Here is a 57671-nt window from a genome sequence, read left to right as displayed (position 1 = left end):
CACTGGGCTTTTCGCTCGACGACAAAACGGTGCGTCGCGCCGGCCTGGGCTACTGGCAAAACTTGGACGTGACGACCTATGCCAGCTGGGAGGATTTCCTTGCGCGCAATGACCTCTCCCCCGCCGACGACCGCTTGCATCTGCTGACCAAAAAGGCACGCCGAACCTATGCGCAAAGCACTTACCGTGACGGCGACTATTTGGTCTTTGGCAGCGAAAGCTCGGGGATTCCCGAAGGGCTGCTCGCCGCAGCGCCCGAGCGTTGCGAGCGCATCCCCATGCTGCGCGATTGTGACTCACTCGACAACGCCGAGGCATGGGAAGCCCACGAGGAATCACTCGGACATACCGAGGACGGCCATGAGGCCATCCTTCGGCAGGATATCTGCGGCAACTTCGTCAATCCGGACGACTACCGCATCAGCGCACTCAACCTCTCCAACAGCGCCGCCATCGTCCTCTACGAAGCCCTGCGCCAGACAGGCTTTGCCGGCATGTAAAAACCTGCCATTAGGGGACGGGGCAGAAATGGTAGACTTTCAAACTCTCTAGTCCTTGACAAAATGGTTTTGACATCAAATGCGGCAAAGGGACAGTCCCTTTGCCGCATTTGGCTGCTAGCAATTCACGTCAGAATTCAACTTCAAATACAAATGACTGCCGAAGTTCTCGCTTAGCTTGGCTTGTCAGGCTCGAATTTGCCCTTATGTTCAGCTTGCTGCATGCCTCATCGATAGCCATAGCAAGCGATACGGACATGGTCATGGTGGTCTCGCTTTTCAATTCAACCCGATAGCTCTTCGCCTTGTTTTTATCCTCTCCACCGCATCTCGTTTCGATTAACAAGAGAATGTCAGAGTCATGGGCATACCAATGGAGTTCAGGGCGCTGTGGAACCATGTCTCCCTCAAATTCCTGTGTAAACAGGATTTTCTTCTCATTTTTCGTTAAATCGCTCAAAGAGCCGTTGATTCGAGCCGAGCCCTTCTTTCCCGCTTTGGCATTTCCCTTAACCTGGTGGCCTCTCCGAGTTTCCTCGTACTCCGTCACCTCCAACTTGCAGCGCTTCGCGCCAAGCATGAACGCAATCCGTCTCAACTCGGCCATCTTGTCTTGTTGCATGGTTGCGAAATAAGAGTCAAGATCAACAAAGCGAGACCGATCAAAAGCATCTATGTAATATGTGGAATAAAGAGATGGTTTAGGGTAGAAAGACAATTCGCTATCCCCGATTGCCTCGCGGTACAGATTGAAAATCTGCGTACCCTTAACGGTATCCAGCCAACCAATAGCATCCCTACAGGCGTCGATGCCCCGACGCTCATTTCCGTCAACAATTCGAATCATATTCGGCAAATAAAATGAAGGACTCTGATAGGTCTCCTTGGTTACCGGCCTGTATCTATTAAGCTGCTGCTGGTATGCCCAATCGTTGATGGCGTCACCGATATCCGCAGCAGCACCTGCCGCACCATCGGCCGCATCAGCAATAGCCGCCAAGGCGTCATCGACCATCGGAGTTGCAGCACACATTACACCATCGGCAACTTTCTGTACGGTTGCAACCGCGCCCGCCATCGCGCTTCCGGCGCCATCAACCAACCCGGCAGCGGCCTTACGGATATCAAAACTCTGCTTATGTCGCGACAGCTCCTCCCTTTCGACAACAGCTAGATCGTCTTTATCCTCCATAGTGACCTCCTATTTCCGATAGTCGAAATCAACCGTATATTCATCGCCAAATGCCGAGTTGAACATCGCACGGATATTTGCTTCGGCGTTCACTCGAGCCTCTTCGAGCAGCCTGCCATCCTTGATGGCCTCGCTTTCACTCCGCTCCTTGCACTGCGCTTCAAACGCCGTGACATCTTTGACCTCAATGGGGTTGAGGATGTTGTTGCGTTCCTCGAGAGCACCCGACTTATTCATATCCGGCGTGTTCGAGATTACATAAGGCTCATCCATCGTAATGGTCAGCTTTTTCTTGTTTGTATGTATCTCTGCCGTCTCGAGATTCACACCCGCCTTAATGGTTCCCACATAGCGGTACCAAAAGCTGTTTTCCGTAAACGGGATATCAAACCAATCGAAGAACCTCTTGGTATCCGTCACCTTATCGACAATCGCATAGTTCTGCGATGCAGAAACCATCTCGTTCTGGGAAGCGATGCGTTCAAACACGACCGACGGGGAAAGCGTATTGGGGGTCGTTTCTTTCGCGCCCGCAGCTTTGCCGTTACTAAAGATGGTAATGAAAAGTACAGCCACAATCACTCCGCCAAGCGCCAGGCCCGCAAAGAATACCTTGGGCTTTGTCAGGATTCTCCCGAGTTTCGCTTTCAGCGCCCCCATGCCTTCCTCCATCTCATCCATCCCCTATTCCTTTCAAAATCCCTGTTATTTAAGAAACTGCCGTGGGTTATACCTCATGCCTTAATTGTCGTTTTCAGCATGTCTTTAGACGAGGGCAGTTGTTTGCAATCCGAAATAATACACATTCGTTCGCAGCACTTGTTGTTCAATATTTGGCATAAAACGGGCAGGTCAACCATTCATTGCCGATTAACCCGCCCCTTCCGTGCAGAACTTATTTATTTACATCGTAGCTGGAGACAGATGCGACAACGCGCGCAGCGTCAACATCGGACATTGCCTCGAACTTGACTTTCTCACCCGGCGCCCACGAAGAAGTGTCCGCATAAGTCTCCTCCGCTTTGATGTCATCTGCATCATAGAGAGCAAGTGTCAGGCTGACGTTAGAGAACGATATACCAGAGGTGTTCTCAACTACCGCCGTATACGTATACAGACCGTAACCGTCATCCGATTTTTCGAAATTTGCTCCCTGAATCAAACTGTTGATGGCATCCTCATAGCAGGTCTTCTCTGTTACGGACTTTCCATTCTTAATTAAGTCGTTGAAATCATCCTTATATTTTTCCCCTACTTCCAGCCCGTAATTATCAACAAGCTTCTTGAGTTGCGCAGACCGCTTAACGTAGACTTTATTCCACTCTTCGTAATAATCCGCAGACGATTGCGAGTAGTCCTCGGTCACCTTAAGCTGGTCATCAAGCAGATTCAGATACGTGATTACGTCCTGTTGCATCTTGGAATCCTTAAACCTAGCGTTCTTGAGTTCCTTGTCGTTCTTGATTTCGGCCTCAATAGCTTCCTGGATGTTCTCGGTTGAATGAGGATCATCATCGTTTGCATTAGATTCAATGACGTCGAACCTTCTCTCGAACCCGGCGGCGATAACATTCATCGCCTTATCGTCGACATATTTCGACTTTGCAGCGTTTGCATCATTCTGTGAACAGGCCGAAATGAACCCCAGAGAACAGGTGAGCAGAACAAGCAAACCCATCATGGGCATCTTTTTAGTAATATTTCGTTTCATGACTATTTCCCTTCGATTGACGTTACAGCTCATAACCCCTCGTCAAAAAGCAGACGAATTGGCAACGCGGTGGCACTATTTGGTTCCAGGGCGTGAACTGGATAAACATCGAGGGAAGGAGTGGCTCTGTGCAATAAACTCCCCTCTTCAAAATGTCTAGTTAAAGAGGACGGACAGACGGCGAACGGTCATATCAGTTCGTGTCCGCCCGTCTCCAACGATCGAACGTCGATGCGCTGACGTTCAGGGGCGTTGCGGCCTCTCGCCTCGTAACTTCATCCCCTTCGAATGATTTGATGACATCGTTATAGCCATCCGGGCGTTCGAGCGCCGGCCTCCCAAATCTCACGCCACGCAGGCGCGCCGACGCGATACCCTCCGCCTGGCGCTGCTTGATGTTCTCGCGCTCCAGCTGCGCCACGTAGCTCAAGATCTGAAGGACCAGATCCGCCATGAACGTTCCCGTGATGCCATCGGGTTGCTCGCGCGTATCGAGTAACGGCATATCAAGCACCACGATGGCAGCACGCCTATCCACCGTGATGCGTCGCCATTCATCGAGGACCTCACGATAATCGCGACCTAAACGGTCGATACTTTTGATCACGAGAACGTCACCCTCGCGCAACCTGCGAAGAAGACGCTGGTACTGGGGACGTCTAAAGTTCTTACCGCTTGCCTTGTCAGCGTAAATCTGACCCTGTTGAACGGGAAACCTTCCCAGTGCGTCTAACTGGCGGTCCAAGTTCTGGTCCGCGGAAGAGACACGCACATACCCAAAGATTCGATTGTCCATAATTGCCCCTATCGGCCGCCTCTTGGCGGCATCGGCTCAAGCGAAAACCCACTCACTATAGGGCGTGCAAATTTCGCGAATGGGCTGAGGTCATTTTGGCCCTCGGACACAAGCTGTTCAAGTGCTACGTCGACAACATGCTAGCTTTTAACGGTAATTAACTGCTTTTAACTAGAATTGGCTAGAAAAGAAAAGCGTGATGCTGACAGGCTTTCCGGGAATGTGACAAAGGAACTGCCCCTTTGTCGCTTTGCCTATAGATAGCGGCCGGTAATGCTCTTGGAGCAAGCAGCGATATCCCCCGGCGTACCGGCGCAGACGACTTGCCCGCCCGCATCGCCACCGCCCGGCCCCATGTCGATCACATAATCGGCATTGCGGATAAGGTCGAGATCGTGCTCGATCACGATAACCGTGGCGCCCTTGGCGACGAGGCCGTCAAACACGTTCAGCAGCACCTGAACATCGAGCGGATGCAGGCCGATCGTGGGCTCGTCGAATACGAATACGGCATCGTCCTGCACGCGGCCCATCTCGCTCGCAAGCTTTAAACGCTGCGCCTCGCCGCCCGAAAGCGCCGGCGTGGGCTCACCGAGTGTAAGATAGCCCAAGCCCAGGTCGTGCAAGGTCAGCAAGCGCGCCTGAACCTTCTTGAGCCCCACCGTAGCGTCGAGAGCCTCGTCCACGCTCATGTCCATGAGCTGCGGCAACGTAAGCTTGCTCCCGTCCTTGCCCTCGCGATGGATATGCGAAGCCGCATCTGCATAACGCGAGCCTCGACATGCTGGGCAGATGATCTCGACGTCGGGCAAAAATTGCACGTCGAGCGATATCGAGCCCGTGCCATCGCATGTAGGGCAGCGCAAGGCGCCAGTGTTGTAGCTAAAGGCACCCGCTTTGTAGCCGGCTGCCTTGGCTTCGGGCGTACGGGCGAAGGCGCGGCGCAGCTCATCATGGATGTCGGCATAGGTCGCTACCGTCGAGCGCACGTTGGCGCCGATAGGTGTAGCGTCAATCAGGTTTGCGCGTGCGATACCCTCGGCGTCGACCCAGCGCACATGGCTTGGCAGGCGCTCGCCAGCTGCCTGGGCCTTAAGCGCCGGGATGAGTGTCTCGAGCACCAACGTCGTCTTACCCGAACCCGAAACGCCCGTCACCGCAACGAGACGGCCGCGCGGGATATCGACTTCGAGCGGCTTGACGGTATGGATGGCATCGGTTGCCATGCGGATGTGGCCCTGGTCGAACATTTCGTCGTCAGTCACCTGCGAGCGCATACGCTTGGACTCTGCGCGCAAAAACGGGGCGATGCGGCTGCCCTGTGATTGTTCGACCTCGTCCACCGTGCCAGCGGCAATCACATTGCCGCCGCCAGCTCCGGCAACGGGGCCCATCTCGACCAGATAGTCGGCTTCCGCCAGTACGCGCGTATCGTGGTCGACAACAACCACGGTGTTGCCGTCATCCACCAGATCGCGCATCACGCCTACCAGACCATCAACATTGGCAGGATGCAAGCCAATCGAAGGCTCGTCCAACACATAGAGCACGCCCGTCGATCGGTTGCGCACCACGCGGGCGAGCTGCACGCGCTGACGCTCGCCCGTGGAGAGCGTGGCACCGGCGCGATCGAGCGAAAGGTAGTCGAGACCCAGATCGACCAGGCGACGGGCCGCGCTCAAAAACGAATCGCAGATATCCATCGCCATGGGCCGCATCTCGGGCGGCAAGGATGCGGGCACCCCGTGCACCCACTCAACCGCATCACCAAGCGTCATGGCCGCGGCCTGCGCCAGATTGATACCGCGCACCTGGGGCTGGCGCGCAGCCTCGGAGAGGCGCGTGCCGCTACAGTCACGACATGGCCCCTCGCGCAAAAAGCGCGCCACACGTTTTAAGCCCTTATCGTCCTTAACCTTGGCGAGCGCGTTCTCGACGGTATAGACGGCATTGTAATAGGTGAAGTCGAGCGGCGTAGCGCCCTCGCCGTTTTTGGGAACGTAGAGAATGTGCTTCTTAACCGCCGGGCCGTGGAACACAATGTCACGCTCTTGAGGCGTGAGCTGGTTAAACGGCACGTCGGTACGCACACCCATCTCGCCTGCCACCTGCTTCATCAGATCCCACATGAGCGTGCCCCAAGGAAGCACCGCGCCTTCGTTGATGGTCTTGGACTCGTCGGGCACCAGGCTCGCCTCGTCCACCTCGCGCATGACACCGGTGCCGCCGCAGGTGGGACACGCGCCGCCGCTGTTAAAGGCAAGGTCCTCGGCACCCGGCGCGTAGAACTCACGGCCGCACTCGGGGCACGTGAGCGACAGGCCCGCGGCCACGTTAAGGCTCGGCTCCACGCGCGCCCCGCAGTGCGGACACACGTGATGGGCGCAACGGCTAAAGAGCAGACGCAGGCTATTGTTGAGCTCGGTCATGGTACCAAAGGTCGAGCGCACACCCGGCACGCTGGGGCGCTGATGCAATGCGAGCGCCGCCGGTACGTGCAGCACCTCGTCCACCTGGGCATGTTCGGCCTGCGTCAGACGGCGGCGGGTATAGGTGCTAAGCGCCTCCAGGTAGCGACGCGAGCCCTCGGCGTAAAGAACGCCCAGTGCCAGCGAACTCTTGCCCGAACCCGATACGCCAGCAATACCCACGAGCTTTCCCAGCGGAATATCGATATCGATGTCCTTGAGGTTGTGCACACGCGCGCCACGTACCTCTATAGCCTGCGGGCTCATCTTCTGTTCCGTCACCTTTATCACCCTACTCATGCCATAAAACGCGGTCGCGGATGTACTCGCCCAGCATGGGCACGGTAAACTGGACGAGGCCGTATCCGGCAGCCTCGATGACGCGCTCGCGAATCAGGCTTGCGCGATATTTACTCGCCCAGCTTTGGGTGCGGTCGCAGCGCTCAATGATGTCAGCCATGCGCGTCGGCTTGCCCCCATCAGCCGCCATGGCCTCGATAAAGAGGCGCTGCGGACTGCGCAACCCGTAATACAAGGGAGCGTCCACTGCTTCATAGAACTCGGAGATGGCATCGGCGTAGCCAGCCTCGACATCGCACACTTCAATGACCCGCGAGTCACGCCGGACAGCAGACCTCCACATGTAATATCCCACCAGCTGAACCATATAGGGATGCCCCATGCTCTTGCGCGCCGCAAGGTCCGCCGTCTCCGCATCAACGCAAAGACCAGTGCCTTTGACCGTCTGGATATATGAATCGCGCACTTTGGGCAAAGAAATCGCCCCCAGCGTACGCTGCTGGGCGCGGCGCAAAAACGTTACGCTCGGCTCTTCGAGCAAGTCATCAACCATGCTGGGCAAGCCGGCAAAAACCAGCGCAAGACCGCGCCGGTCGCTATCGGGCAAGCCCGTAGCATCCTGGTCTCCGAGCACCTGCTGATAGAGAACGGCCAGCGCCGCCAGCTCCTCGATAGATGCCGATTGGGCCTCGTCAATCGCAAACAGTAAGCCCTTTCCCGGCCCGAGTTTCTTGAGGCGTTCGTTGACTAACCCGCGCAACGTCTCGCCTTTTGCCCGCGCCGCCTCGACCGACATTCGGCCAAACGACGGACCAAACTCCATTGACGTCACAACGGGTTTATTCGAGCGAAGCGCGTCGGCCAAGCGGTCGCATAGGCCAAGCGAGGCGGAATCGGAGACAACCGCCCATCCGCGCTCGCTAGCTAAACGCTGCAGCTCCCGCAAGAGAACTGTTTTGCCACAGCCGCGGTTTCCCGTAATGAGCATGAGCCTGCCCGGCGCTCCGGCGCCGTTATCGAGCCCTTCCTCGAAATCTTCGATGACCGACTCGCGGCCGATGAGTATCGGAGGCCGCTTGCCAGCCGTGGGCTTAAAGGGATTTGGATTCATGTCGGCCTCCTCGGATTGGCAAACCCTGGTAACAGTTATACCAACTTATACCGAGTTATACCAACAGGATGCGACAAAGAGACTGACCCTCTATCACCTATGGCCGAAAAACTCGACGTCCGCCGCTCGCCAGGGGCGGAAGGTGGCGGGATCGACCTTTACGTGGGCTGCCTCGGGGACGTCGTACCACTTGACCGTGTAGCCAGCGCCGTGAGAGCAAAAGACCGAGTCGGGCGTGTTGGGTAGATCGGCCTCGGGCTCATAGGCGACAGTCTCGATGACGCGCTCGGCATCATGGCATGCCGCATAACCGGCAAACTCCAGGTACAGATGCCCGCGACCGCTCGTGTAGGCGGCCACCTCCAGCGCATAATCCTGGACCTCGGATGCCGGCACGCGACCCACAAGCTTTGCCCGTTCGCCCGCCATCGTCGGCGGCTCGTACTCGGCTCCCATGCGCGTGGCGTCTGACAACGCCCTGCCCACACACTCCCCCGGCACCTCGAGCTCAAAGCGATACCACGGCTCCAACAGCACCGCCGCGCCAGCCTCACGCGCCTGCATGAGCCCCTGGCGAATCGCGCGGTACGTGGCCTGGCGAAAGTCGCCGCCCTCGGTGTGTTTGGCATGCGCACGGCCACCTGTGAGCGTAATGCGCACATCGGTGATGGGCGAGCCGGTCAGCACGCCCAGGTGATCTCGCTCCATGGCGTTTGTGAGCGCCAGGCGTTGCCAGTTAAGATCGAGCTCGTCGGTCGAGGTCACGGTGCCAAACTGCACGCCCGAACCCGCCGGCAACGGCTCTAGGCGCAGATGCACCTCGGCATAGTGGCGCAGCGGCTCAAAGTGGCCCACGCCCTCGACCGGCTGCGAAATGGTCTCCTTATAGAGAATGCCGCCGGGCTCAAACGAAATCGAAAGGCCAAAGCGATCGGCCAACACCCGCTGCACGACCTCGAGTTGCACGGCGCCCATCAGCTGCAGGTGAATCTGCTCAAGATGAGTATTCCAGCTTACGCCGAGCATGGGATCTTCGTCCGCCAACTCAGTCAGCGCTTTAAACACCGCGTGGACATCGTGTTCGCCCGGAAGCACCGTATAGGTGAGGACCGGAGCGATGACGGGCGCATCACACACGGGCTCCGCACCCAAGGCGTCCCCTGGGCGAACGTGCGCAAGACCCGTCACGGCACAAATACCGCCAGCAGCAACTTCTTGGGCAAGCTCATACTTTTCGCCGTTATAGATGCGCACCTGATCGACCTTCTGCTCCCATACCTCGGCACCGGAACGTCCGCTGATCATCTGTTTTGCACACAGCGTGCCGCCGGTCACTTTAACCCATGCCAAGCGCTCGCCTCGATCCCCGCGGCTGACACGATAGACGCGTGCGGCAAACTCCGGAAGCCATATCTGTTCGCGCATCAGCACGCATATGCCATCCAGCAGCTCGCTCACGCCCTGGTCCTTGAGCGCCGAGCCGGCAAAGCAGGGAAAGAGCTTGCGCTCGGCAACCATGCGCGACAGCGTTGCGACGGAAAGCTCGCCTGCCTCAAGAAACTCCTCGAGCGCCGCCTCGTCCAACGCAGCAGCGTCCTCCTGAACGGCGCCGCCCTCCAGCAGTTCGTTGGCATCCAGGCAGCCTTCGGAAAGACGCCGCCCAAGTTGTGCCAGCAAAACATCGCGGCCGGGATTCTCCAAATCGATTTTGTTGATATAGATGAACGTCGGAATGTCATAGCGTGCAAGCAGGCGCCACAGGGTTTCGGTGTGCCCCTGCACGCCGTCGTTGGCGCCCACAACTAAAATCGCGTAGTCGAGTGCGCGCAGCGTGCGCTCCGCCTCGGCAGAAAAATCGACATGCCCCGGTGCATCCACGAGCATGACGCGGGTATCACCGTGGTCGAGCACGGCCTGCGACGAGAAAATCGTAATGCCGCGCTCGCGCTCGATCGCGTTAGTGTCCAGATGCGAATCGCCATCGTCCACGCGGCCGCGCTTACGAATGCGGCCCGCATCGAACAGCATGGCCTCGGCCAGCGTGGTCTTGCCAGCATCGACATGCGCCAAGATTCCAACGACCGCTTGCTTCGACATGGCTCTCCTCTTATTGCAAGCCCGTCGCACGCGGCAACGGGTGCTCTCGTTCCACACTGGATGATACAATTTACAGGCCGGCGGGCGAAGCGGGCCCTATCCCCCGACCGAGCTCATCGCCCCGCGTTGCCGTGCGGCGATTTTCGTAGGTTCGCGCCTTGCGAAAGCCGGCACCTCCCCTTTTTGCCTGCCCGGGCTCATCCGGGGCGGCAACAACGCGAACCCCACAACAGCGAGGAGTCACCATGAAGACATTGCTCAACGAGTTCAAGGAATTCATCAATCGCGGCAACGTGATGGACATGGCCGTCGGCGTGATTATCGGCGGCGCATTCACCGCCATCGTGACCTCACTTACCGATAACATCATCAACCCGCTTATCTCCGTGATTGCCGGCGGTAGCGCTACCGAGATCTCGGGGCTGGTGGTGCCGGGCACTAATATCGACTTTGGCGCCTTTATCGGCTCGTGCATCAATTTTTTGATTGTGGCGGCAATCGTCTTTGCCATCGTCAAGGCATTCAACAAGGCGCAGGAAATCGGCGACAGGCTCGCCGGTGCCACCGCCGAGGAAGCCGCACCGGCGCCCGTCTGTCCGTATTGCCTGGAAGAGGTGCACGAAGGCGCGACCAAGTGTTGCCACTGCGGAAGCGAGCTGCCCCGAGCGTAGGTGCCTTAGAGCCGACAGCGAGCGGCATCTACCACCTTGCAAAACAGCGCAGCGATCAAAAATGGCCCCACCCGAGGCCATTTTCGCTTACATGGAGCGTAGATACGCGCCCCCGCTCTTATGCCTCGCGCAGCCAGTCAAACGCAACACGCGGCGTGCCGTCCGACACATACACGACGCCGGCACGCTCAAACCCCGCTTTAATACTCGCGCCCTGCATGGGCAGGTTGTCCCGATGCGTATCGATACGCAGGTGGTCGGCACGCTCTTTGGCAAAGGCGAACATCGCAGCCGCGATACCGTGCACGGTGCCGTCGGACGCCACACGGTGCAGCACGGCGTACGGAGTGTCGCTGCGCCATTGCCCGTCCTCAATTACGTCATAGCACTCGTCCGGGCCCGGTAAAAAGGCGAACGTCGCCACCACGCGGCCGTCGACTTCGCACACATAGCTACCACCGGCGGCGATATCGGCAGCCAGCTGCTCGGCAGAAGGCGTGCCCTCGGGCCACTGCGTGGCGTTGCCATGCGCGCGCATAAAGGCACGGGCCGCGTCATAGATAGCCATGACGGCGGGAATGTCGGTATCGAGGGTTTTTCTGATCATCACGCAGCGACCTCACGTTTATTGGTATCACTTTGATTGAGCAATGATACCAGCGTTTGAAGAGGGGCGAGAAGCAGATGGGAAGCAAAAAGCGAGCCGCCTGGTCAAAGGCCAAAAGCGAGTTTTTGGGCGCTGCCACCGGTGGCGCTATGAGCGACCTGTTTGCGCGCGAGGACGAGCGCCGCGACACCCTGAACGCCGAGCGCGATGAAGCCTGGCGCTACAAGTCGTGCGAGCGCAAAAACCGTTACGGCACACGCGCCGAGGCCGAGGCCGTTATGGCCGACTGCGAAAGCCGCGGGCGGCGTGGTTTGGCCTGCTACAAATGCGAATACTGCGGCGGCTGGCACCTGACGTCGCACCCTTGGAAATAGGCCCCGCATCGGCACGACACTGACCGAGCGCCAACCATCGCCCGCAAGCTACGGGCGCGGCGGCACCAAAACATCGTAACGAACGGCCTTGCCCGCAAGTTGATAGCTCGGCTTAACGCCAGCAAGCAGCGGCCCCTTCACCGGCCGCTTGATAACGACCTTGCGCGGGCGCACCGCAAGCGCAGCTTCGACCAGCGTCTCCTCATCGGCACACGGCTGTTCCAGATGATGCAAGAGTTGGAACTTCTTTTTAACCGCCGCGCTCTTTGTGCGCTCGGGAAACATGGGGTCCAGATACACCACGTCGGGAGCGGTGAGCTCGCCCTGCCCGATCAACTCAGTTATATGGTGAAGGCCGGCAATGCTGTCCTCGCCCGCATGTAAGCGCATGCGTGCCACGGCAGTCGCAAGCGCCGGATTATCTGCCGCGCGATCCAAGGCATCCTTGAGGAGCGCCGCGATCACGCAATCCTGCTCATACAGATCGACGGTAAAGCCCGCAGCCGCCAGCAGCAGCGAATCCTCGCCAAAGCCTGCCGTGGCATCAATCGCCCATGGGCACTCGACGCCTTTTGCGCGCGCAGCCTTTACCAACAGCTCTTGCTGCAGACGACCCTGTTTGAGCCGTGGCAGCATGCGGTCAAAATCGGCACGCAACTCCATCGTGCCGTCGGTGAGCGTGAGGCCCGCGGACTTCCCGGTCAGCTCAAGCCCCGCGGCCCGAGCAACAGAAAAGGGATCGACGACGCCCATGGGTACTCCTTAACAAGCAAAATGAATACGTGAGCGCCGTTTATGCCAGCACCCAACCGTCCGCTATTGTCCCACATGCGACATGGCCCACAGCATCCCAATGCAAAGCACCGCCATCAATCCCGTGCACACGGCAGCGATCACAGAATCGCCCATGCGCCTTCCCAACGACCGCGGCTCATGCACTCGCCCTGCTCCGTACATCATGGCTCCTCCTTAAGAACAGCTCCTTGTTACGGTCTCATCATCGCAGCGCCGCACATGAGCTGCCATCGATTTGGCTTACGTCCAGCTTTCCTTTTTGAAAGGTCGAATTGGGCTGCGCGGGCTCAAAGCGCTTTCAGGCGCACGCATCGCTGCGTTGAACTACAATGTGCTTCACCATATGTGCAGCACATGGGCTACGCCAGATCGGCGTACTCGTATCGAAAGGACCAGCCATGAGCTCCGCTCGCAAGACTCTCAAAATCCTTGCCCTCATCTACTTTGTTTTGGGCATCGCCAACCTCGTCATCGCCGGTATCGGTATCGCCAGGGGCAGCCTCGATTCCACGTACGGGTCGAACGCCATGCTCGCCGCGGTCGTGCTTGTCGTCAAGGGCATTGTCGATCTTTCCGCAGGTGTTGCGGGCATCAAGGGCGCCAACAAGCCCTCGCAGGTGGATAGCGCGTTTAAGCTCGGCATCGTTGCCGCAATCGCCACGATTGCGCAGGCCGTGCTCACGCTTCCCGCACTCGGCGGCAGCGCCGTCAATATCGGTGCCTTTGTCATCGTGGTCTACGACCTGTTCTTTGTTCAGCAGGCGCACGCCGTTAAGGCCGAGAACAAGGACCGCTTGTAGGCACTCGCTTCTCATAACCCCTGCAGCCAAGCAACTAACATGGGCCGATCGCGTAGTAACGCGGTCGGCCCTTTACATTTGCCCAGGTAAAACCTGCCAAAATAAACCTGTCCCTTTTTGGCAGGTTGGTTAGCTGTGGCGGTACTCGGCAATGATGAAGTCGATGTCGGTTTTAAGGGTGTCCAGGTTTGCCAGGCGCTCTTTGTCGGTAGGGCGTGTGCGGTAGTAGTACGGCGTCATCTGGAACACCGCCTCGATGTCGGCCTGGGTTTGGAGCGTAATATTCGCGGACACCCGCTGTGTGCCGACCAGTTTAAGCTCCATCGTCTTCGGAAGCTTTTCGTCGTTGAGGTACGGCGTGTCGTAGAGCACCTCCTTGAGCCCAAAGAGATGACGGGCACCCGGCACCACGGTGTAGAGCGAACCCTCCGGCGCCAACACGCGGGCAAACTCGCGCTCGTTAAAGGGAGCAAAGAGCTCGGTCACCATATCGAAGGCGCCATCGGCCACTGGGATGTCTTTCATGTTGGCCACAAAATAGGTCGCATCGCCGCGCTTGGCGGCCAGGCGTACCATTTCTTTGCCCAGGTCAAAGCCATAAGCGTCCACGCCCGGCACCGCGCCCATCGCGCTGGTGTAGTAACCCTCACCGCAGCAAATATCGAGCAGCGTCATGGGGCCGCCTGTAGACGCAGCACGCCCAGAAACCCGTTTGCGCACCAACTCGACCATTGCATCGCGCAGCGGCGCATAGTAGCCACGGTTCAAAAAGTCACGACGGCTGCGTGCCTGCGACTTGGGATCGCCCATGGAGTCGCCGCTCTTGGACGAACGTAGCAGATATAGATAACCCTCGCGCGCGCGGTCAAACCGGTGTCCGCCCGCGCATGCAGCACCGCGCTCGTCGTCCACCAACGGCTCATGGCAAACGGGACACAACAACATGGCAACTCCTTAGCGCGAACAACACAACGTACACCATTGTCGCACGCCTTCCCCACCTAGTCATTGGGGGCGTTCTTGAATGACTAGTCGTTTAAGAACGCCCCCAATGACTAGGTGATTAGGAGTATCATCGTCTGCGCAAATAAGCACGAAATAGCACGTTAGAGATTGAGAGCGTATGGCTGATACCGCATCTAAGCACATCGACATGACCACCGGCTCACTGTGGCGCAATATCCCCCTGTTCGCCTTGCCCGTGGCCGCCACGAGCATCTTGGAGCAGCTGTCAAACCTCATCGCCACGGTCATTATCGGTAACTTCTCGGGCGACCAGGGAACCCTCGCCATGGCGGCAGTCGGCTCCAATGTTCCGCTTACCAGCCTTATGCTCAACCTGTTTATTGGCATGTCGCTTGGCTCCAACGTGGTCATCGCCAACGCTATCGGCCGCAACGATCAGAATATGGTCAAACGCGCCGTCCATACCTCGATTTTAATGGCGCTCGTGGGCTTTGTCGTCATCGCTCTGGGCGAGATTTTTGCCGAGCCCATGCTCGCCGCGCTCAACGTTCCCGCCGAGACCATGCCGCTCGCTTCGCTCTATCTACGCGTCTTTTTGCTCAGCATGCCCTCAATCTTGCTCTACAACTTTGAGGCCGCGATCTTCCGCTCCGTCGGCATCACCCGCATGCCGCTGCAAGCGCTTGCCGTGTCCACCGCCCTCAACATTGGCCTGGACCTCATCTTTGTCCCCGTACTCCACTGGGGCGTCGCGGGTGTCGCCATCGCCACCGTCATCGCCTACACCGTCAGCGCCGCTACACTCTTTATCCGCCTGCTCAAGACCGACTCCGTCGTCCGCGTCACCCCGCGCGACCTTGCTATCGACCCCGTCGCCCTCAAGCGCATCGTCAAGATCGGCCTGCCCGCCGGCATCCAAAGCGCCGTCTTTGCCGTCGCCAACATCATCATCCAGTCCGCCATCAACAGCCTGGGCACCGAGGTCATGGCGGCCTCGAGCGCCGCCGTGAGCCTGGAGTGCGTGTGCTACAACCTGCTCAACAGCTTTAGCCAGGCTTGCACCACCTTTGTGGGACAAAACCACGGTGCCTGTCAGATCGACCGCTGCACCAAGACCCTTAAGGTCTGCCTGGTCGAAGGCGGTGTCGTCGCGCTCATCACGATTATTGTTATTGTCGGCCTGGGGCGCGAGATCCTGTCGTTGTTCAACAGCGATCCCAACATCGTCTCAATCGGCTATATCCGCGTGTGCTCTATCTTCCCTGCGTACGCCTTTATCATGTTGTACGAGAACATGTCCGGCTACCTGCGCGGCTTTGGCATCTCGCTCATGCCCGCCCTTATCACCATGATCTGCGTCTGCGGCATCCGCTTCTATTGGGTATTCTGCGTGTTCCCGCACTTCCGCACCTTTGCGAACATCATGATGGTCTACCCCATCAGCCTGGGCACCACGGCGTTCTTTATGGTCGTGGCGGTACTACTCTGCCACCCGGCACGCACCCATCGCGCCACCCAAGCCAAAGCGACAGCCTGCTAAACACCGCACTCAACGCCACGCCAGTCATTAATTGACGATATGCGAGCTCATGTAGTCGATAAAGCGCCTCGTGGCAATAGGCATGGTGTCCCAGCTGAGCCAGGCCGCCACTACGTCACGTGAGGGAGCGTGCACGATGGGACGTACGCGAATATCGGCCCGCATGCCCTCGACGGTACGGCGATACAGCATGCTCACGTCCAGGCCCTCCTCCAGCATCGCCATAATGGTGTAGGCGGCGGTGGACTCGCCCCTCATACAGCCGCGGCATAAAGGCAACCGGTGCGCCTTTACAATAGATGCCAACATAGCATTTGCCATAAAGGAGCTCCATGGACACCGCAACTCGCGACCGCAACATAGCAACTTGGTTGGACGATGCGCCGCAGCCGGTACGTGACACTACGAACCAGCTGCTCGAGCGCATCGCCCTTTTGCGTGCCGAGCAGACCATCTACCCGGCACAAGACGACATCCTCAATGCCCTCGCCTACACGCCGGCCGACCAGGTCAAAGTTGTCATCTTGGGCCAAGATCCCTATCACGGGCCCAACCAGGCCATGGGGTTATCGTTTTCGGTCCCCGCGACGCAAACCAAGTTGCCGCCAAGCCTGCGCAACATCTATAAGGAACTCAAAGCCGATCTGAGTTGTTCCATTCCCGCCACGGGAGATCTGACGCCATGGGCACAACAGGGCGTCCTGCTCCTCAACACTACGCTCACCGTGCGCGAGCATGCCGCGAACTCACACGCCAAGCTGGGCTGGAGTACGCTCACCGACTACGTTATCGAACGCTGCTGCCAGCTACCCCAACCGGTAGTCTTTTTGGCATGGGGCCGCTTTGCCCAGCAGATGGTTGAGGGCAAGCTCGCCGCAATCGGCGCGGGCAAAACAACCGGCAAGTTCTGCCTTGCCTCCACGCACCCCTCGCCGCTTTCGGCCAACCGCGCCACGGCAGAACTCCCCGCTTTTATGGGGTCGCGACCCTTCTCGGCAGCCAATCGGCTACTCGAACAGCACGGCTCGACCCCCGTCAACTGGACTTGTCTCGGCTAAAAATCGATACATCAAAAATACGCCCGACGGCTTTCCATCGGGCGCGTTTCCTATTCGGGCCAAATAAATTGTGTGCGGCCGGCCTCGCCGCCATCAATGAGCAGGCTCTGCCCGGTCATAAACCGGTTGGTCACGCCCACAAAGTAGATCCACTCGGCGATCTCTTGGGCGGTTGCCCAGCGTTTAAGCGGTGTAAGCTCCATAATCTGGTTCCACAGGTGTTCGTCTTCCATCACGCAACGGTTGAGCGGCGTGATAACGCCACCCGGGTCCACACTGTTGGCGATGGCCTGCGGTGCCAGGCGGTTTGCAAGGTTCTTGGTGTAGGCGATAACGCCGCCCTTGCTGGCAGCATAGGCGGGAAACTCCGATCCCGTATGCCCGCTCGCCGACCCCACATTGACCACGGATTTGATAGCGGGCGCCGGCTTGGCAGCAAGCCCCTCCCCCACAAAGGCGTAGCGCTCGGTCACGTTGATGGTGCCACACAGGTTGGCGGCGATATCGTCGACCGAATCCTGCGTACCCGCAACGTTCACGATCACTTGGGGTTCAAGGTCGCCTGGAAACGAGCCCGGCTCGCGGACATCAACAATCAGATGGCGGTAGCGCTCGTGTTCGATCACCGCCGGCAGCAGATCAAAGCCCACGACCTCGTGGCCCTCGTCCAAAAAGCGCCGCACGCACGCGGCTCCGATACCGCCCGAAGCGCCCGTAATCAAAACCCGCATACTTGCTCCTTAGGCGGTTGCGTGACGCTCAAGGTACTCGGCGCCCACATTCTCACGCTCCCAGCCGCGCACGACCTTGTAGCCCACGGGGCTCAGGAAGACCTCGCACAGCAGCTCGGCGACAGCGCCGGTCAGCGAGCACATAAGGACCTGCACCCAGGTCCAACCAAAGAACGTGTGGCTCACTACAATGGCAAAGACCAGGTTGTCGATAAACTGGCCAACACCCGTGGACACATAGGAGCGGAAGGCGAAGCTCGCAAAGTTATTCTTTTTGAGCATACGGCCGAGCGACTGGTTGAGCGTGGAGTTAACCACGGCAGAAACGAACATTGCCAGCGAAGAGCCCAGCACCACGTACCAGGTGCCGCCGATGGTGGCGTTAAGGGCGGTGTTGACCTCGATCATGCCCGTGTCGTAGTAGGCGCCCCACATACCGGGTGTGAGCGAGCACGCCCAAAAGCACAGGCTCACGGCAAGGTTGACCGCCAGTGCGAGGATAGAGATTTTGATGGATGCCTTGGCGCCAAAGCGCTTGCAGATCATGTCCTGGCACAAAAACGAGACCCAGCTCACCACAAAGCCGCAATCGAGTGCCAGATACGGCAGGCTGATGAGCTCTTTGTTGGCCAGCAGGTTCATCATGATGACGCTCACGAAAAACAGCGAAACCGTTGCCGCGGGAATGCTCCGCAACAGGACCTTGTAGTCCTCCATGACCTTCTTGATCATTATGTACTCCTTTGGTTTTAGGTTTAACGAGCAGGATATCGGACCCGAACTGCTCGGACGCCCCGGTCTTGAGGCGACGGTGGGCATGATAGCCGCTCATGCGGCATCAGGCAAGCAGGCAGCGCGGCAGCCCCACAGGGCCACCGCGCCGATGCGTTAAAAGACTACGTTGCCAAACTCCGACAGGATAAGGTCGGGGTTGTGGTCGGTTGCCCAATCCACGTTCCACGGGCTCGTAAACAGCAACAGCTTGCCACCGCGCATGTCCTCGACGCGCAGCGTGTCGCGCGTGAGCGAAAGGCCCGGGATATCGATGGTGTCGGGGTCGTTCTGGATCCAGCGAATGTCCGTATAGGGCAGCGGCTGGCGACGAACCTCAACACGGTACTCGGCCTTGAGGCGGCGCTCGAGCACCTCAAACTGTAGCACGCCGACCACGCCCACGATGACGCTCTCCATGCCGGCACCCAGCTCGCGGAAGATCTGGATGGCGCCCTCCTGGGCAAGCTCCTCCATGCCCTTGACGAACTGCTTGCGCTTGAGCGTGTCGACCTGCGTAATGCGAGCGAACATCTCGGGGGCAAACGTCGGAATCTGCGGATACTGCACATGGCGCTTGCCGGAGCACACGGTGTCGCCGACGCTAAAGATACCCGGGTCGAACAGGCCCACGATATCGCCCGCGTACGCCTCGTCCACGATGGCGCGGTCGTCGGCCATCATCGACGTGCCCGTGGCAAGCTTAAGCTTGCGGTTGCCCTGCACGTGGAAGGCATCCATGCCGCGCTCGAACTTACCCGAGCAAATGCGCACAAAGGCGATGCGGTCGCGGTGGTTCTTGTCCATGTTGGCCTGGATCTTAAACACAAAGCCGCTAAAGTCGTCGCGGCAGGGATCGACCGGTTCACTGGTAAGCGTATCGGTATAGGCACGCGGCGTCGGGGCCAGACGCAGGAACTCCTTAAGGAAGGGTTCCACGCCAAAGTTGGTAAGCGCCGAGCCAAAGAACGCCGGGCTCAGCTTGCCGCAGGCCACGGCATCCAAGTCAAGCTCGTCGCCGGCGCCATCGAGCAACTCGATGTCGTCCATCAGGTTCTTATGGTTCTCCTCGCCGATGAGCTCATCCATAGAAGAATCGCCCAGCTCGGCCTCGACCTCGGCGACCTTCTTGGTGGCGTTGGCGTGACCGTCGCCCTCAAAGGCAATGACGCGACGGGTCTGACGATCGAACACGCCGCGGAAATTGCGGCCGCTGCCGATCGGCCAGTTCATGGGATACGTATTGATGCCCAGGACATTCTCGATCTCTTCCATGAGCTCAAACGGATCGCGAGCCTCGTGGTCGAGCTTGTTCACAAAGGTGAAGATGGGAATGTGGCGCAGCGTACAGACCTTAAAGAGCTTCTTGGTCTGGGCCTCGACGCCCTTGGCGCCGTCGATGACCATGACTGCGGCGTCAGCGGCCATAAGGGTACGGTAGGTATCCTCCGAAAAGTCCTGGTGACCGGGGGTATCGAGGATGTTGACGCAGGCACCGTTGTAAGTGAACTGCAGCACCGAGGAGGTGACGGAAATGCCGCGCTCCTTCTCGATGTCCATCCAGTCCGAGACGGCATGCTTGGCCGAGCTCTTGCCCTTGACCGAGCCGGCGGTCTGGATGCTGCCGGTATAGAGCAGCAGCTTCTCGGTAAGCGTGGTCTTACCGGCATCCGGGTGGCTGATGATCGCGAATGTGCGGCGCGACGAGATTTCATCCGACAGGCTTGCCATGCGGATCCTTTCTTGCATTGAATGCATTACGTCGTTGTAACCGCACTATTGTAGCCGCGAAATCTCACTCTAGGGCACCTATCAGGACAAATTCATCAGTTGGGGCCTGTGTAGCAGTCGATGACGGCACTCCGCAGCAGTTTGTCTCGATCTGTAACATCTAGACGGTTTTTGAACCTCTACCTGTTACAGATTTAGACAAACAGGTGGGCGTCCCAGAAAGATCTCGATCTGTAACATCTAGCAGCCAAAAACTTCTCCAGTTGTTACAGATTGAGACAACCAGGTGGGGCCCACCAGCAAAATCTCAATCTGTAACAGGTAGCCGTCCAAATCGGTTCCAGATGTTACAGATTGAGATGAATGAACGAGCGGACAATCCTTATTTGCCTCTTGCATAACTGTGCATAGTGTATATATACTGTGCTTACCGGTTATATACACGTGTAGCCCAACAGCTAAGGAGCCGCTGTGGACATCATCCTATCCAATTCGAGCGACAACCCCATCTACGAGCAGATAACCTCGCAAGTCAAAGCTCAGATCTTATCGGGCACGCTCGCTGCGGGAGCCAAACTCCCCAGCATCCGTGCACTCGCGAGCGACCTGGGTGTGAGCGTCATCACCACCAAGCGCGCCTACGCCGACCTAGAGCAACTCGGGTTTATCTGCACCGTGCAGGGCAAGGGCTGTTTTGTCGCCGAGGGCAACCAGGAGCTCTTGCGCGAAAACCAACTCTGCCATATCGAAGACCTGCTTGCGAAAGCGGCAAGCCAAGCCGAAGCCTTGGGCGTCACGCGCGGCAAACTGCACGAAATGCTCGACCTGGTAGCCCCCGAAACCATGCAGTAGCCATCTGCAAGAAAGGCTATACCATGCAAAACTTGCTTGAACTCAAAGGCATCTCACGCGCTGTAAGCGACCGCTTTTCACTACGCGATGTCACGCTCGCCGTGGAGCCCGGCCAGATTGTTGGCTTTGTGGGAGCAAACGGCGCCGGCAAGACAACGACCATTCGCGCCGCTCTCGGGCTTATAAAGCTCGATGCCGGCGAGGTGCACCTGTTTGGGCAGTGCTGTGGCGCCGACGTACCCGGTGAAGTGCAGCGCTGCTTGCGCACCCGTATCGGCCTCGTGCTGGACACATGCCCCTTCCCTTCCACACTCAAGGTGACCGAAGTTGAGGCACTCGTAAGCCCGGCGTACCCCACCTGGAGCCACGACACCTTCGCCAGCCTCATCGACCGATTTGGCTTGGATCCCAAGGCGAAGGTCAAGGACCTCTCCCGCGGCATGGGCATGAAGCTGCAGCTTGCCTGTGCGCTCAGCCACAAGGCCAAGCTGCTCGTTTTGGACGAAGCCACCGCGGGTCTTGATCCCATGGCACGCGAGGAGCTGCTCGATGAGCTGCTTGCCTTTGTCGCCGACGGCCAGCGCAGCGTGCTGCTCTCGAGTCACATTACGTCCGACCTCGATCGCGCTGCCGACCGCATCATTTGCATCGATAACGGCTCGATTGTGTTTGACCTGCCGCGCGAGGACATTACCGACCGCGCCGGCATCGCCCACTGTACCCAAGCGCAGGCCGCCGAGCTTATGGCTTGCGTCGAAGGCGCCCGTGCCGCCCACCACGCTTATAGCGTGGACGTGCTCGTGCCCAACCGTCGCGAAACGCTCGAGGCCTTCCCCGAGATTCCCTGCGATCGGGCAACCATTGGCGATTATCTACGCCTCACGCTGAAAGGGGCTTCGAAATGAAACGCGCCTTTATGTCCGAGCTCGCCATCGTTCGCACGCTTGTCCCAAGCATAGCGGGCGTCGGCCTGTTCATATTCGTTGTGCTGACCCTCGCCAACACGTCAGGTGGCGACTCCGGCATGAGTGCCGGCGCCTGCGCGCTCAGCGCCATGTCGCCTATCATGGTCATGAGCTCGCTGGCAGGCTTCGACAATCAAAACGGATGGGAGCGTTATCGGGCAACGCTGCCCCTCTCGCGCAAAGACATCATCTGCGCACGCTACCTGAGCATCGTTGTCTTCTCGGCCGTCATGACGTGCGCCGCCACGCTTTTGAGTATCGTCGCCATCCCGCTCTTCAACAGCGCGGGCATTCCTTCGACGGGACAGGCGGTCTTTGAAATCGCAATCGCCTCGGCAGCATCGATGCTCATCTCCCTCATGATGGTGTTTTTGGCGCAGCCGCTGTTCTTTCGATTTGGACACATGGAGGCGCTGCGCCTATCCGTTGGCCTGTTTGCCCTGCTCGGATGCCTTGCCATGGCCACGTTGAGCTCATCCAACCCCATCAGCAACTGGCTTATGTCGATTGCCGGGGCGAATCCCGATCCCACCGTCCTTGGCTGTCTGTGTGCAGGAACTGCAGTACTGGCGCTCGCACTATGTGTAATCAGCTGCGCTGTCAGCACCAAGGTTTATCGAGTACGCGATCTGTAATCGACGGCTAAAAAAGCTTAGGTGGTACCCCGCTTATTTTTTCAATGAAACGAGGCGGCATAGCGTCACCACCGCCCTTCACAGCAGGCCGTCTAGTTCTTGGCAACCAAAAAGACACCGTCAGCATATCGAAGGTGAATACTTTTCCGAGAAGTGAACGAGTAAAAACAGTGCCCTGTAGCATCGACATTTTTAAGGACTCAATTCCTGCGGTTTTTGTCTAAGAATCCTGCAGTTTTGTTCGAAAAAAGTGTGCATGTTCCAGGGGTCCAGATTTACTCGTTCACTTCGCGGAAAACCATTCACCTTCGATTCGAGCCTTAACCAAATGCCCTCTCGAACTATGGCCCCTATCTCACCACAGCGATATCAAAGCTTCATGGCGGGACGGTATCATCGGACGAGCGCCGTAAATCTGGCGCGGTCGTTCTTTGGGGAGGCATTTCACCCGTGTCGTGGGTCGCAGCAGCATTTGTGTCGGCTTTCTTTGCCGGCGTCACATCAGTCCTGGCCAAATGCGGCATCAAGCAGACCGACTCCGATGTCGCGACGGCCATTCGCACCTGCGTGGTGCTCGTTTTCGCCTGGGCAATGGCGGGCATTTCTGGATCCATTGGAACCATCGGCAGCATCGAGCCCAGATCTTGGCTCTTTCTCGTCCTCTCGGGACTCGCTACCGGTGCTTCGTGGATCTGTTACTTTAAGGCGTTGGGCATCGGAGACGTCAATAAGGTCGTACCGGTCGACAAGATGAGCACCGTACTCGCTGCACTGATCGCCATCGTGCTTTTTGGCGAGACGAGCAACCTTGCGGTTAAGCTCGTGGGAACCGCTGTCATCACCCTCGGCACGTTTTTAATGATCGAGAAGAAGCAGTCTGCCGGACCCGAGCGGCAGCAAGACCGGACCTGGCTCGCTTACGCCCTCGGCGCCGCCGTGTTCGCGGCGCTCACGTCCATCCTTGCCAAGGTTGGCATCGAAGGCGTCGAGTCCAACCTGGCCACGGCAATCCGTACCTGTGTGGTACTGGTTATGGCATGGGCAATCGTGGCAGCTAAAGGCAAGATGGGCCAAGCCGTGCACGTAGACCGCTACGAACTCGTATTTCTCGCGGCATCGGGCATTGCGACTGGCGCATCGTGGCTGCTGTGCTACTACGCCATCGCCACAGGCCAGGTGAGCGTCGTGGTGCAGATCGACAAACTATCGATTGTCGTATCGGTACTATTTGCGCGCCTGGCATTCAACGAAAAACTCTCACGGCGCAGCGCCATCGGTCTCGCCTTCATCGTCCTGGGCACCGCCGCGCTCGCGATTTGGAAATAGCGCCGATGCCAAGCGAGATCTAGACGCTCGCAAATCCGTGACAAACGGCATATCCCGGCACGCCCGTGATGTTTTACAATATAAACGTCACGGGTCTCGGCTCAGTCTCGATCATCCAAAGGTGATGTCTTTTTGGTCATTGTTCTTTAGGGAACGGTCAATCGCATAGAACCACGAAAACGGCCGTCCAACGGCCGTGGTTTGTTGCGCCGTTCCGCCTCCGTCATCTGCCATTTTTGCACCTGATAGGAAAGAACAATGCAAACCCAGGAATCTCAATCCTTCCCAAAAGCAACTAGCTTCGGCGCGACACTCGTACGCTCTAAGATTATGGGCCCCAATCCCCTCAAGCTCTGCGAAGAGCTGCTTCGCGATGTGCATATCCCCTGCGGCGTCCGCGTCTGCGACCTTGGATCGGGCACCGGTATCACCAGCGCCCTACTCGCCCGCGAATACGGGTTTGACACCTACGCCGTCGATCTGTGGAGCGACCCCGTCGAAAACCGTGCGTTCTTCGATTCGCTCGGTATCTCGCGCGACACGATTCACCCTGTTAAGGCAGACGCCTCGCAGGGGCTGCCGTTTGAGCACGACTATTTTGATGCGGTCGTAAGTATCGACTCGTACAACTACTACGGCCGTGACCCACACTATCTGGGTGAGCGCCTACTCCCCTACGTAAAGCAAGGCGGGATGCTCTACTTAAGCATCCCCGGCATGGTTTACGACTGCCACGACAACCTGCCCGTTTGCCTGCTCAAATCCTGGACACCCGAGCAGCTCGACTATATGCACGACATAGCCTGGTGGCGCGCCATGATCGAGCCGACCCCTGGCGTCGAGATTGTCTCGATGCAGCCTATGCTCTGCACGGACGAAGCATGGAAAGACTGGCTCGCCTGCGACAACGAGTACGCAGCAGGCGACCGCGCTGCCGTTGAAGCCGGCGCGCTCGAATACCTCAACACCATCGCCATTGTGCTGAGGAAGCTCTAAACATTAGCCGCGCGAGGCCGTAAACAAATGGCCTCGCACGGCTTCTTCAAAACGAGTTCTGAACAAACGCAAAGCGCAATATGCTACTTGCGCAGCGGCTTGGGCAGCGGAATGCCGGCGGCGATGGCTGCGGCGATGATCATGCAGACGATGCCCTTGAGCGGGAAGCACATGAGCAGCAGGCCCACAACCATGACAGGCTGGCGCATGACGGCGCCCATCGTCGATGCCGCGCAGACGGCAACGCAAAAGACCGGATCGGCGCCGGTGAGGATGGCAAGGCCATAGCCCAGGCTTACGCCCGAGAAGATAACCGGGAAGAAGTGACCGCCACGCCAGCCCATATTGATGAGGGCGGGGGTCAGCATGGCCTTGACCAGACCGGTCATAATAAGCACGCCGGCGGGAATGGTCAGATAGGTTTCCATGAGCACATCGGCCTGGGTCTCGCCGGCAAACATGGTGTAGGGCAGGAGCGTGCCACAGATGGCGAGCGCCAGACCGGCCATCATGGCCTTGACGACAGGACGCTCCCCTATTGCATGGGACAGCGCCTCGCTCGCGTGCTCGGAGACAAAGTACAGCCAACCGCAAACGGTGCCGAGCAACGCCAGCGGAATGAGCCAGGCAAGCTCCAGGTTGCCCACCTCGGCGGACTCGAACCTGGGCATGCCCATGCCGCCGCCCACGAGCTGGCCAAGCAACAGGTAAGTGCCCAGACCGCCGGCAATCGCAATGCCGTAGACCACGGTCTTTTGCGCCTTGGGCAGCTTGATGGTGATCTCGTTGGACGCGGACTCATCGTCGGCATCTTCGCCCTGGCCGTCGGCGCTACCGGCGAGCGGCGCCACAAAGCCAAACACAGGCGCGGTAAAGAGCGCCGTCAGGGCAGCCTGGGTACCCAGCAGCGTGAGCTCCCTAAACTCGGCGCCAAAGCGACGCATGCGGTCGCCGACCCAGCTGCACAGGCCCGCGATAACGCCGGTCAGGCCGGCCTCCGGTCCAATACTTCCGCCAAACAGCAGCGGCAGCAATGCCGCAAGCGAAAGCTTGCCCAGATTGTCGTACGGGTAGCGCCCATCTTGCTTGACCTTAGCCATCACCTGATTGAGGTTATCGGTCTTGGTGTCTGTCATCTTTTCGTACAGACCGATTAACAGGCCGCCCAGCAGGCAGACAAAAAACGGGTACGGCAGAAAGCCAAACGGGCCGCTGGCGAGCTCGGGCGAAGCGACGCCCAGTGCGTGCGGAATCTCGGTCCATAGATAGTCGATGCCGTGCTCCATCACAAAAAAGAACAGCCAGACCGCGGCACCTGCGAACGCACCGGTCACGGCAACGCTAACTAAAAACAGCGCGCGGTTTGTGGGTTTAGCGAGCTTATCCATCGGGTCCTCCCGCGGTCAAAGTCGACATAGATACGTTTTATTGTAGAGCGAGTGTGGCCCAGACGAGCCAACCGTCTGCGCTGCAAACGGAGCCACCGGGGACCACGGCGGGACAGGCTCAAGGCTTATCCGTTGATAATTGATGCGATTTCGTACAGATCCTCGGCAAAGTAAATGCCTTGCTGGCGCCGTGGGCTTGATAAACCCTTATCAATCATGTGTCCGAGCAGCGCCTTGAGGTCGTTGTAGTAACCGTCCAGGTTATACAGGATGCACGGAGCACTCAGGTGCCCCAACGACACCGCGGACATAACCTCGGCAATCTCCTCGAGCGTGCCCGTCCCACCGGGAAAGGCAATGAACGCATCGCCGAGCTCGATCATCTTTGCCTTACGCTCCGCCATATCACTCGTCACGATGAGGTCGTCGATACCGTCATGTTGAAACTCGGCCTCGATAAAAAAGCTCGGCTCCACACCCGTCACGTGCCCGCCGGCATTAAGCACGCTATCGGCGAGCGCGCCCATCAGGCCCGACTTGGATCCGCCGTACACGAGCGCGTGCCCGTTGGCGCCAATCCAGTTGCCCAGCTCCTGCACCGCAGGCAGAAACGCCGGGTCATTGCCGATACTGGCACCCAGATACACGGTGATATTCAAATTCAGTCCCCCTCATCGTGACGCGCGGCGCCCGTTTTAGCGCTGGCGCCGGCGATATTCGCGCACGCGGCGCGACAGATCGGCGAGCTCGTCACGATCGAGCTCTTCCAAATGCTCAAGATCATCCATAAAGCGCGTCATAGTGTCCTTTTGATGCATCTTGATGAGCATATTGCAGTAGCTCACCGCCACGCCCGTGAGCATGGCAATGTAAAAAATGCTGATAACGCTCAGGACGACCGTGATGACACGGGCGACCGGCGTTTCGGCCGGAATGTCGCCAAAGCCGATCGTCGATACGGTCTCAAAGCTAAACCAAAGGCCATCGCCAAACGTAAGAGTTGTTGGCTCAGAGAGCCAAACAGCCATTGAACACAGAAGATAAAAGACGAGAAAAAGGCCCGTGATGCGCACGAAACCGGCTTGACGCAACACATCGGCCAGCGTCCTCAGCTTTTTCATCGAGACCCCCTTTTTTTCAGGACAAGCAATCGCTTTTGGTCGGTATTGTCCCACGCCTCCCCCGCAAACGGAACCAGCCATCGAGAATGCCCCTAGACGACGAGTTGTGAGGGACAATCCTTCCACAACAAAAAAGTGCGTTTCAATCTGCGACAAATAGGATGTTCCCGTCGGCCTCGCAGCCTGAACTAGTATCTTGATGTAGACATACCACCCACCGCCGTGCACGCAACACGCGGAAAGAAAGGAAACCCACGATGTTTAGACCTCTTCGTAGAAAGAAGCGTGCTATCACCGATCAAGAGGCACGAGAGCTGCTTGTTAATTGCAAACGCGGCATTTTTGCCGTCAACGGAGACGACGGCTATCCTTACGCCATTCCCGTTAACTACTACTTTGACCCCGAGCACGACAAAATTTACTTTCATGGAGCCAAGGCGGGGCATAAGGTCGATGCACTCAAACGCAGCGACAAAGTCTGCTTTACCGTCTATGGCAACGATTGGTACAAAGACGACGACTGGGCACCCTATGTTCAAAGCACCGTGGTTTTCGGCCGTTGCCGCCTCGTGAACGATGACCCGGCGTTTGTCGAAGACAAAGTCCGACAGTTTGCCCTCAAGTACTATCCTTCTGCCGAAGAGGTCGAAGAGGAGATCAAGCAAAGTATCAGGGGCGTCCAGCTGTATGAAATTACGGTTGAACACCTTTGCGGCAAGCAAATTCAAGAAAAGTAGCAAACGTGGAAAACGCGCTCGCAACCCTCTGCGCCCTATGCGCCCACGCACATTGACGACACGGGCGCAATCCGCAGTACCCGAATCGTGCGACCCCTATACCCCAAAAACGTAGCGGTCTAGGCGGTCGCACGCTTCCCTTACGCGCGAAAGCGGCAGTGCCAGATTCACGCGAATGTGGCAGGGGCCATGGAACGGACGTCCATCCTGATACCCCACGCCCACACGTGCCCCCTCGTCGAGCAACCACTGAATATCGCGGCCATGCTCGCGGCACCACTCGGTGCAGTCCAGAAACACCATGTACGTGCCCTGCGGACGCGAATAGGACACGCCCTCAAAATGCTCGTCCACGTAATCGCAGAAGTACTCGATATTGTCGGCAAGCACCTGGTTGAGTTCGCCCACCCACTCGTAGCCCTGCGGTTGGTAGGCACCGATAAGCGCATGCATCGAAAGGACATTCATCTCGTTGTAATGGGTCTTGTTAGACACAGCGCACATGCGGTCGCGCAGCGTCTCGTTGTAGACAATGTGGTAGCTGCCGACCAGACCCGCCAGGTTAAACGTCTTGCTCGGCGCATAGAGGGCAACCGTGCGCATGCGGGCATCCTCGCTCACCGACTGCGTCGGGATGTGCTTGTGTCCCGGCAGAATGATATCGGACCAAATCTCGTCCGAGATCACCACGCAATCGTGCTTGCGATAAATGTCCATGGCGCGCTCGATCTCGTCGCGCTCCCATACGCGGCCGCAGGGATTGTGCGGCGAGCAGAACACTGCGGCATGGATGTGGTTTTGGGCGAGTTTGCGCTCCATATCCTCAAAGTCCATGCGCCACACGCTCTGGTCGTCGAGCTGAAGCGGGCTGTGGACAATGCGATAGCCCGCGGCCTCGATGGACTTGGTGAAGCCGATGTAGGTGGGGCTGTGGACCAACACCGCATCGCCCGGCTGGACATACGCGCGCAGCGTCGACACGACACCGCCCAGCACGCCGTTTTCGTAGCCGATATGCTCAGGCGCCAGGCCCTCGACGCCATTACGGCGGCTCTGCCATTCGATGATGCGGTCGAAGTACTCGGAACGCGGATTGAAGTAACCAAACATGGGGTGCTGGGCGCGCTGAATGATGTGCTCCTGGACTGTAGGCACCGTGGCGAAGTTCATGTCCGCCACCCACATGGGAATGCGGTCGAAGCCCTCGTCGGGTGCGTTCGGAGCCATACCGGGGATCTCACCCCAAGAGTCAACGGCGATGGAGTCCATGCCATGGCGGTCGATGATTGAAGTGAAGTCGTATTTCATGCTGAGCCCCCGTGCAGAGCGGAATGATTCGGTAAGCGTTATTGTCCACCAGCGTAGGCGATTTTGGCATGGGGTTTGGCGCTTAATTTGACGGGTGCGGACGAATGGCTGGCTAGTCTCGCGCGTCGTTGATGGAGGTTACCGTCAACCTGGCCCCGTCAACCGTAAACGATATGTCGAGTCCGGCGTAAGCCAAGTGGTAAACGCGGTTTGGCTCGTGCTTGCTGCCCGCGCGGCGCGGATCTTGGCGAAGAACCTCGACCAGGCCGGGGAGCTTTGCGGGCGGGACCATGTCTTGAAGCGCTTGCGGGAACTCAACATCGAGCTCTTGCCACGGAGCACCCTCAATCCAGCCGCCGGTCGCATCCGGGTGGCAGTCCGCAAACGGGATGTAGGGCTTAATGTCGTAGATGGGCGTGCCGTCACGCAGGTCGGCCCCCAGTACATGGATGATGGGGCCGTCGTCGGTGCGCTCAACGCGGCTGAGCTTGACGCAGGTAAGACCGATGGGATTGGGGCGAAACGGACTCCGCGTGGCATACACGCCCACGCGTTCGGCTCCGCCCAGACGCGGCGGGCGCACAGTCTTCGACCACTTGACGTTGGTGCCGGACCTGTCCTGCGTCTTGGCATCGGCAGCTATATCCTTAGCCGCGCCGCCGGGCGTTCCGTTTTCGAAGCGCCACAGCAGCCATAGGTGAGAGAAGGAGTCCAGACCCTCAACTGCTGCGTTGGAGGCAAATTCCGGCTCAAAGACGATGCGTCCCTGCAGGTGGGGCGCCAAAAAGCTGTTGCGCGGAATGCCGAACTTCTGCGGCAGGTCGGTATGTATGTGTGCGATAGGTTCCATGCCGGTCATTGTACGGCATGGAGGTGTGGGGTGCAGCGCGCAATTCTTCGCCGCGGTCTCCCGTCGTGCAACCAACGGTTGCTTGGAAGGAAGCTGGCCGCCGCGTATGCTTAAGCCATCAACCAGCAGAAAGGAGTCGCTATGGCCTTTGCAGAAAAGCTCATTGCCATTCGCCGCGCCCATCACCTTACCCAAGAGCAGCTCGCCGCCAAGCTCTTCGTCACACGCCAAGCCGTCAGCCGTTGGGAACGCGGCGAAGTCACCCCGGGCATCGACATGATGAAGCTCATTGCCGCCGTAACCGGAGAACCGCTGTCCCACCTGCTCGAAATGCCCGAGCACTATTGCCAGAGCTGCGGCATGATACTCACACCCGACGACTGCGGCACCGATGCTGTGGGCGCCACGACCGACCATTACTGCAAGTGGTGCTACGACCACGGCCAGTACACCTACGACACCACCATGGAAGCGATGATCGAGGATTGTGCCCCGCGGCTGGCGCAAAACACCGGCATGTCGCTCGACGAAGCCGTCTCGCTCATGGGCGCCGTCCTGCCGCAACTGGAGCGCTGGCGCTCCGTGCAGGAAAACGAGAAGCGCTACGGTGCCGAGGCGCGGGCGCGCTATGGCGACGAGGCGATCGACGCAGCAAACGAAGCACTGCTGGACATGGACCCCGAGACATGGAACGACATGAAGGAACTTGAACGCGCTATTCTGGGCCAGCTTTCGATTGCCATGGGCGACGGCGATACGGATGGAAGCGAGGCCCGCAAACTTGTCGCGATGCACCGTCGATGGATTGGCCTTAACTGGGGGCACAAGCCCCAAGACGAAGCATACCTGGGCCTCGCCCACGGCTATCTTGCTGACCAGCGCTTTATCGACTACTACGACAAGCCCTGCGGCACCGGAGCCACGGCGTTTCTGGTACAGGCCATCGAGTCGTCGTCAGCTCATGCATAGACCGCGGCGGCTTTGGGTATTTCAATCAAAACCTCAACCGATTGGAGACCTATGGCTACTAAACATGAGCTCACGCTGTACGTTATGACTGGCTGCCCGTATTGCATGAAGGTCAGGCGTTTCCTTGCCGATAACGGTGTGACCATCCCTGAGCGCAATATCTCGACCGATACCGAAGCCGAGCAGACGCTTATCGCCGTCGGCGGAAAACGCCAGGTTCCCTGTCTGTTCATCGACGGCAAACCACTCTACGAATCGAGCGACATCATCGCATGGGTACAGGAGAACCTGCTCTAGCGTGCGAGTACTCATTGGGGACGTTCTTAAATGACTAGCCGTTAAAGAACGTCCCCAATGACTAGCTAACCGTAGGTACTCATTGGGGACGTTCTTAAATGAGTGGGTAGGGCTTCGGTTTCTCAAATATATAGAACATATGTTTGCTCTCTGTGTTATACTCATCCCAAGGCATGAGACTGGTCGAGAGCTCCTGCGGAGGTCCCCAATGACACGCTGGAGCGAGCTCGGTAAGTAAGATTGGTGGTTACCGCACTCACCCATCTCAGACAGGCTGCGCTCCTGTTCGCCGTCGCCATCAAAGAACGGCACTCACAATCAGACTGTTTCTTTTCCGTGAGTCACACAGGAGTGCGTCGCTATGGCAAAAAAGATACCAACCCTTTCACCCGACATTATTTCAAACACCTGCTCGGATATCAGCAGGATTGTCGAGGCCAAACACCTCGGCCAGAAAGGCACCGACCACGAGGCATCTTCGGAAGGGGCTCTGCTCATCGGGCGCCGTCTCGAGCAAGAGATTGCCGGATACCCCATTTCCAATCTAAATGGCCTACTCTCGCCCATCGCTTGCCACCTCAAGCAGCACTTTAGCCCAAGCCTGGGCCCGACCTATCTCAAGCGTTGCATAAAGCTCGCACGAACTGTTCCGGAAGACATGAGTTTTCGACCGGAACTTGATCTAGAACACTATCAGTCGCTCGCTCGCATCGCCGACAAAGATCTGCGCTTGGATCTGATGAACGTTGCCGCTGATAACCGTTGGAGCGCATCGCGCATCGATCGTCATGCCCGCTATCGAAGTCCGCAGGACGTTTTGGATGCTTGGGAGCGCCGTGCGCTTGAATCAAATCAAGAAGTACGGCGCTTCGCCCGCGCCTACACAGATGTCTGTGGAATCATTTCGCTCGATGAACTTATTGAGCTCTACAACTCCTGTGCCCCCAATCCAGTCTCGAGATTTGAGATAAATGAAACTATTTGGCAAATCAGGAACGAATCGGGGCAAATCGACAATCCCTGCGTCATATCCAGAGATGGAAAACTCTATCTCATAGCGCCTGAGCTCGATGTCGCTGTCGATGAAGCCCCTTATTACTACGATGACTACGGATACTCCTATCGAAAATATGAACGACGCAGCGAATACACCGGTGAGATGCGCGCGCTGCGCGAACGGCGCGTTGGCATCAGAGTGGCAGCCATCTTCGCCGGTCACGAACGTCTTCCAATCAAAAGGCTCAGCTATGACGAAGTCATCTGCGGGCATATAAAGTGCAGTCGATCTGTCGAACGACTCAAGCAGTACGTCCTGAGAGACCCTGAGATTAAGGCATCCGATCTCCATGCAAGAGAAGATGAGTTCGATTTCATCATGACAAAGCTTTTGCGTTCCGTTGGACTCAACGGTATGCCGACAGCACAGCAAATTACCGAAGACGCAGCTTTCTTATTGATTGTCGTACGGCCCGAGTTTTACGAACGCAAGAAAACAGCCGAAGTCTCCAAGCTCCTCTCGATAATCTATGAAGACGCTCCCCTCTGGGAGTTCAACGGACGTTCACATACCGAGCTAGAAAGCGAAGGAGTAGTGGAGCCTCCGACGTCGGCTTTACATCGAGAAGTCCAATCAAAACAAGCCGCTTAAGCCTATTAACTGCTTGCATTTTTGTCTACAAAACTGTATACAAAAAGAGAGGCCCTTATGGATCTCATCGCAATCCACCCCCACGCCCTCAAACACGGGCTGACGGAGACGGATATCACCTGCGCCTGGAACTCCGCTTTTGCATGGTTCAGGCGTGATCTTGAAAACGGAGGTATCGATTACGTTCTCGTTGGACTTGATGGAAGAAACCGTCTCATGGAGCTCATCGCTCGATATTGCCCCAATCGAGATGGCTACATCATTTACCACGCCCTTGTCCCTCCTACGCGCAAGGTGCTCAGGGAAATCGGGATCGATCGATAGGAGGCGCTATGGACGCTAAGCAACTCGAAAAGATGATCGGATTTGCCCCCGGAGAGTTGGAAAAGGCCGCGGAGGCATACGAAAAAGATGAGTGGCCGAAGGGTCGCACCATCAAGTTGGGAAGGCCGCCGATTTCTGACGAGCCAAGCGTTGTTTTATCCGCACGTGTAGGTGAATCGGTCCTTGAAGCCTTTGACGCAAAAGCAAAGCGCCATGGGCAAACACGCACGGAGCGACTCAGGGAGCTCATCACGCTTGATGCAATGATTGCCTAGTTACCCACCACACCCAAACATGTACACCAGCATCCAAAGTCGACATTTTTCGACATCTTTGGATGCTGATGTACAGCTTTTGCAACATCGTCATTGGGGACGTTCTTAAATGACTAGCCGTTAAAGAACGTCCCCAATGACTAGCTAACCGTGGAAGCGGGCTATGGGCGCAAGTGGCTGCTCGCGAAAGACGCGATCGACGGCGGCGCGGTATTCGTCGACCTTTTTAGTCTTGCGTACGAGCTTGTGAACGGTAGCGGGTTCGGCGAAGGCGCATTTAGCGTAGAACCACCACTCCTTCATGCGAAAAACCGCGTTGCCGCCAATCTCTTCTGCATATGCCGCAAACAGCGTGTCGTGGAAGCGCTGCAGTTCGGCTGCCGTGGCAGCAGGGCCGCCCTTGACCATGCGAGCCAGCGCGGGGTTCGCAAGCAAGCCACGCCCCAGCATCACATGGCGTGTACCGGGATAGGCCTCCACCAGCGCCTCCATGTCCTCAAGAACAAAAATATCGCCGTTGTATGCCACCGGAAACGGTGCCCGCTTCAACGTCTCGCCATAAAACTCTTTGCGCGGCGAGCCCGTATAGCGATCCTTCTGTACGCGCGGATGCACGATCAGTTCTGCCAGCGGCATGCGACAGTACAGGTCGAGCACGCGCTCGTATTCGTCGTCGCTCTCCAGCCCCAGCCTGGTTTTTACCGACACCGGCAACGGCGATCGCTCGCACACATCAAGCAAGAACACCTCGAGCCCATCGAGGTTGCGCAAGAAGCCCGATCCTTTACCCTTGGCAACAACCGTACCCGAGGGGCAACCAAGGTTGAGATTAACCTCGCGGTAGCCCATGTCGGCGAGCACGTGCGCCGCCCACACAAACTCATCCGCATTCTTGGACATCAGCTGAGGCACCACGTTAAGCCCTTGGTTGTTAGCCGGATCGATTTCCTTAAACGCCTTGCCGCCAAAGCGGTTGCCCACCCGCGGCGGCGGCAAAAACGGCGTGTAATAGCAGTCGAGCGCACCGAAGCACTCCGCATGCACGCGACGGAACACATGCCCGGTAATCCCCTCCATGGGGGCCAACGATAGAATCATCAACATCTACTCTCAAATCAACGCGGCAAAGGAACCGCCCCTTTGTCACATGCATTATGCCTTGTCCTTGAGGCGGCCCACAAGGCGGAGGCGGTTGCTTGATGTCAACCAGCCCTCCGACCATCCCTGTGCAACGAAGGTGAATGGCGCCCACAAACAGCAAGCAGGGCCGCCCCACAGCAGCTCCCTCACTCGCCACTTTTTCCTTGTCCAAAAGAGGACGTTCGCGATCAATCGATCACCAACAGCACGCTGCTGACCGCCATGTCTGAGCAACAGACACCCTCCACTCATATACTCAAGAGCGTATGCGCATCGCCCTCGAAAAACGATGAGAGTCGAGGCCCCATGCAGCAGCTCACCGAACAAGAAAAGAAACACATCCAGCGGTACTGCACATACCCCAAGATCGCAGCGACTGCACTCGTCATGTCGTTCGCAGCATACCTGTTGATGTTGCCGTTCCAAATAATCAACGATATCGCGTTCCACCAAAAGGAATTCCAATCCGCGGGCATATATACCGCCATTGCACTCACCGCAATCGAACTCGTCATCTTTTGCGATTGCGCTCTTGCGCCGCGCTTTGGAATGCAGGGCAAACAGTGGAAGGAGCTGCAGAGCAGGCTTGCGGTAGCCCAAACCAACAAAGACCGCTCCGCGGAGGTCGCCGGCGTGCTCGCCGCGCAAGATGCCTTGGAACCCGTGTGCAAACGCGTCGCGGCAGACGACCCATACGAGTCGTATCACGACTACGGCTACCGCATTATCGGCTATCTGGGTGATAATGACCTCGGCGCTCAAGCAGCCTATGTCTACCTTTCTTTCGATGCAGATGGCATGCTCACGGACGTCGATTACACCAGTCAGATCGACCCCGAGGCAAGCCTTGCATACAACCTCGCCTGCAGCGAGCAGGATATCGCGACACTATGCGCCCCCCGGTCAACGGGTTGGACATTTCCGTTGCCACATCGGGCCTCCTCACGCCATGCAGCCTATCGGATGAATTTAAACAGGCATTTTTAGCCGGATCCCTATATGAAGAAATCAGCATCAAGACGGAGGACGAATCTATCAAGTCGTACTACACCTTTGACACCGAGCCCAAAGAAGAGTTCGACAAGTACACCCATCCGGAAATTAGCCTCATGCTCTCCGCAAAGGAGGACTAGCAACTTACGCTCTAATTGACGCTCGCAAACGCCGTCTATATCTCAAGGTCTAATACTTTTCCCGAGAAGTGAACGGCTATATTTGGACCCCCGAAGCATCGACATTTTTAGACGCCAAACCCGCAGGATTTGGCTGGCAAAACCGCAGGAAATTGCATCTCAAAAGTGTCGATGCTTCGGGGGTCCATTTTGACTCGTTCACTTCTCGGGAAAAGTATTAGACCTCGAATTACATGTCACTCAATGTGACAAAGGGACAGTCCCTTTGTCACATTATTCGGAGCGCAGGGCTTCCACGGGGTCTTTCTTGGATGCACTGCGGGCCGGCAGCAGGCCGGCAACGACCGTCAGCAGCACCGAAATTGCAATGAGCGCCAGCGCATCCTGCACGGGCAGGCTCATCAGATTGGGTACCTGTTTGGCAGCAAGCGCCCAGGCATTAACCGGAAAACTCACGAGCACCACAACGACAATGGCAAAGACACCGGCAATGAGGCCCTCGATAAAGGTCTCGGCGTTGAACACGTTTGCCACGTTGCGCTTCGACGCACCGATTGCGCGTAGGATGCCGATCTCCTTTTTGCGCTCCAGCACGCTGATGTAGGTGATGATGCCGATCATGATGGAGCTCACGACCAGGCTGATGCTCACGAACGCGATGAGCACCAAGCTGATGGTATTCACGATATCAGTCACCGAGCCCATGATGATGCCCATGTAGTCGGTGTACGAGATTGCCTGCTCGTCGTGGCCGGCGGCTTTGACCTGCTTGTTGTACGCATCGATATGGTCGAGTACGCGCTCCTTGGCCTCAAAGTCACGCGGGAAAATCTTGACCGAGATGGGATCCGCTTCATCCGCGTAGCCCAACGTGGTCAGATTGTTGTCGTAGGTGAGCTTCGACGCCTTGGCATAGCTCATCATGAGCGAGCTCAGGTCCTCGGCGTCCATGTTGAAGTGGATGGCACGAGCAAAGGCGCTCGCATCCACGCGCATGGCGCTCGCCAGGTTGGCAAAACTCGAAGACATCTGCGTCACCATCTGGTCCATGAGCCCTGCCGCGCCGGCCTTAAGCTGGGTCGACACGGTCGTTGCCACCTGCTCGCTGATCGCCTTCATCACCTGATCCATAGCCTGCTGCAGATACGGAGCCAACTGATTTTGGACATAGTCGGTCATCGCCTGTTGCAGGCGCTCGACCAGGGCATCGCCGCCGAGCGCCTTGAGCTGCGCCAGGCACTGCTGCGCCACAACATCGTTCTCGAGATACGCCGAGAATGCGGCAGCAAGCTTTGACGCGTCTTTGAGATCTTCGGGTGACAGCGCCCTAAACTGATCAGACTGCAAAAAGCCCTCAAATAGTTGGTTGGCAAGCGTTCCCACCTGTTGCATTTGCTCGGGCGTGAGCTCCAGACCGTCAAAGATGCCCGAGAAATCGGGGGTCGGCGCTTTGGCCATGATGTCGCTTAAGTCGATGTCTTTGCCAACGCCCGAAAGGTCAATATCCAGGCCCGACAAATCGATGCCCGAAAGATCCATGCCACCGGCAGCACCCGAGAGTGCAGACGCATCGAACGAGAACGCGCTCTTGAGCGCCGCCTCGTCCACACTGAACATACTGCCCAGATCCACGCCTTGCTTGGCCTCGCCTTGCAGTTCGTCGAAGGTTTTGCCCGTAAAGACATCCGTCTCGGGGTGGGCAAGTTGCTCTTGCACGATCTGCGAATCGGCGGCGCGCTCCATAAGCTGGCGAGTCAACGCATGCGTATAGGCAATGCCCGGAGACAACGCGCTCGCATTGGCCGTCTCGTTAGGTCGCACCACGCCCACAATGTGCACGTCAATACCGTCGGCAACCTTGGCCGTCATAAAGTCGGCGTCGCCGGACATGTCAGTCCACATGCCGGTCTCTTCGTTTTTGCGATAAGCATCGGCCGGCGACAACACCTTAAACGTCGTGGACAGCGCATCGTCGTAAGTAAAGTCGGCGCCGCTCTCAGGCGTCTCAATCTTACCGTCGGCGGCCATGGCACTGTTCACCAGGTCGTTGAGCTCATCGATATCCAGCGCACCGATGCTGTAAAGCGTATAGTCGCCCACCGTTCCACGGCTCGAAAGCACCATTACGGCTTCGTGAGCGGACGTAGGCCAATGGCCGGCGACGACATCGTACTGGCTGTCGAGCAGACTCTGGTCGTCGATCATCTCGTTAAAGACCGAGGTCCCCATGGAGTCCATGCTCACCGTTGCCGCCGAGCTCGCACCACCGCTCATGGCCTCGGTCATAGCGTTGGGCACCAGCCGGACAGGCTTCTCATCGCCCTTGCCGGCACGATAGACAACCGGCGTCACGCCGTAACCGTACTGGATGGCGTTGACCTCTTTGTCGATACCGTCGCCGCCGGCATCGAGCCATGCCTTAAAGCTCGTCATATCGTTGGACTTAACACTTGCAAACATATCCTTTACGGCCGTGACCACGGGAATCTTTTTGGTTCCCTGAGCCTTGCCGTCGGTGCCGTCGTCGGACGAACCCTCGTTCTTGGACGTATCGTCATCCGTGGCCCCCTGTTCGCCCATCATGGACGACAGGTCGTAATCCTGCTTGGAAATGGTAAGCGGGTAGCTCGAAAGCGTATCCTCCTCGACCTTTTTGATGTAGCCGTTTACGCCATTGGACAGCGCCAAAATCGCCGCGATGCCAATAATGCCAATCGAGCCCGCAAAGGCCGTCATGGCCGTACGGCCCTTCTTGGTCATAAGGTTTCGGGCAGAAAGCCCCAGCGCCGTCACAAAGCTCATCGAGGTTTTGCGCGTAGGCTTGGCCTCGCGGCGCGTGGCGTCAGCGACATCGAAAGGATCAGAATCGTCGGTAATCTTGCCGTCCGCCAGGTTGACGATGCGCGTGGCGTACTCGTACGCCAAATCGGGATTATGCGTGACCATGATAACCAGACGGTCGCGCGCGACGTCCTTGAGCAAGTCCATGACCTGCACGGACGTTGTGGAATCCAAAGCGCCGGTCGGCTCGTCTGCCAACACAATCTCGGGATCATTAATCAGGGCGCGGGCGATGGCCACGCGCTGCATCTGTCCACCCGAAAGCTGACTCGGGCGCTTGTTCACGTGCTCGCCCAGACCAACGGCCTCGAGCGCCTTGCGCGCACGCTGGCGGCGCTCGGCGTGCCCCACGCCCGTGAGCGCAAGCGCCAGCTCCACGTTTTCCAAAATGGTCTGATGCGGAATGAGGTTATAGCTTTGGAACACAAAGCCGATGCGGTTGTTGCGATAGGCATCCCAATCGCGATCGTGAAAGTCCTTGGTCGAAATACCGTCGATCAGCAGGTCACCCGAGTCAAAGTGGTCGAGTCCGCCGATAACGTTGAGCATCGTGGTCTTACCCGAACCCGAGGGCCCCAGAATGGCCACGAACTCGTTATCCCGAAAAGACAGGCTCACGCTGTCGAGCGCCACCTGCGTAAACGACTGCGTAACGTACCTTTTGCAAATTCCTTTGAGCTCCAGCATGGACGGCAACCTCTCCTGCGCAGGCACCTTGCCCGCTCTCCCCCGCCGTTCGTATTCGACGCGTTTGTCCTACTCTATCCCCATTTTTTACCGGCGCAAGTGAGGAATGTAACGAAGCGCGCCAAAAAACGAGCAGGACGGCACATCGCGTGACGTACCATCCCGCGCATACCGCCGATAATGTGACAAAGGGACTGTCGCTTTGTCACATTGGTCAATTGTGAGTGCATCCCCTGGAGCGATATCCGAAACCTCGCTGCCCAGCGCCAGCACGCCGTGCCAGCCTTCCTGTAAGCCACCTTTCTCGAGGATAAGATTCGAGCTGTCGATCGTACTGACGGCGGGCAGTGGTTTGCCAAGAATCGCGTTGGAAACATCCACCACTTCAAGAGTCCCGTGGCGGCGCGGTTGATGAGAGCCTTTGCCGAATAGCGCAAGCCGCCGTGATAATCAAAAAGATGTCCACACGGATTGATATGCTCGCCGATAAAGAGCAGCCATGCCGCAATCTTCTCCGCGGCAACAATACGGAAGGCGACCATGAACGATTGCGGCCAAACAGGCACGCCTAAGGACAGCGCCAGTGCGAAGGATTATAAAAGTGCCCTCGATTACATGCTGTCCGGGCTGAATACCTATGTACGAGACACCGATCTTTCACCTCAGGTCGCCGCGCTCTACAAGCCCGGCACAATCTTTCGCAGCAAGAACCCCGCTGACATATCGTCCCACATTGGCGGCATGAGCACATCGCATCGTCTTCTCATCCTGTTGAACCGCATCATCGATCTAACCGAATTGGAGCAAGACGGCGATCGAGGACACTGTGCGACCCCGTCGGAGTCTCGTTTTTTAGTGCTCGATGCGTACGAATACCACGGAAAGACACAAATTACGCTGCTGCATCTTTTGGACGACGAACGCTGGCGTTACTTTATCGATGCGGTGCCGGCAGCACCCGAACTTGAAATTGATGCCATACGCATCAATTTCAGTGCCGTATGCGAACAGCAGCCCATCAGCGATTTAGCATCCGAAGAATGGCTCGATTGTTGCTCAGACCCCATCGGCGTAAACCCCCAAGGAGAACTGTATTCACCCGAGCCTAAGCCTGCGGAGGCACTTTGACCCGTCTTTGTGGGTGAGCTTGAAAAGCGGTAAGCGCTTTGACCTGCCGTACAGCGAAATGGAAATTCCGCGGTCTCCATCACTTGATACGATACAAAACAGTAGACAATCCGAAAGGAGCAAACGATGGATCTTAATCCCAACAACGCATATGGAGTCGAAAAGGAAGACGTCGCGCGCATAGCAGAACTTGCCGGCATGGAGTTTGTCGACCATGGCGAGGACGAATACAACGAGGGTTTTCCTTCCGAAGATCTTATCTATGGGCCCGAGCAGGAAAAAGACCTCCTCGCCGAGATGGCAAACGTTGCATTCTCCACGCCTGGCGATGATTATGCCCAGTATATCTGCGAAAACAGAGAGTGCATCTACCGTGCGGCCCGTATGTCTTCAGCAGTTAGGGAAATGCTCGTCTTGGGCTACAGGCTGGGAGTTTCGTCCGGCAGCGGAGCCTGTATGAACGATTTAGGCGCCCTCTACTATATGGGAGACCTTGTTGAGCAGGACTACGCCAAGGCCGCGGAACTCTACGAAATGGCGGCCGACGCAGGTTGCTTCCAGAGCATCATCAACCTCGGCTATATCTACGAGTACGGAAGGACTGGCAAGCCCGACCATGCCAAAGCCTATCAGTGGTATTCGCTTGCCGCAGCGCTTGCGCCCTCCAGCGAGGCGGTGTACAAACTCGGCGACATGTTCAGCCGCGGTCGCGCCGTGCCGCAAGATAGGTCAAAAGCATACCGCCTGTACGAACGCAGTCTTGAGCTTGCCCGCGACGATGCAGAGTTCGCCCAGCCCGCCATTCGCATAGCCTCTATGCTCATTGACCCCGACGCCCCCTCTTGTGGCATCGACCGTAATCCCCTGCGCGCGTTGGCGCTCTATCAACGCGCCGAAATCGGTCTGCGCATCGACATCGCCAATGGCATGACATATTACGCCAAGCGTCTCCGCGAGGCCATCGAAGGTCAGGAGAAGGCTCGTGAGCTCGTCGAGATGGACAATTTTGTGATTGACCGCTAAGCGCCACTTTCGCGCGTCTTATCAACATCAATGATCTGATCCTGCCATGGAGTCCCTCCATGGCAGGATCAGATGTTTACCTTGGCGCCGTCGATGGTCTTGAGCTGGAAATCGCCGTAATTGCTGCCGTCCTCAATCATCGGCATATCTTTATTGGCGGCAAGAAACACCTTTTCCCACAGTGCGCTATCGCTCGAAAGGATATTGTTCTCCTTTTGCATGAGCTTCGCATACAGCTCGGCGGCCTCGTCGACATTGGTCGGCTCCTGCGCGATGAGCTCCGCGATCTTAGGATCGGAGCTCGTAGATTCGCTCGCGTTGCCACCGGGCGCCGAACATGCCACAAGACACAAGGCCAGCACCGGCACCATAAACAAGGCCGCAATCTTAGAAAGCTTCATGGTCATTCCTCCGTTTTGTCGAAGCTTGTTTACTTTTTATCGGCGGTCAGAGGGAGCTTTGCTGCCGACACATCCAGGCCATAGCGATAGCTGATGGCATCGACGGGACAGGCCCCGATGCACTTTCCGCACCGGATACATTCGGCATGATTGGACGCGCGGACCACATCGACGTCCATCTGACAAACCTTTGAACACTTGCCGCACGAGACACATTTGCATGCGTCAACCCGAATCCCCAGTAGGGACACCTTATTCATGAGCGCATAGAATGCACCGAGTGAACAAATCCATTTGCAGAAGGGGCGGTAGAACAAAACGCTCAGCTCTACCACGGCAATGAGAACGACAAGTTTCCAGATAAAGAGCCACCCCAGCGCAGATCAAATACCGGCGTTGGCAATGGCCAGCGGAATGGCGCCCTCGAGCACACCCTTCGGACAGACGTATTTGCCCGACTGCGAGACCAAGGTACTGATTCTGTCCGCGCGTGGTGAAGTATCCGTTAAAGTCTCCGGACTCGATGCCGGCGCCAACGATTACCTCACCAAGCCGTTTCATCTGGACGAGCTTGCGGCAAGGACCCGCAGCCTTACCCTCAGACGCTTTACACAAAGCGACATAGTTTTAACCTGCGGAAAGCTCAGCTTTGACACCAAGGCGCGCATCGCTTCCGTGGACAGTGAGGCTCTATCTCTTACGCGCAAGGAAACGGGAATCATGGAATACCTGATGCTTAATCAGGGGCGTCCGGTAAGCCAAGAGGAGCTTATCGAGCACGTTGCGCGGGAATGTGACGAATAACTGCCCCTTTCGCGCACACAAAAGCAAGGGGCCCATGCGCACAGAACCAACGCCATGCCGTGCGCGCGGTGCTGCCCGGTATGAGGGCCCGCCGCTCCGGCCATGTGTTCAACGTGAGCAGCTTGGGCGCTTACAACGTCGGACCGCTCTCGGGCGTGTACTGTGCCACCAAGCGCGCGGTAAAGGCGATATCCGAGACGCTCGACCAGGAGCTCGTGGTGGGTACGCCGGTCTACTTTGCAGGGGCAAACGGCGCGTTGCTCGCGCTGCTCGACCGCGCGTTTTACGCCGCGAGCGTGCACGGAAGACGGTTCGCCGGCAAGCCGGCATGCGCGGTGACGACGCTTTGGCGGGTGGGGTCCACCTCAACACTCGATGAACTGAACCGCTGCTTTACATTCAGTGGCATGCCAGTGGCCTCGTCGACCTACTGGAACATGATGTTTAACAGCGGCGACGACCCCTTTGGCGAGGACATGCTGCGCCAGCTCGGGGAAAACATGGCCCATCTGGTGAGGACGACAAGGGTCTAATGCCCCGATAATCCCATCTACATTTGATTAACTTAGCGGACGCCTACTCGACAGCGGGCGTCCGTTGCATATGGGCGCCAACTTGTGGCGCCGCAAGGTCGGTCATTCTGGCTTCGTCGCTTGTGCCTTCAATCTCTCCTCAGCGCTCAGCATCGCAGGATGATACGGACACTTTTCGCCCATGCACACTGTATTGGCCGCATAGCTATCGCAGGCCGGCGTCTTCTCCCATGCTTTAAGCTGTGGTCCGCCGAGCGCGTTAAAAAACGAAACGGCCTCACGAATCGCCACGCGCGCATCTCGCTTGCAGCACCGTGGGCTTCCCGAGCGCGCGATGGCGGCAAGCAGCTCCGAAACCATAAGCTGCCCCTCCTGCCAGCCTTCACTGCGCAGCGGCGCATTGCCGCGCACGATTGCATATGCCATGCCCGCAGACGCAGCTGCCCCGCACACGCCCCAACGGGCACACGTCGCCCCCGGCACGCAATCCGACCGAGACATCAAATCGGCAAGATCGTCTTTGAGCATCGCATCTCGCTCCCCAGATGCTTCGGCGTTGCGCCAGCACGCAAGCAGCACCGCGCCCACAATAAAATGGTGGATGGGGCCAAAATCCACGCAGCGCTCATCTGCCATAACCTCTTCCAAAAGAGCCGCGGGCGCCACCGACGTACTGGCCATGAGCATCTCAACAATCCAGCCTGTTTGTTCGTCTTTTGCCATGCGGCATCCTCCTCTAAAACAAATTGTGCGCACACTCCATTATGGCCTTCTTCTGCCCGGCGCGCTCAATGCGAAACAACCTGCTTCGCTCGTGCCGCCAACAAGCCCTGCTAGTTCTCGTCGCAAACCAGCCCTGCTCAGGAGCAACACCAGAGGCGATGGCAAGCACGATGGACAGTGGCAACACCACGACGGCAGCTCTTTTCGAAAAAGAAGGCCCCGCGCAATCGCGCGAGGCCTCCCCATTCATGGAACTATGATCAAAGCAGCCCAAAAAGCTTATTCCCACTCAACGGTGCCGACGGGCTTGGGCGTGAGGTCGTAGCACACACGGCAGATGCCGGGAACCTCGGCTGTGACGCGAGCGGTAATACGCTTGAGCAGTGCCCAGTCGAGCTCAGGCACCTCGGCGGTCATCACGTCGACGGTGTTGATGCAGCGGATGATGCAGGGCCAGTCGTAGGCGCGCTTGCCCTCGCGCACGCCGGTGGCACGGAAGTCGGGCACCACGGCGAAGTACTGCCAGATGGTCAGACCTGCCTTGTCGATCTCCTCGCGCACGATGGCGTCGGCTTCGCGCAGCGCCTCAAGACGGTCGCGGGTAATGGCACCAAGGCAGCGGACGCCCAGGCCGGGACCGGGGAACGGCTGACGCTCGACCATGTTCTCGGGCAGACCGAGCTCGCGGCCCACGACGCGGACCTCGTCCTTGTACAGCAGCTTGACGGGCTCGCAAAGCTCAAACTGCAGGTCCTCGGGCAGGCCACCCACGTTGTGGTGGGCCTTCACGCCATCCTGGGACTCCAGGATGTCGGGGTAGATGGTTCCCTGGGCGAGGAAGCTGACCTCGTCGCCAACCTTGCGGGCCTCCTCCTCGAACACGCGAATGAACTCGGCGCCGATGATTTTGCGCTTGGCCTCGGGCTCCTCGACGTCCACGAGCTTATCCAAGAAGCGATCGGTCGCGTCCACATAGACCAGGTTGGCGTCCATCTGGTTCTTGAAGACGTCGACGACTTGCTCACTCTCGCCCTTACGCATCAGGCCGTGGTTCACGTGTACGCAGATAAGCTGCTTGCCGATGGCCTTGATGAGCAGGGCCGCGACAACCGAACTGTCGACACCACCGGAAAGGGCCAGCAGGACCTTCTTGTCGCCGATCTGCTCGCGGATTGCAGCGACCTGCTCATCGATGAACACCTGGGCAAGTTCGGAAGTGGTGATACGCACCATGTCGTCGGGACGCTTGTTGGAATCCATGCAAAGCTCCTTTTCGGTTCGATGGAAATGCGCCGCTCGTATGCAAACGCACCGTTATATGACCTCATTATATGCAGAACAAGATGCGTTTCCCATCGCTGCGACAAAGCTTTTTGCAGGGGTGGCAATTTTTCCTACTGTCGAGGTCAGCTAGGCTTCGGTAGCCACCTTGGCAGCATCGCCAATGGACTCTTCCTTTATACGTTCTGCGTAATCGTATGCCATACCCGCAAATTCCAGTCCCGAGTAACAGGAGTACAATTGCTGCTATTGTTGCCAGCTGTTGGGAGATGGAAGATGGACTGCGATGGCTACCCTTGCGTTCCCATGCCGTTGATGTGCACCGCCTTTGTGCCGGGGCAGATTGACGCTGCGGTTGCAGGCATTTCCGACCCCGATTCGCGCGCCATTGCCACGGCAGAAGCGCTGTACTTTCGCGGACAGGCCACCCTCGCTGCCAAGACGGCGCGCCCCTATCTTGACGCCACCGACCCCGCACTGCGCTATTCCGCATGCTTTATCTGCGGATACGCCAGTCTGTCGCTCAACCGTATCGCCGATGCCCGCCGGTGCCTTACTGGCATCCTCGATACGCCGGCCGACGAGGAATCGCCTGCCGTCCACGCCGTGCATATCCTGTTCGCCTCGGCCGCGAGCGTCCTGCTGCACTTGCCTTCCCCGTATTCCGCCGAAGAGTTTTATCCGCTTGCGGCGCATTTGCCCGAAGGCCTGCGCCTGTTCGCCAGCTACGTGATGGCGCACGCCTTGTATCTGCGCGGCGAATACGGCCGCAGCCTGGGCATGGTGGAAAATGCCCTGATCATGAAACAGGGAAGCTATCCCATCTCGGAACTGTTCCTGCACCTGGCGGCTTCCATGGCATGCATGAGCCTCAAGGACATCGACGCCGCAAAGGCACATTTCGGAGCCGCTTGGGACATTGCGCGCCCCGACGGCCTTATCGAGCTCATTGGCGAGCACCACGGCCTTTTACAGGGGCTCATCGAGGCGTGCCTAAAAGCGCAATACCCTGACGATTTCGCACGCATCATCGAGATTACGTATCGATTCAGCTACGGCTGGCGGCGCATCCACAACCCCGATTCGGGCGAGGACGTGGCCGACGATTTAACGACCACGGAGTTCACCATGGCCATGCTCGCCTGCCGCGGATGGACCAACGCCGAAATCGCACGCCACATGGAAGTATCGCCGGGCACTGTTAAAAACCGCCTATCAGGAGTGTATGCCAAGCTTGGTATCGGAACTCGCGCCGAGCTGGTCGCGCATATGTTGCGTTAGCGACCGGGCTGCCAAGCGCATCGAACGCGTTCCGGAACCCGGCGCTTCGCTCGATCAATTTGGACATTTTGACCCTTGAACGGCACTACCGCCACGGGGCACCTTCTCGCAAAATAGGATTATTTCCTCCGTTATTTGCGGGATGGGAGCCCAAAATGCTTGATCGTCGTTCGCTACTTATCGCCGGAGCATCCTCGCTGGCAGGCATCATGCTGCCTCGCGTGCCGAGCAGCGCAAACGCCTTCATACTGCCATTCGCCCCCACCGAGGCCTATGCCGACGAAGAAGACCCCTTCAAGGTGCTCGTTCTCTCGCGCACCATGTTTGGTGTGGTCGTGGTCGACGTCGCCAACAAGAATATGCCCATCAAGGGAGCCCAGGTCACGCTCGCGTCGCGTTATGCCGCGGGCAAGCAGATCTCCGCCACTACCGACGACGAGGGCACGGCCATCTTTGAGGTCGCGCCGCTTTCGGAAGGCTACGTGGACGAGGCAACGCTTCTCGACGCGTACGACTTTAACGGTGGCATCTCCATCAGCATGGCGGGCTACCGTGATGTCGAGATCCCCCTCACGCGCATCCAGGGCGGCACCGCCATTACCGCGCCCACACGTCCGCTTTCCGACGGTGAGCCGTACTTTCGCCAGCTTACGTTCGACGAGTGGGACATCCAGTACGCCGACGCCACGTTCATGGCACTGCCGAAGGACGACGCCGGAAACGACCAACCCGACACGCACGCCTTTACCGTGCAGGCACATCTGCCACAGGGTGGACAGGCAACGCTGTGCATCAACAAGGTAATGCCCGCCACGAGCAGCTCATCCGAAACCGTCACGCAAATTGGCCAAGTCAAGGCCAGTGCATCGGGTTCGGATAATCTGGCAACGTTCACACTCGAAGACACGTTCCTCGATGCAGCTTCGGGCCTTCTGGAGGAAGGATGCAAGCTGCGCTTTGTCCTCGACTATCAGGGCAAGACCTATACACTCTCCTCCCCCATGGCCGTTGTCACCGCGCCGGCCGCAAAGGCAGAATCGGGCTCGACCACTATCGTCCCCACCACCATGGACCAAGAGATTGCTCCGTTTGATTTCCCGGCGGCGTTTCCCGGCATCGGCGGCAATAAGTTCACGTGCTGGATGCCCTCGTTCCCCATTTTGTTCGATTTCTCTTTTGCCGGATACGTGCTGTTTGGCGGAGGATACAAACCGGTCGGCTACATGAACGATTCGGGCAATCCGGATCCGGAGTACTGGAAGAAGTCACCGCGCGAGTCGGGCGCCAAGCAGGCAAACCGCTACCTCGACGAGATGGAGGGGAAGTGGAATCAGTACAAAAGTATGAGTGCCGGTTCGGGCACCGATCCAAGGAACACTAAGCTGCTTCGTCACCACTGCACGCCGCGTTTTACGATGGATATCGCCACACAGCTGTACGGATCGCTCGCCTACGACTGGGTGGGCAAAACCTGGGGTGACAACAACGACCCCGCATTTGGCAATATTAAGGCCCTCTTCCAGGTAAGAACCGACCTCAATTGGACCGAGCAGTTTACCCTAGGACCGGTGCCGTTTTTCCTAAACGTCAACCCCTGGGTGCTGGCGAAGCTGGCGCTCGCCGTGGGTGCCCACACGCACGGCAGCGGCGCGGCGTTTTTTAAAAACATTTCGCTCGACTATTCAAACACCTCGGGCTCGTTCACCATCCAGATCGGGCTTGCCGTCACCTTTGGCGCCGGCGTTGCAGGCGTCGCTTCGTCTGCCGTGCGCGGCGCCGCATCCCTCACGCTGTTCATTGGGTACGAGAAGGCAGATGGACACCAGCTTCCGCGACTGCGCGTAGGTGCAGACGTCGATGTCGATGTGATACTCCAGTTCGTAATGTTCAAGTGGACCACCAAGGCTTGGTCGGGGTCGTGGCCCACACTCCTCGATTCGTGGAATATGTCGGTGAACAATGGCAACCAGTATGTGCTCCAGCGCTCTGAGCTCGCATTGGGTGGAGATACGCCTTACACGTTGGATGCCCGCTTCGGCACGGCCGGCAACGCCGAGGCAGGCGGCGTGCCGCAATTTATCGCATCGGCCACCATCGTCACCAACGCCGAGCTGCTCGCACGCGCCGAGGTTAAGGCCACTGCCGTAAACGTCGCGCCTGTCGTGCGCGATTGGGATCAAGCGGTCACGCGCATTGAGCTCGAGGCGGATGCAGAAAGCGACGACACGGGACAGATCGAGCATTTCGTCCATACACTGATAGAAAACGCCGCGCCGATGTATGAGTACACCTATATCGGGCAGGCGAAGGACGCCGCTGCGGACCCCAACGCCAATTCTGCTGGTGTATCGGAGGACGAGCGTGGCGGCATAAAACCCTCGAGCGACAACGTGCTGTTTGCTGGCGTGCTCAGCGAAGCCCACATGAAGCTGGCAATGATTGCCGGCGTAGAATGTCTGTTCCGTATCGCCTCGGTGCGCTACGGCGACAATGGCCGCTCGCGCCTGGTGGTGCACACAAAGGCAAACGGCACGTGGTCCGCTCCCACTCCCGTGGACTTTCCCCTTGGGTTTGGCGAGGGCGACGTGGAGCGCGACGGCATATTCGATTACGACTTCGACGTGGTGGAATATACGGACGGAAGAGGAAACCAGGACGCCTACGTGCTGCTGATCTCGGGCGAGCGCCCCGCCGGTGACAACACCCTTTTCGATACGGCAAGCACAGCCGGCATACTGTCCGTCGTGCGCCTGCGCATAAGTAATAGCGAAGTTCGCGTGGTGTCGTATACGTCGTGGCGCAGCATCTCGCGCGGCCGCCTTCAGGAGGATGGCTACCATTGTCTGCAGTGCCCGCGTATCACGGTGGGCAAGACGCTCGTCGACGGGCGCCTGTCGGGTGCCTACCTCCACCGCCGCGGAACCACCGCAGAAAAGGCGCTCGGCAGCGAGGCCGAGGTTGCGCTGGAATGCTTTACCTTGTGGTCGGATGATTTGGGCGACAGTCTCACGTTCCGTCAGGTCCTCCGCTTTCCGCAAGCACCGTCGAGTATCGAGCTGGGCGAGCCCGAGAATATCAACGGCAAAATGGTGGTGTCCGTTGCGTACGAGACCGCAGACGGTTGCGGCTGCGCATCGTACGCCGTGATCGGCCAGTCCATTGCGTGCTGGGACGTTATGTCACCAGACGCCACGGTACCTCATGCGGTGCCATGGCCACAACATTCGGGCTTTTTGGCAACCGTCAACGAGCAACTGCAGCATATTACTTGGACGCGAGGCGCATCGGCATTTGCAACGCAGCCCGTGGGTGCCGCAGGCTGTGGCCCGGCATCGTTTAGCGTAAGCAACAACGGCAGGTGCGTGCTCTATGTAGAGAACACCGATGGCAAGGTGGGACAAACCTACGACGAAGAAGGCAACCCGGTAGCAGTGATGGGCAAGCACTTCCGCATCTTCGCCAGCACCCTGGCAGGCGATCTGTTCACGGAGCCGTTCGTGATGTGCGAGCTGGACCATCCCGTCGATCAGATAACGACATTTTTGACGTCGGGAGGCATGCTCTCCGCACTCGCCACGCACATTGTGAGCGCGGAGAAGAGCGAGGCAGAGCTGCACGGCATCGAAGTGCCCTTGGTGGCGTGTGCCACTCCGACGGGCGCGGTCGCTACCTCGGGCGCGGTGGTACCCGGAGCAGCAGGCGAATCCTTCATGGTCACGGTGCGAAACGACGGCAACACCTTGCTGACCGCCGGCACGATCGATCTGTACCGAGAGGGCTCCAGCCAGCCGTTCTCCAGCGCATCCATCGGATTCGGACTGAACGCACGCATGGTTTCGATCTACGATCCAGAGCTTGCCGAGGATGCTTCGGCCAAAGACATGGCACACGTGAAGTACGCGCTCGAGACGCTGGGCGCACGTTTTGCAACGCACCCGCTGGTAGCCGACAACGGCAACGCCGTGCTGGCACCGGGTTGCACGGCACAGTTCCGCATGAGCTTCGCCATCCCCGAGAGTTGGAGCGACGAAGTGGGCAAACGCGTAACGCTGTATGCGAAGGCGCATAATCTTGTGGCGCTCGATCCCGTAACGCTCGAGGAAATTCGACCGGGTGCAAACTCGGCGCTGGGTGCCGTACTGCACGAGCTTCATGTGCCCGACGCGGCATGCGAACGCTCAGAAGTTCAGGTCGGCGTATGCGACAGCGCGGATACGACGGGGCTTCACGATGCACCGATGACGGCGGACGACGGTGGCGGCTCGGGTGGCGGCGGTACTGACAAGGGCGGCGGCTACGGCGGAAGCAGCTCCAGCAGCGGCAAGGACCACAACAATAGCAAGCGCCCCGGAAAAGCGGGCGCGCTTGCGGGCACGGGCGATACATGCGCTCCCCTTACGGCAGCCGCTGCAGCACTCGCCGCGGCAGGCGCCGGCCTCGTCGCCTACAGTGCCCGCCGCACGGCGCTCGAAGCCGACACCGCCAATGAGGTCAATTCGGATAGGCCCCGCTAGCTCCTAGTTACTTTTGTGAGAGACGCCGACTCGGCTCATTCGTCATCGCTATGCGGACATTACAACTTCGGTTCGCTATTCAAACTTACTCGCACAATACCGACTCGGTTTTGTGCAAGCAAACGAATCCCCATCGAACTCCGAACTATTGTTCGATGGATTTCGTGTTGGTTGGAATCGCCCAAGGGTTGGGCTATGCTACCTTGACTATCTATATGACTAAAACGCAGCAAAGGAGCATCGAGAGAGCGAGCATGGCAAAAAACACCGCAAACTATGGTAACGACAGTATTCGTCAGCTCAAGGACGAGGAGCGCGTACGCCTGCGCCCCGCCGTCATCTTTGGCTCGGACGGACTCGACGGCTGCGCGCATGCCGCCTTCGAGATCCTATCCAACGCCGTTGACGAGGCGCGCCAGGGCTACGGCAAGCTCATCACCCTTACCGCCTTTCGCGATGGCTCCATTCAGGTAGAGGACAACGGCCGCGGCTGCCCGCTTGACTGGAACCCCTCCGAGAAGCGCTTTAACTGGGAACTCGTCTTTTGCGAGCTTTACGCCGGCGGTAAGTACAACAACAACCAGGGCGGCGACTACGACTTCTCGCTCGGCACCAACGGCCTGGGCTCGTGCGCAACCCAGTACGCCTCCGAATACATGGACGTCACGGTTTGGCGCGACGGCAACAAGTACTCCCTGCACTTTAAGAAGGGCAAGGTCGTCGGCGCCAAAAAGAAAGCACTCGAGGTTGAGCCCAGCGACGAGGACCGCACCGGTACCACTATCAAGTGGCGCCCCGATCTTGAGGTCTTTACCTCCATCAGCATCCCCCACGATTGGTATCGCGAGACCATGCGCCGCCAGGCCGTGGTCAACGCCAACGTGACCTTCCGGCTGCGCATCGAGGGCGACGACGGCGAGTTTTCCGAAGAGGACTTCTGCTATCCCAAGGGCATCGAGGACTACGTGCTCGAGAAGGTCGGTACCGACTACCTTACCGAGCCCTTCTTTATCGAGGCCGACCGTCGCGGTCGCGATCGCGAGGATCTACCCGATTACAACGTAAAAATCACTGCTTGCATGTGCTTCTCGCGCACTTTCACGATGCAGGAGTACTACCACAACTCCTCCTGGCTCGAGAACGGCGGCTCGCCGGAGAAGGCGGCCCGCAGCGCCCTCACCAGCGCCATCGATGCCTACATTAAGCAACAGGGCAAGTACAACAAAAACGAGAGCGGCATTAAGTGGCAAGATGTCCAGGACTGCCTGGTGCTGGTGACCAACTGCTTCTCCACCCAGACGTCCTACGAAAACCAGACCAAGAAGGCCATCAATAACCGCTTTATCCAGCAGGCCATGACGGCATTCTTTAAGGAGCGCCTCTCGACCTACTTGATCGAGAACAAAGATGCCGCCAACAAGATCATGGAGCAGGTGCTCATCAACAAGCGCTCGCGCGAGAATGCCGAGAAGACGCGCCAGAGCATCAAGACCAACCTGCAGCAGAAGACCGACATGGCCAACCGCGTGCAGAAATTCATCGACTGCCGCTCCAAGGATAAGAGCCGTCGCGAGCTCTACATCGTAGAGGGCGACTCGGCAGCAGGCGCCATTCGCACCTCGCGCGATGCCGAGTTCCAGGGCGTTATGCCCGTCCGAGGCAAAATCCTCAACTGCCTAAAGGAGGACTATCCGCGCATCTTTAAGTCCGACATCATCATGGACCTCATGCGCGTGCTGGGCTGCGGCGTGGAGATCAAGGACAAGCGCATCAAGAACCTGGGCGCCTTCGACTTGGACAACCTCAACTGGAACAAGGTCATCATCTGTACGGACGCCGACGTCGACGGTTATCACATCCGTACGCTCGTGCTCACCATGCTCTATCGCCTGGTGCCCACGCTTATCGACGAAGGCTACGTATATATCGCCGAGTCGCCGCTCTACGAGATCAACTGCAAAGAAAAGACCTACTTTGCCTACACCGAGCTCGAGAAGAACGGCATTCTTAAGGAGATCGGCGACCAGAAGTGCTCCATCAACCGCTCCAAGGGTCTTGGTGAGAACGACCCGGACATGATGTGGCTCACCACCATGAACCCCGAGACGCGTCGTCTGATCAAGGTGGAGTCCGAAGACGTCACCAAGATGGAGACCATGTTCAACCTTCTGCTGGGCAGCGACGAGGCGGGCCGCAAGCGCCATATCTCGGAGCACGGCAAGGAATACCTGGACCAGCTGGACCTGCAGTAGCAGCAAATCGATAACGACGGCCCATAAGAAGTTCAAGAGGAAATCGTGGCAAAGAAGAAGACGAAGAACCAGCCAAAGAAAAAGCAGGTCAACGCCGAGAACGTCATCGGCCTGCACTCCGAGGTCACCAATCAGCCGATCACGCAGACGCTCGAGGTCAACTACATGCCCTACGCCATGAGCGTCAACGTCTCGCGTGCGTTCCCCGAGATCGACGGCTTTAAGCCCTCGCACCGCAAGCTGCTCTACACCATGTACAAGATGGGCTTGCTCAAAGGTGAGCGCCAGAAGAGCGCTAACATCGTGGGCCAAACCATGAAGCTCAACCCGCACGGCGACGCCGCAATCTACGAGACGATGGTGCGCTTGGCCACCGGCAACGAGGCGCTACTCGCCCCCTTCGTGGAGTCGAAGGGCAACTTTGGCAAGTACTATTCGGGCGACCTGAGCTACGCCGCCTCGCGTTACACCGAGGCCAAGCTCGCCCCCATCAGTGCCGAGATCTTCAAGGACATCGACAAGGACCCGGTCGACTTTGTCGACAGCTACGACGGCGCCATGAAGGAGCCGCGTCTGTTGCCCACCACGTTCCCGAACATCCTCGTCTCGGCCAACAAGGGCATCGGCGTCGCCATGGCGTCTGACATCTGCGGCTTCAACCTCAACGAGGTCTGCACCGCCACCATGCACTACCTGCAGGATCCCAACTGCGATCTGCTCGAGTACATGCCCATGCCCGACTTCTCGACCGGCGGTGAGATTATCTACCGCCGCGAGGAGATGGAAAAGATTATCGAGACCGGCCTTGGCAGCTTCCAGATCCGCTCCCGCTGGCGCTGGATTCCCGAAGAGCGCATTATCGAGGTCTACGAGATCCCCTACACCACCAAGACCGATGTCATCATCGATCGCATCGTCAAGCTCTCCAAAGAAGGCAAGGTTAAGGAGATCGCTGACATCCGCGACGAGACCGACCTCTCGGGCCTTCGTATCGCCATCGATCTTAAGCGCGGTGTTGACCCCGACAAGCTCATGGCGAAGCTCTATCGCTCGACTACGCTGCAGGATTCGTTCTCATGCAACTTTAACGTGCTGGTCGACGGCTATCCCCGCGTTATGGGCGTACGCCAGATCCTGCACGAGTGGGTCAAGTGGCGTATTGAGTCCACGCGTCGCCGCATTAACTTTGACTTGGGCAAAAAGTCCGAACGCCTGCACCTGCTGCACGGTCTTGAGGCGATTCTGCTCGACATCGACAAGGCGATCGCCATCATCCGTGGCACCAAGCTTGAGGCCGAGGTCGTGCCCAACCTTATGAAGGGTTTCGACATCGACGAGACCCAGGCCGAGTTTGTTGCCGAGCTTAAGCTCCGCAACATCAACGAGGAGTACATCCTCAACCGCACCAAGGACATCGCTAAGCTCGAGGGTGAGATTGCCGAGCTTGAGGAGATCCTCTCGAGCGAGGAGAACATCAAGAAGGTCATCAGCGACGAGCTGGCCGCGGTCAACAAAAAGTACGTGATGCCGCGCCGCACGGGCAGGATCGAGCCCCACGAGGTCATCGAGGTAAGCCTGGAGCCCGAGGTCGAGGAGTACCCGGTGACCATCATGCTCTCGCGCGAGGGCTATCTCAAAAAGATGACCGACCGCGTGCTCAAGAAGGCTGCGACGCTCAAATACAAGGACGGCGACAAGCCCTTTATCGAGTTCCCGTCCTCCAATACGCACGAGCTGCTCGTGTTTACCAACAAGAGCCAGGTGTACAAGTGCAAGGTTGCGGCGTTTGAGGACACCAAGTCGGCCCAGCTGGGCTCGTATCTGCCCACCGACCTCGAGATGGAACCCGACGAGAGCGTGATCTGGGTCATCGACCCCGAGGACTACAAGGCCGACGTGCTGTTTGTCTTTGAGAACGGCCGCGTGGTGCGCGTCGCGCTTTCTGGATACGTTACCAAGACCAACCGCAAGCGCCTTAAGAACGCCATCTACGGCGGAGCCAAGCTGCTGTATGCCCAGGTGCTCAAGGAGGATCGCGACATCGCGCTGGTCTCGAGCGACTATCGCCTGATGAACTTCAACACGTCGCTGCTCAAGACCAAGACGACCACCAACACGCAGGGCGTCCAGGCCTTTACCGCCAAGAAGGGTCGCTCGGTCACCACCGTCGGCACGACCGAGGAAATCCTTGGCGCCGGCGTCTCGGCCGAAAAGTTCACCGCGCAGAGTCTACCCTCCGCCGGTGCCCTCATGAAAGAAAACGACATGCCGAGTCTGTTTGACTAGGACGACGGCAGAGCCGCCATAAACTCTCAAAACAATGGGGCCCGGAGCGCAGTAAATGCCGCGCTCCGGGCCCCATGCATTACAGCAGCATCATCCCTATAGACAAAATGTCGCATAAAGTGGAACAGACATAAGCCCATCATTCATTCCAAAGGGCACGGCGGACAGCCTTTAGAGGTTCGATATCGACGAAAACGCCCGCTTTGAAACTCAAGTGCCTTTTCGTGTGCGAGCCGCCAGCTGCAATAGGAAGCGAATCAACGCAGGCGCCTTTCAAGCAGTTTGCAAAACTGCAGGTCGCAGGCCTGCATTGCTAGTAGGGGAAATGAGTAGTCTCAGTTGGCTTGCCCATGAGTTAGCGAGCAGGTTGGGGCTTTGTTGTTGGCGCAATCACTTCGTGCGCACTCGAAAGGTCTGTTTAACAAAAGACTAATCGGATGCGACTGGCCGCCCATACGGCGACGACGTTTCCCGTGCGAGCACAAACGGCCCTGCGTGCCCTATCGAGCGATATCCCCGTATGACGCTCATAACTCCTGCTCGCCGAGCAGTCACCTCGCGAGATCCAGCACGAGAACGCCCTCCCGGGTATAAGGCCCGTGCCTCGTGCGGGCGATGAAGACCTTCGTGAATGCATCCCTGATGGGTAGAAGCGACCCGAGCCCCTTCTCGAGCGTCGACTCAGAGCTAATGTCGTCTCTTGCTTAAACTCTCCTTCGCGGTTTCGAAACTCAAGGTCTTTTAAAGTTTCGAAACCGAGAAGACGATATGCGCAAGGGCGCGTCGGGTGGTAAGCCCCAGCCATGTCATGTCGCCAGCGATGAAGGGCGCGTCTGCGCGTGCTACAATCCAACTACCAGAGATAAAAACACAGTCCCCGTCGGGTAGTCGTGGGCGTGCGGGGGTCCGCATCAGTAACCTGCCTCCTTGGTTGTCCCTTCTCTGCATGGTCATCTACATAAAGGAGGAACCAACCATGCAGATCAGCGTGTCGTCCACCCTGACCGTATATCATGACGGCCAATTCTGGGTCGGACTGGCGGAGCATGTCGAGGACGGCAGATACGGCGTCGCCCGCATCGTCTTCGGCGCGGAGCCGTCCGATGAGGAGATCCTGCAATTCGTTGTCGGCAAATGGGAGAAGCTCTCGTTCTTCGGCGACAAGGCCACTGAGACAAGCAAGCCCGCGAAGAACCCCAAGCGGCGCGCTCGCGAGGCAGCAAAAGCCCTTAAACGGCCCGCGGTGAGCACCAAGGCACAACAGGCGCTCGCGGCACAGCGGGAAGCGATGAAGCGGGAGTCGGCTCAAGCAAGAAGTCAGCGTCGCGCGGATGAGGCGGAGGCGCGCTTCGAGCAGCGGAAGTTGAAGCGTAAGCAGAAGCATCGTGGGCATTGACCGGTGCCGACATGGGTCCAGGTGTGAACAGGGCTACATCCCCTATTCGCACTGTTCACGCATACAGCAGCGGGCACGGATTCGATTGAAACCGTGCCCGCTGTCTGATGTTAAATTAATTTGTCAAACATGTGTTCTATTCCAGCGCAGTAATTAAATACGCTGGTACATGGATACTCCGATCAAGACGGCCGCGCATGCGACCGGGAACTTTCGGCAATTGGATACGCGCCTGACCTGGGATATCCAAGCGAACAATAGGCCTAACCCGCGATAGGTCCCAGGCCAGGCGGGTATCCAATCGAAGGGGAAGGGCGCTCCGGTGTGGAGGCAGCGGA

The 57671-nt window shown here is 58.1% G+C and carries 53 protein-coding genes (1 of these 53 running past the window's edge); 27 read left to right on the top strand and 26 right to left on the bottom strand.

Annotation, left to right across the window (positions count from 1 at the left end):
* On the top strand, positions 1–500 hold the 3' portion of the coding sequence (locus ACQQ92_RS06600; protein WP_427719338.1) for a tRNA (cytidine(34)-2'-O)-methyltransferase. 100 nt of this gene lie to the left of the window's left edge; 500 of the gene's 600 nt are visible here — the last part of the coding sequence; its start codon lies beyond the left edge, outside the window; its stop codon occupies positions 498–500.
* Positions 501–630: 130 nt separating this feature from the next.
* Here the strand turns inward: ACQQ92_RS06600 and ACQQ92_RS06595 are convergent, their stop codons facing one another.
* The 7 genes from ACQQ92_RS06595 to ACQQ92_RS06565 all read right to left on the bottom strand — a co-directional run bounded on the left by ACQQ92_RS06595 (position 631) and on the right by ACQQ92_RS06565 (position 10175).
* Positions 631–1692, bottom strand: coding sequence for a hypothetical protein (locus tag ACQQ92_RS06595; RefSeq protein ID WP_427796096.1), 1062 nt, complete (start codon positions 1690–1692; stop codon positions 631–633).
* Positions 1693–1701: 9 nt separating this feature from the next.
* Positions 1702–2373, bottom strand: coding sequence for a DUF4230 domain-containing protein (locus ACQQ92_RS06590; RefSeq protein ID WP_427796095.1), 672 nt, complete (start codon positions 2371–2373; stop codon positions 1702–1704).
* Between the two features lie 214 nt (positions 2374–2587).
* The gene (locus tag ACQQ92_RS06585; protein WP_427796094.1) at positions 2588–3403 is read right to left on the bottom strand and encodes an FxLYD domain-containing protein; all 816 of its coding nucleotides are present in this window, start codon (positions 3401–3403) and stop codon (positions 2588–2590) included.
* Between the two features lie 193 nt (positions 3404–3596).
* On the bottom strand, positions 3597–4199 hold the full coding sequence (locus ACQQ92_RS06580; protein WP_427796093.1) for a recombinase family protein: 603 nt from the start codon (positions 4197–4199) through the stop codon (positions 3597–3599).
* 254 nt (positions 4200–4453) lie between these two features.
* Positions 4454–6967, bottom strand: coding sequence for an excinuclease ABC subunit UvrA (locus ACQQ92_RS06575; RefSeq protein ID WP_427796092.1), 2514 nt, complete (start codon positions 6965–6967; stop codon positions 4454–4456).
* The gene (locus ACQQ92_RS06570; RefSeq protein ID WP_427796091.1) at positions 6960–8078 is read right to left on the bottom strand and encodes an AAA family ATPase; all 1119 of its coding nucleotides are present in this window, start codon (positions 8076–8078) and stop codon (positions 6960–6962) included. Before ACQQ92_RS06570 ends, ACQQ92_RS06575 begins: the two co-directional genes overlap by 8 nt.
* Before the next feature lie 93 nt (positions 8079–8171).
* On the bottom strand, positions 8172–10175 hold the full coding sequence (locus ACQQ92_RS06565; RefSeq protein ID WP_427796090.1) for a GTP-binding protein: 2004 nt from the start codon (positions 10173–10175) through the stop codon (positions 8172–8174).
* Between the two features lie 245 nt (positions 10176–10420).
* Here ACQQ92_RS06565 and mscL point away from each other — a divergent pair, with 245 nt between their 5' ends.
* Entirely contained in the window at positions 10421–10846 is a 426-nt protein-coding gene (gene mscL, locus ACQQ92_RS06560; RefSeq protein WP_154517006.1) for a large conductance mechanosensitive channel protein MscL, read from the top strand.
* Positions 10847–10964: 118 nt separating this feature from the next.
* Here mscL and ACQQ92_RS06555 read toward each other — a convergent pair whose 3' ends face one another.
* Positions 10965–11453 (bottom strand): N-acetyltransferase, encoded by a 489-nt coding sequence (locus tag ACQQ92_RS06555; RefSeq protein WP_427794959.1) that lies wholly within the window; start codon positions 11451–11453, stop codon positions 10965–10967.
* Positions 11454–11530: 77 nt separating this feature from the next.
* On the opposite strand from ACQQ92_RS06555, the gene ACQQ92_RS06550 reads away from it, so the two are divergent.
* Positions 11531–11827, top strand: a complete 297-nt coding sequence (locus tag ACQQ92_RS06550; protein WP_427794960.1) for a hypothetical protein — start codon at positions 11531–11533, stop codon at positions 11825–11827.
* Positions 11828–11875: 48 nt separating this feature from the next.
* On the opposite strand, the gene ACQQ92_RS06545 is transcribed toward ACQQ92_RS06550, so the two are convergent.
* Positions 11876–12580: a class I SAM-dependent methyltransferase gene (locus tag ACQQ92_RS06545; RefSeq protein ID WP_427796089.1), complete on the bottom strand. Its 705-nt coding sequence runs from the start codon at positions 12578–12580 to the stop codon at positions 11876–11878.
* A gap of 440 nt (positions 12581–13020) precedes the next feature.
* Here ACQQ92_RS06545 and ACQQ92_RS06540 point away from each other — a divergent pair, with 440 nt between their 5' ends.
* Positions 13021–13422, top strand: a complete 402-nt coding sequence (locus ACQQ92_RS06540; protein ID WP_427719347.1) for a hypothetical protein — start codon at positions 13021–13023, stop codon at positions 13420–13422.
* Positions 13423–13551: 129 nt separating this feature from the next.
* Here ACQQ92_RS06540 and ACQQ92_RS06535 read toward each other — a convergent pair whose 3' ends face one another.
* Positions 13552–14367, bottom strand: coding sequence for a putative RNA methyltransferase (locus tag ACQQ92_RS06535; RefSeq protein ID WP_154516992.1), 816 nt, complete (start codon positions 14365–14367; stop codon positions 13552–13554).
* A gap of 178 nt (positions 14368–14545) precedes the next feature.
* Here ACQQ92_RS06535 and ACQQ92_RS06530 point away from each other — a divergent pair, with 178 nt between their 5' ends.
* Positions 14546–15928, top strand: coding sequence for an MATE family efflux transporter (locus tag ACQQ92_RS06530; protein WP_427796088.1), 1383 nt, complete (start codon positions 14546–14548; stop codon positions 15926–15928).
* 27 nt (positions 15929–15955) lie between these two features.
* Here the strand turns inward: ACQQ92_RS06530 and ACQQ92_RS06525 are convergent, their stop codons facing one another.
* A complete protein-coding gene (locus ACQQ92_RS06525) occupies positions 15956–16186 on the bottom strand; it encodes a hypothetical protein (protein WP_427796087.1) in 231 nt (76 codons plus the stop codon).
* 74 nt (positions 16187–16260) lie between these two features.
* Between ACQQ92_RS06525 and ACQQ92_RS06520 the strand changes: the two genes are divergently transcribed.
* Entirely contained in the window at positions 16261–16986 is a 726-nt protein-coding gene (locus tag ACQQ92_RS06520) for a uracil-DNA glycosylase (protein WP_427796086.1), read from the top strand.
* Positions 16987–17036: 50 nt separating this feature from the next.
* Here ACQQ92_RS06520 and ACQQ92_RS06515 read toward each other — a convergent pair whose 3' ends face one another.
* The 3 genes from ACQQ92_RS06515 to ACQQ92_RS06505 form a co-directional block, all read right to left on the bottom strand.
* Positions 17037–17717, bottom strand: a complete 681-nt coding sequence (locus tag ACQQ92_RS06515) for an SDR family NAD(P)-dependent oxidoreductase (protein WP_427747520.1) — start codon at positions 17715–17717, stop codon at positions 17037–17039.
* A 9-nt stretch (positions 17718–17726) separates the two neighbouring features.
* Positions 17727–18449, bottom strand: a complete 723-nt coding sequence (locus ACQQ92_RS06510) for a VUT family protein (protein ID WP_427728338.1) — start codon at positions 18447–18449, stop codon at positions 17727–17729.
* A 156-nt stretch (positions 18450–18605) separates the two neighbouring features.
* A complete protein-coding gene (locus ACQQ92_RS06505) occupies positions 18606–20219 on the bottom strand; it encodes a peptide chain release factor 3 (RefSeq protein ID WP_427719358.1) in 1614 nt (537 codons plus the stop codon).
* A 471-nt stretch (positions 20220–20690) separates the two neighbouring features.
* Here ACQQ92_RS06505 and ACQQ92_RS06500 point away from each other — a divergent pair, with 471 nt between their 5' ends.
* The 5 genes from ACQQ92_RS06500 to ACQQ92_RS06480 all read left to right on the top strand — a co-directional run bounded on the left by ACQQ92_RS06500 (position 20691) and on the right by ACQQ92_RS06480 (position 24993).
* Positions 20691–21071, top strand: coding sequence for a GntR family transcriptional regulator (locus ACQQ92_RS06500; RefSeq protein WP_427796085.1), 381 nt, complete (start codon positions 20691–20693; stop codon positions 21069–21071).
* A gap of 23 nt (positions 21072–21094) precedes the next feature.
* Complete coding sequence (locus ACQQ92_RS06495) at positions 21095–21976, top strand: ABC transporter ATP-binding protein (protein WP_427796084.1); 882 nt, start codon at positions 21095–21097, stop codon at positions 21974–21976.
* A complete protein-coding gene (locus ACQQ92_RS06490; protein WP_427796083.1) occupies positions 21973–22671 on the top strand; it encodes an ABC-2 transporter permease in 699 nt (232 codons plus the stop codon). The genes ACQQ92_RS06495 and ACQQ92_RS06490 overlap by 4 nt, the downstream gene beginning before the upstream one ends.
* Before the next feature lie 450 nt (positions 22672–23121).
* Positions 23122–23997 carry an EamA family transporter gene (locus tag ACQQ92_RS06485; protein ID WP_427796082.1) on the top strand — a complete coding sequence of 292 codons (876 nt, stop codon included), beginning with the start codon at positions 23122–23124 and terminating at the stop codon, positions 23995–23997.
* 330 nt (positions 23998–24327) lie between these two features.
* Entirely contained in the window at positions 24328–24993 is a 666-nt protein-coding gene (locus tag ACQQ92_RS06480) for an SAM-dependent methyltransferase (RefSeq protein WP_427796081.1), read from the top strand.
* Positions 24994–25076: 83 nt separating this feature from the next.
* Here ACQQ92_RS06480 and ACQQ92_RS06475 read toward each other — a convergent pair whose 3' ends face one another.
* The 3 genes from ACQQ92_RS06475 to ACQQ92_RS06465 all read right to left on the bottom strand — a co-directional run bounded on the left by ACQQ92_RS06475 (position 25077) and on the right by ACQQ92_RS06465 (position 27502).
* Positions 25077–26381: a chloride channel protein gene (locus tag ACQQ92_RS06475; protein ID WP_427796080.1), complete on the bottom strand. Its 1305-nt coding sequence runs from the start codon at positions 26379–26381 to the stop codon at positions 25077–25079.
* Between the two features lie 125 nt (positions 26382–26506).
* The gene (locus ACQQ92_RS06470) at positions 26507–27040 is read right to left on the bottom strand and encodes a TIGR00730 family Rossman fold protein (RefSeq protein ID WP_427719368.1); all 534 of its coding nucleotides are present in this window, start codon (positions 27038–27040) and stop codon (positions 26507–26509) included.
* A gap of 36 nt (positions 27041–27076) precedes the next feature.
* Entirely contained in the window at positions 27077–27502 is a 426-nt protein-coding gene (locus tag ACQQ92_RS06465; RefSeq protein WP_427728359.1) for a potassium channel family protein, read from the bottom strand.
* A gap of 257 nt (positions 27503–27759) precedes the next feature.
* Between ACQQ92_RS06465 and ACQQ92_RS06460 the strand changes: the two genes are divergently transcribed.
* On the top strand, positions 27760–28239 hold the full coding sequence (locus tag ACQQ92_RS06460) for a pyridoxamine 5'-phosphate oxidase family protein (protein ID WP_154516961.1): 480 nt from the start codon (positions 27760–27762) through the stop codon (positions 28237–28239).
* Positions 28240–28335: 96 nt separating this feature from the next.
* Here ACQQ92_RS06460 and ACQQ92_RS06455 read toward each other — a convergent pair whose 3' ends face one another.
* Both ACQQ92_RS06455 and tsaA read right to left on the bottom strand, forming a co-directional pair.
* Positions 28336–29547, bottom strand: a complete 1212-nt coding sequence (locus ACQQ92_RS06455; protein ID WP_427796079.1) for a MalY/PatB family protein — start codon at positions 29545–29547, stop codon at positions 28336–28338.
* Positions 29548–29659: 112 nt separating this feature from the next.
* On the bottom strand, positions 29660–30397 hold the full coding sequence (gene tsaA, locus ACQQ92_RS06450; protein WP_427728364.1) for a tRNA (N6-threonylcarbamoyladenosine(37)-N6)-methyltransferase TrmO: 738 nt from the start codon (positions 30395–30397) through the stop codon (positions 29660–29662).
* A 141-nt stretch (positions 30398–30538) separates the two neighbouring features.
* Here tsaA and ACQQ92_RS06445 point away from each other — a divergent pair, with 141 nt between their 5' ends.
* The 5 genes from ACQQ92_RS06445 (at position 30539) to ACQQ92_RS06425 (ending at position 33910) form a co-directional block, all read left to right on the top strand.
* A complete protein-coding gene (locus ACQQ92_RS06445; RefSeq protein ID WP_427728366.1) occupies positions 30539–31366 on the top strand; it encodes a TipAS antibiotic-recognition domain-containing protein in 828 nt (275 codons plus the stop codon).
* A 51-nt stretch (positions 31367–31417) separates the two neighbouring features.
* The gene (locus tag ACQQ92_RS06440) at positions 31418–31663 is read left to right on the top strand and encodes a glutaredoxin family protein (RefSeq protein ID WP_427747527.1); all 246 of its coding nucleotides are present in this window, start codon (positions 31418–31420) and stop codon (positions 31661–31663) included.
* Positions 31664–32024: 361 nt separating this feature from the next.
* Complete coding sequence (locus ACQQ92_RS06435; RefSeq protein WP_427796078.1) at positions 32025–33311, top strand: hypothetical protein; 1287 nt, start codon at positions 32025–32027, stop codon at positions 33309–33311.
* Positions 33312–33368: 57 nt separating this feature from the next.
* Positions 33369–33635, top strand: coding sequence for a hypothetical protein (locus ACQQ92_RS06430; RefSeq protein ID WP_427794972.1), 267 nt, complete (start codon positions 33369–33371; stop codon positions 33633–33635).
* 8 nt (positions 33636–33643) lie between these two features.
* Positions 33644–33910 (top strand): ribbon-helix-helix protein, CopG family, encoded by a 267-nt coding sequence (locus tag ACQQ92_RS06425; RefSeq protein WP_195361954.1) that lies wholly within the window; start codon positions 33644–33646, stop codon positions 33908–33910.
* 144 nt (positions 33911–34054) lie between these two features.
* Here ACQQ92_RS06425 and ACQQ92_RS06420 read toward each other — a convergent pair whose 3' ends face one another.
* Positions 34055–35008: a tRNA dihydrouridine synthase gene (locus ACQQ92_RS06420; RefSeq protein WP_427796077.1), complete on the bottom strand. Its 954-nt coding sequence runs from the start codon at positions 35006–35008 to the stop codon at positions 34055–34057.
* A gap of 348 nt (positions 35009–35356) precedes the next feature.
* Here ACQQ92_RS06420 and ACQQ92_RS06415 point away from each other — a divergent pair, with 348 nt between their 5' ends.
* Positions 35357–36037 (top strand): hypothetical protein, encoded by a 681-nt coding sequence (locus ACQQ92_RS06415; protein WP_427796076.1) that lies wholly within the window; start codon positions 35357–35359, stop codon positions 36035–36037.
* 419 nt (positions 36038–36456) lie between these two features.
* Here the strand turns inward: ACQQ92_RS06415 and ACQQ92_RS06410 are convergent, their stop codons facing one another.
* Together ACQQ92_RS06410 and ACQQ92_RS06405 are read right to left on the bottom strand one after the other, a co-directional pair.
* Positions 36457–39711, bottom strand: a complete 3255-nt coding sequence (locus ACQQ92_RS06410; protein WP_427796075.1) for an ATP-binding cassette domain-containing protein — start codon at positions 39709–39711, stop codon at positions 36457–36459.
* A gap of 87 nt (positions 39712–39798) precedes the next feature.
* Positions 39799–40092 carry a hypothetical protein gene (locus ACQQ92_RS06405; protein WP_427796074.1) on the bottom strand — a complete coding sequence of 98 codons (294 nt, stop codon included), beginning with the start codon at positions 40090–40092 and terminating at the stop codon, positions 39799–39801.
* Between the two features lie 159 nt (positions 40093–40251).
* Here ACQQ92_RS06405 and ACQQ92_RS06400 point away from each other — a divergent pair, with 159 nt between their 5' ends.
* Positions 40252–40839, top strand: a complete 588-nt coding sequence (locus ACQQ92_RS06400; RefSeq protein ID WP_427719382.1) for a hypothetical protein — start codon at positions 40252–40254, stop codon at positions 40837–40839.
* Positions 40840–40965: 126 nt separating this feature from the next.
* A complete protein-coding gene (locus ACQQ92_RS06395) occupies positions 40966–41862 on the top strand; it encodes a tetratricopeptide repeat protein (RefSeq protein WP_427796073.1) in 897 nt (298 codons plus the stop codon).
* A gap of 68 nt (positions 41863–41930) precedes the next feature.
* On the opposite strand, the gene ACQQ92_RS06390 is transcribed toward ACQQ92_RS06395, so the two are convergent.
* Positions 41931–42263, bottom strand: a complete 333-nt coding sequence (locus ACQQ92_RS06390; RefSeq protein ID WP_427796072.1) for a hypothetical protein — start codon at positions 42261–42263, stop codon at positions 41931–41933.
* Positions 42264–42292: 29 nt separating this feature from the next.
* On the bottom strand, positions 42293–42442 hold the full coding sequence (locus ACQQ92_RS06385; protein ID WP_229770712.1) for a 4Fe-4S binding protein: 150 nt from the start codon (positions 42440–42442) through the stop codon (positions 42293–42295).
* A gap of 160 nt (positions 42443–42602) precedes the next feature.
* Between ACQQ92_RS06385 and ACQQ92_RS06380 the strand changes: the two genes are divergently transcribed.
* Positions 42603–43067: a response regulator transcription factor gene (locus tag ACQQ92_RS06380; RefSeq protein ID WP_427796071.1), complete on the top strand. Its 465-nt coding sequence runs from the start codon at positions 42603–42605 to the stop codon at positions 43065–43067.
* A 59-nt stretch (positions 43068–43126) separates the two neighbouring features.
* A complete protein-coding gene (locus ACQQ92_RS06375; protein ID WP_427719388.1) occupies positions 43127–43600 on the top strand; it encodes a flavodoxin family protein in 474 nt (157 codons plus the stop codon).
* A 102-nt stretch (positions 43601–43702) separates the two neighbouring features.
* On the opposite strand, the gene ACQQ92_RS06370 is transcribed toward ACQQ92_RS06375, so the two are convergent.
* Positions 43703–44323, bottom strand: coding sequence for a DUF5714 domain-containing protein (locus ACQQ92_RS06370; protein WP_427796070.1), 621 nt, complete (start codon positions 44321–44323; stop codon positions 43703–43705).
* A gap of 279 nt (positions 44324–44602) precedes the next feature.
* Entirely contained in the window at positions 44603–45583 is a 981-nt protein-coding gene (gene guaA / locus ACQQ92_RS06365) for a glutamine-hydrolyzing GMP synthase (RefSeq protein ID WP_427794284.1), read from the bottom strand.
* Between the two features lie 327 nt (positions 45584–45910).
* On the opposite strand from guaA, the gene ACQQ92_RS06360 reads away from it, so the two are divergent.
* The 5 genes from ACQQ92_RS06360 to ACQQ92_RS06340 all read left to right on the top strand — a co-directional run bounded on the left by ACQQ92_RS06360 (position 45911) and on the right by ACQQ92_RS06340 (position 57333).
* Complete coding sequence (locus tag ACQQ92_RS06360) at positions 45911–46885, top strand: helix-turn-helix domain-containing protein (RefSeq protein WP_427796069.1); 975 nt, start codon at positions 45911–45913, stop codon at positions 46883–46885.
* A 155-nt stretch (positions 46886–47040) separates the two neighbouring features.
* Positions 47041–51399: a hypothetical protein gene (locus tag ACQQ92_RS06355; protein ID WP_427796068.1), complete on the top strand. Its 4359-nt coding sequence runs from the start codon at positions 47041–47043 to the stop codon at positions 51397–51399.
* Between the two features lie 254 nt (positions 51400–51653).
* Positions 51654–53651 (top strand): DNA gyrase/topoisomerase IV subunit B, encoded by a 1998-nt coding sequence (locus ACQQ92_RS06350; RefSeq protein ID WP_427728388.1) that lies wholly within the window; start codon positions 51654–51656, stop codon positions 53649–53651.
* A gap of 45 nt (positions 53652–53696) precedes the next feature.
* Positions 53697–55937 (top strand): DNA gyrase subunit A, encoded by a 2241-nt coding sequence (locus ACQQ92_RS06345; RefSeq protein WP_427796067.1) that lies wholly within the window; start codon positions 53697–53699, stop codon positions 55935–55937.
* A 976-nt stretch (positions 55938–56913) separates the two neighbouring features.
* Complete coding sequence (locus tag ACQQ92_RS06340) at positions 56914–57333, top strand: YjdF family protein (protein WP_427796066.1); 420 nt, start codon at positions 56914–56916, stop codon at positions 57331–57333.
* Positions 57334–57671 lie beyond the last annotated feature (338 nt).

It is taken from the genome of Collinsella sp. SGI.241, assembly GCF_050312955.1.
GTDB lineage: Bacteria > Actinomycetota > Coriobacteriia > Coriobacteriales > Coriobacteriaceae > Collinsella.
Note: the sequence above shows the minus strand (reverse complement) of the source record. Positions and strands in the feature narration are given on the sequence as shown.

Excerpts from the sequence above, each read along its gene's own strand:
- ACQQ92_RS06440 (WP_427747527.1), top strand. The coding sequence starts at position 31,418 with ATGGCTACTAAACATGAGCTCACGCTGTACGTTATGACTGGCTGCCCG.
- ACQQ92_RS06445 (WP_427728366.1), top strand. The coding sequence starts at position 30,539 with ATGGCCTTTGCAGAAAAGCTCATTGCCATTCGCCGCGCCCATCACCTT.
- ACQQ92_RS06585 (WP_427796094.1), bottom strand. The coding sequence starts at position 3,403 with ATGAAACGAAATATTACTAAAAAGATGCCCATGATGGGTTTGCTTGTT.
- ACQQ92_RS06525 (WP_427796087.1), bottom strand. The coding sequence starts at position 16,186 with ATGAGGGGCGAGTCCACCGCCGCCTACACCATTATGGCGATGCTGGAG.
- ACQQ92_RS06340 (WP_427796066.1), top strand. The coding sequence starts at position 56,914 with ATGCAGATCAGCGTGTCGTCCACCCTGACCGTATATCATGACGGCCAA.
- ACQQ92_RS06370 (WP_427796070.1), bottom strand. The coding sequence starts at position 44,323 with ATGGCAAAAGACGAACAAACAGGCTGGATTGTTGAGATGCTCATGGCC.
- ACQQ92_RS06490 (WP_427796083.1), top strand. The coding sequence starts at position 21,973 with ATGAAACGCGCCTTTATGTCCGAGCTCGCCATCGTTCGCACGCTTGTC.
- ACQQ92_RS06505 (WP_427719358.1), bottom strand. The coding sequence starts at position 20,219 with ATGGCAAGCCTGTCGGATGAAATCTCGTCGCGCCGCACATTCGCGATC.
- ACQQ92_RS06465 (WP_427728359.1), bottom strand. The coding sequence starts at position 27,502 with ATGAAAAAGCTGAGGACGCTGGCCGATGTGTTGCGTCAAGCCGGTTTC.
- ACQQ92_RS06395 (WP_427796073.1), top strand. The coding sequence starts at position 40,966 with ATGGATCTTAATCCCAACAACGCATATGGAGTCGAAAAGGAAGACGTC.
- ACQQ92_RS06355 (WP_427796068.1), top strand. The coding sequence starts at position 47,041 with ATGCTTGATCGTCGTTCGCTACTTATCGCCGGAGCATCCTCGCTGGCA.
- ACQQ92_RS06460 (WP_154516961.1), top strand. The coding sequence starts at position 27,760 with ATGTTTAGACCTCTTCGTAGAAAGAAGCGTGCTATCACCGATCAAGAG.
- ACQQ92_RS06520 (WP_427796086.1), top strand. The coding sequence starts at position 16,261 with ATGGACACCGCAACTCGCGACCGCAACATAGCAACTTGGTTGGACGAT.
- ACQQ92_RS06530 (WP_427796088.1), top strand. The coding sequence starts at position 14,546 with ATGGCTGATACCGCATCTAAGCACATCGACATGACCACCGGCTCACTG.
- ACQQ92_RS06415 (WP_427796076.1), top strand. The coding sequence starts at position 35,357 with ATGCAGCAGCTCACCGAACAAGAAAAGAAACACATCCAGCGGTACTGC.
- ACQQ92_RS06360 (WP_427796069.1), top strand. The coding sequence starts at position 45,911 with ATGCCGTTGATGTGCACCGCCTTTGTGCCGGGGCAGATTGACGCTGCG.
- ACQQ92_RS06350 (WP_427728388.1), top strand. The coding sequence starts at position 51,654 with ATGGCAAAAAACACCGCAAACTATGGTAACGACAGTATTCGTCAGCTC.
- ACQQ92_RS06475 (WP_427796080.1), bottom strand. The coding sequence starts at position 26,381 with ATGGATAAGCTCGCTAAACCCACAAACCGCGCGCTGTTTTTAGTTAGC.
- ACQQ92_RS06420 (WP_427796077.1), bottom strand. The coding sequence starts at position 35,008 with ATGATTCTATCGTTGGCCCCCATGGAGGGGATTACCGGGCATGTGTTC.
- ACQQ92_RS06550 (WP_427794960.1), top strand. The coding sequence starts at position 11,531 with ATGGGAAGCAAAAAGCGAGCCGCCTGGTCAAAGGCCAAAAGCGAGTTT.
- ACQQ92_RS06425 (WP_195361954.1), top strand. The coding sequence starts at position 33,644 with ATGGACGCTAAGCAACTCGAAAAGATGATCGGATTTGCCCCCGGAGAG.
- ACQQ92_RS06580 (WP_427796093.1), bottom strand. The coding sequence starts at position 4,199 with ATGGACAATCGAATCTTTGGGTATGTGCGTGTCTCTTCCGCGGACCAG.
- ACQQ92_RS06595 (WP_427796096.1), bottom strand. The coding sequence starts at position 1,692 with ATGGAGGATAAAGACGATCTAGCTGTTGTCGAAAGGGAGGAGCTGTCG.
- ACQQ92_RS06400 (WP_427719382.1), top strand. The coding sequence starts at position 40,252 with ATGAACGATTGCGGCCAAACAGGCACGCCTAAGGACAGCGCCAGTGCG.
- tsaA (WP_427728364.1), bottom strand. The coding sequence starts at position 30,397 with ATGGAACCTATCGCACACATACATACCGACCTGCCGCAGAAGTTCGGC.
- ACQQ92_RS06495 (WP_427796084.1), top strand. The coding sequence starts at position 21,095 with ATGCAAAACTTGCTTGAACTCAAAGGCATCTCACGCGCTGTAAGCGAC.
- ACQQ92_RS06570 (WP_427796091.1), bottom strand. The coding sequence starts at position 8,078 with ATGAATCCAAATCCCTTTAAGCCCACGGCTGGCAAGCGGCCTCCGATA.
- ACQQ92_RS06590 (WP_427796095.1), bottom strand. The coding sequence starts at position 2,373 with ATGGATGAGATGGAGGAAGGCATGGGGGCGCTGAAAGCGAAACTCGGG.
- ACQQ92_RS06435 (WP_427796078.1), top strand. The coding sequence starts at position 32,025 with ATGGCAAAAAAGATACCAACCCTTTCACCCGACATTATTTCAAACACC.
- ACQQ92_RS06515 (WP_427747520.1), bottom strand. The coding sequence starts at position 17,717 with ATGCGGGTTTTGATTACGGGCGCTTCGGGCGGTATCGGAGCCGCGTGC.
- ACQQ92_RS06540 (WP_427719347.1), top strand. The coding sequence starts at position 13,021 with ATGAGCTCCGCTCGCAAGACTCTCAAAATCCTTGCCCTCATCTACTTT.
- ACQQ92_RS06410 (WP_427796075.1), bottom strand. The coding sequence starts at position 39,711 with ATGCTGGAGCTCAAAGGAATTTGCAAAAGGTACGTTACGCAGTCGTTT.
- ACQQ92_RS06390 (WP_427796072.1), bottom strand. The coding sequence starts at position 42,263 with ATGAAGCTTTCTAAGATTGCGGCCTTGTTTATGGTGCCGGTGCTGGCC.
- ACQQ92_RS06380 (WP_427796071.1), top strand. The coding sequence starts at position 42,603 with ATGAGAACGACAAGTTTCCAGATAAAGAGCCACCCCAGCGCAGATCAA.
- ACQQ92_RS06535 (WP_154516992.1), bottom strand. The coding sequence starts at position 14,367 with ATGTTGTTGTGTCCCGTTTGCCATGAGCCGTTGGTGGACGACGAGCGC.
- ACQQ92_RS06555 (WP_427794959.1), bottom strand. The coding sequence starts at position 11,453 with ATGATCAGAAAAACCCTCGATACCGACATTCCCGCCGTCATGGCTATC.
- ACQQ92_RS06510 (WP_427728338.1), bottom strand. The coding sequence starts at position 18,449 with ATGATCAAGAAGGTCATGGAGGACTACAAGGTCCTGTTGCGGAGCATT.
- ACQQ92_RS06430 (WP_427794972.1), top strand. The coding sequence starts at position 33,369 with ATGGATCTCATCGCAATCCACCCCCACGCCCTCAAACACGGGCTGACG.
- mscL (WP_154517006.1), top strand. The coding sequence starts at position 10,421 with ATGAAGACATTGCTCAACGAGTTCAAGGAATTCATCAATCGCGGCAAC.
- ACQQ92_RS06480 (WP_427796081.1), top strand. The coding sequence starts at position 24,328 with ATGGGCCCCAATCCCCTCAAGCTCTGCGAAGAGCTGCTTCGCGATGTG.
- ACQQ92_RS06565 (WP_427796090.1), bottom strand. The coding sequence starts at position 10,175 with ATGTCGAAGCAAGCGGTCGTTGGAATCTTGGCGCATGTCGATGCTGGC.
- ACQQ92_RS06385 (WP_229770712.1), bottom strand. The coding sequence starts at position 42,442 with ATGGACGTCGATGTGGTCCGCGCGTCCAATCATGCCGAATGTATCCGG.
- guaA (WP_427794284.1), bottom strand. The coding sequence starts at position 45,583 with ATGGATTCCAACAAGCGTCCCGACGACATGGTGCGTATCACCACTTCC.
- ACQQ92_RS06575 (WP_427796092.1), bottom strand. The coding sequence starts at position 6,967 with ATGAGTAGGGTGATAAAGGTGACGGAACAGAAGATGAGCCCGCAGGCT.
- ACQQ92_RS06455 (WP_427796079.1), bottom strand. The coding sequence starts at position 29,547 with ATGAAATACGACTTCACTTCAATCATCGACCGCCATGGCATGGACTCC.
- ACQQ92_RS06545 (WP_427796089.1), bottom strand. The coding sequence starts at position 12,580 with ATGGGCGTCGTCGATCCCTTTTCTGTTGCTCGGGCCGCGGGGCTTGAG.